This is a genomic window from Streptomyces chiangmaiensis, assembly GCF_036281785.1.
In the GTDB taxonomy this organism is placed as follows: domain Bacteria; phylum Actinomycetota; class Actinomycetes; order Streptomycetales; family Streptomycetaceae; genus Streptomyces; species Streptomyces chiangmaiensis.
Genome location: NZ_JAYWVC010000036.1, coordinates 1 through 51,273 on the forward strand (window position 1 = coordinate 1; position 51,273 = coordinate 51,273).

At 69.4% G+C, this 51,273-nt stretch carries 52 protein-coding genes, 2 pseudogenes and 1 riboswitch; of the genes and pseudogenes, 26 read left to right on the top strand and 28 right to left on the bottom strand.

The genetic code is table 11. From position 1 onward, the window contains the following. Nucleotides 1-93 precede the first annotated feature (93 nt). From VXC91_RS14025 to VXC91_RS14040, 4 genes are all read right to left on the bottom strand, one after another. Nucleotides 94-750, bottom strand: coding sequence for a hypothetical protein (locus tag VXC91_RS14025; protein ID WP_329507496.1), 657 nt, complete (start codon nt 748-750; stop codon nt 94-96). Between the two features lie 128 nt (nt 751-878). Continuing rightward, nucleotides 879-1,301, bottom strand: coding sequence for an arsenate reductase ArsC (locus VXC91_RS14030; RefSeq protein WP_329507497.1), 423 nt, complete (start codon nt 1,299-1,301; stop codon nt 879-881). Nucleotides 1,302-1,328: 27 nt separating this feature from the next. Then, nucleotides 1,329-2,072 (bottom strand): aquaporin, encoded by a 744-nt coding sequence (locus tag VXC91_RS14035; RefSeq protein WP_329507498.1) that lies wholly within the window; start codon nt 2,070-2,072, stop codon nt 1,329-1,331. Beyond that, nucleotides 2,069-2,449: an ArsR/SmtB family transcription factor gene (locus tag VXC91_RS14040; protein ID WP_329507499.1), complete on the bottom strand. Its 381-nt coding sequence runs from the start codon at nt 2,447-2,449 to the stop codon at nt 2,069-2,071. The genes VXC91_RS14035 and VXC91_RS14040 overlap by 4 nt, the downstream gene beginning before the upstream one ends. 79 nt (nt 2,450-2,528) lie before the next feature. Between VXC91_RS14040 and VXC91_RS14045 the strand changes: the two genes are divergently transcribed. Beyond that, complete coding sequence (locus VXC91_RS14045) at nt 2,529-3,002, top strand: ArsI/CadI family heavy metal resistance metalloenzyme (protein WP_329507500.1); 474 nt, start codon at nt 2,529-2,531, stop codon at nt 3,000-3,002. A gap of 195 nt (nt 3,003-3,197) precedes the next feature. Here VXC91_RS14045 and VXC91_RS14050 read toward each other — a convergent pair whose 3' ends face one another. Next, nucleotides 3,198-3,410 carry a hypothetical protein gene (locus VXC91_RS14050; protein ID WP_329507501.1) on the bottom strand — a complete coding sequence of 71 codons (213 nt, stop codon included), beginning with the start codon at nt 3,408-3,410 and terminating at the stop codon, nt 3,198-3,200. 229 nt (nt 3,411-3,639) lie between these two features. Continuing rightward, nucleotides 3,640-4,455, bottom strand: coding sequence for a 2-oxoglutarate and iron-dependent oxygenase domain-containing protein (locus tag VXC91_RS14055; RefSeq protein WP_329507502.1), 816 nt, complete (start codon nt 4,453-4,455; stop codon nt 3,640-3,642). Nucleotides 4,456-5,000: 545 nt separating this feature from the next. Next, nucleotides 5,001-5,148, bottom strand: a riboswitch (M-box (ykoK) riboswitch). 226 nt (nt 5,149-5,374) lie between these two features. Between VXC91_RS14055 and VXC91_RS14060 the strand changes: the two genes are divergently transcribed. Then, entirely contained in the window at nt 5,375-5,542 is a 168-nt protein-coding gene (locus VXC91_RS14060) for a hypothetical protein (RefSeq protein WP_329507503.1), read from the top strand. A gap of 368 nt (nt 5,543-5,910) precedes the next feature. On the opposite strand, the gene VXC91_RS14065 is transcribed toward VXC91_RS14060, so the two are convergent. Both VXC91_RS14065 and VXC91_RS14070 read right to left on the bottom strand, forming a co-directional pair. Further along, the gene (locus VXC91_RS14065; RefSeq protein ID WP_329507504.1) at nt 5,911-8,862 is read right to left on the bottom strand and encodes a CHAT domain-containing protein; all 2,952 of its coding nucleotides are present in this window, start codon (nt 8,860-8,862) and stop codon (nt 5,911-5,913) included. Then, nucleotides 8,852-9,343 (bottom strand): hypothetical protein, encoded by a 492-nt coding sequence (locus tag VXC91_RS14070; RefSeq protein ID WP_329507505.1) that lies wholly within the window; start codon nt 9,341-9,343, stop codon nt 8,852-8,854. Before VXC91_RS14070 ends, VXC91_RS14065 begins: the two co-directional genes overlap by 11 nt. A gap of 388 nt (nt 9,344-9,731) precedes the next feature. Here VXC91_RS14070 and VXC91_RS14075 point away from each other — a divergent pair, with 388 nt between their 5' ends. The 8 genes from VXC91_RS14075 (at nt 9,732) to VXC91_RS14110 (ending at nt 19,902) form a co-directional block, all read left to right on the top strand. Continuing rightward, the gene (locus VXC91_RS14075; RefSeq protein ID WP_329507506.1) at nt 9,732-9,872 is read left to right on the top strand and encodes a hypothetical protein; all 141 of its coding nucleotides are present in this window, start codon (nt 9,732-9,734) and stop codon (nt 9,870-9,872) included. A 281-nt stretch (nt 9,873-10,153) separates the two neighbouring features. Then, nucleotides 10,154-10,627 (top strand): MEKHLA domain-containing protein, encoded by a 474-nt coding sequence (locus VXC91_RS14080; RefSeq protein ID WP_329507507.1) that lies wholly within the window; start codon nt 10,154-10,156, stop codon nt 10,625-10,627. Nucleotides 10,628-10,930: 303 nt separating this feature from the next. After that, a complete protein-coding gene (locus VXC91_RS14085; protein WP_329507508.1) occupies nt 10,931-11,608 on the top strand; it encodes an NAD(P)-dependent oxidoreductase in 678 nt (225 codons plus the stop codon). Nucleotides 11,609-11,717: 109 nt separating this feature from the next. Continuing rightward, entirely contained in the window at nt 11,718-12,575 is an 858-nt protein-coding gene (locus tag VXC91_RS14090; protein ID WP_329507548.1) for an AAA family ATPase, read from the top strand. Beyond that, nucleotides 12,572-13,945 (top strand): vWA domain-containing protein, encoded by a 1,374-nt coding sequence (locus VXC91_RS14095; protein WP_329507509.1) that lies wholly within the window; start codon nt 12,572-12,574, stop codon nt 13,943-13,945. The genes VXC91_RS14090 and VXC91_RS14095 overlap by 4 nt, the downstream gene beginning before the upstream one ends. Before the next feature lie 85 nt (nt 13,946-14,030). Continuing rightward, entirely contained in the window at nt 14,031-14,804 is a 774-nt protein-coding gene (locus VXC91_RS14100; protein WP_329507510.1) for a hypothetical protein, read from the top strand. 154 nt (nt 14,805-14,958) lie between these two features. After that, nucleotides 14,959-18,672 (top strand): S8 family peptidase, encoded by a 3,714-nt coding sequence (locus tag VXC91_RS14105; protein ID WP_329507511.1) that lies wholly within the window; start codon nt 14,959-14,961, stop codon nt 18,670-18,672. Nucleotides 18,673-18,768: 96 nt separating this feature from the next. Then, nucleotides 18,769-19,902 (top strand): dihydrolipoyl dehydrogenase family protein, encoded by a 1,134-nt coding sequence (locus VXC91_RS14110; RefSeq protein ID WP_329507512.1) that lies wholly within the window; start codon nt 18,769-18,771, stop codon nt 19,900-19,902. A gap of 85 nt (nt 19,903-19,987) precedes the next feature. On the opposite strand, the gene VXC91_RS14115 is transcribed toward VXC91_RS14110, so the two are convergent. Together VXC91_RS14115 and VXC91_RS14120 are read right to left on the bottom strand one after the other, a co-directional pair. Next, entirely contained in the window at nt 19,988-22,183 is a 2,196-nt protein-coding gene (locus VXC91_RS14115; RefSeq protein ID WP_329507513.1) for an alpha-galactosidase, read from the bottom strand. A gap of 59 nt (nt 22,184-22,242) precedes the next feature. After that, nucleotides 22,243-22,773, bottom strand: a complete 531-nt coding sequence (locus tag VXC91_RS14120) for an alpha-amylase family protein (RefSeq protein WP_329507514.1) — start codon at nt 22,771-22,773, stop codon at nt 22,243-22,245. 365 nt (nt 22,774-23,138) lie between these two features. On the opposite strand from VXC91_RS14120, the gene VXC91_RS14125 reads away from it, so the two are divergent. Then, nucleotides 23,139-24,293: an ROK family transcriptional regulator gene (locus VXC91_RS14125; RefSeq protein WP_329507515.1), complete on the top strand. Its 1,155-nt coding sequence runs from the start codon at nt 23,139-23,141 to the stop codon at nt 24,291-24,293. 360 nt (nt 24,294-24,653) lie between these two features. Here VXC91_RS14125 and VXC91_RS14130 read toward each other — a convergent pair whose 3' ends face one another. Then, on the bottom strand, nt 24,654-24,941 hold the full coding sequence (locus VXC91_RS14130) for a hypothetical protein (RefSeq protein WP_329507516.1): 288 nt from the start codon (nt 24,939-24,941) through the stop codon (nt 24,654-24,656). Nucleotides 24,942-25,831: 890 nt separating this feature from the next. Between VXC91_RS14130 and VXC91_RS14135 the strand changes: the two are divergent. Beyond that, nucleotides 25,832-26,194, top strand: a pseudogene (locus VXC91_RS14135) (winged helix-turn-helix domain-containing protein); the annotation flags it as partial. A 120-nt stretch (nt 26,195-26,314) separates the two neighbouring features. Here the strand turns inward: VXC91_RS14135 and VXC91_RS14140 are convergent. Continuing rightward, the gene (locus VXC91_RS14140; protein WP_329507517.1) at nt 26,315-26,812 is read right to left on the bottom strand and encodes a PaaI family thioesterase; all 498 of its coding nucleotides are present in this window, start codon (nt 26,810-26,812) and stop codon (nt 26,315-26,317) included. An 89-nt stretch (nt 26,813-26,901) separates the two neighbouring features. On the opposite strand from VXC91_RS14140, the gene VXC91_RS14145 reads away from it, so the two are divergent. Both VXC91_RS14145 and VXC91_RS14150 read left to right on the top strand, forming a co-directional pair. Then, entirely contained in the window at nt 26,902-27,372 is a 471-nt protein-coding gene (locus VXC91_RS14145; protein WP_329507518.1) for a winged helix-turn-helix transcriptional regulator, read from the top strand. A gap of 167 nt (nt 27,373-27,539) precedes the next feature. Continuing rightward, on the top strand, nt 27,540-28,583 hold the full coding sequence (locus VXC91_RS14150) for a PP2C family protein-serine/threonine phosphatase (RefSeq protein ID WP_329507519.1): 1,044 nt from the start codon (nt 27,540-27,542) through the stop codon (nt 28,581-28,583). A gap of 202 nt (nt 28,584-28,785) precedes the next feature. Here the strand turns inward: VXC91_RS14150 and VXC91_RS14155 are convergent, their stop codons facing one another. Both VXC91_RS14155 and VXC91_RS14160 read right to left on the bottom strand, forming a co-directional pair. Then, on the bottom strand, nt 28,786-29,502 hold the full coding sequence (locus VXC91_RS14155; protein WP_329507520.1) for a lipocalin-like domain-containing protein: 717 nt from the start codon (nt 29,500-29,502) through the stop codon (nt 28,786-28,788). Further along, nucleotides 29,499-29,867, bottom strand: coding sequence for a cysteine hydrolase (locus tag VXC91_RS14160; protein WP_329507521.1), 369 nt, complete (start codon nt 29,865-29,867; stop codon nt 29,499-29,501). The genes VXC91_RS14155 and VXC91_RS14160 overlap by 4 nt, the downstream gene beginning before the upstream one ends. Before the next feature lie 166 nt (nt 29,868-30,033). Here VXC91_RS14160 and VXC91_RS14165 point away from each other — a divergent pair, with 166 nt between their 5' ends. The 3 genes from VXC91_RS14165 (at nt 30,034) to VXC91_RS14175 (ending at nt 31,466) form a co-directional block, all read left to right on the top strand. Continuing rightward, nucleotides 30,034-30,435, top strand: coding sequence for a TetR/AcrR family transcriptional regulator (locus VXC91_RS14165; protein WP_329507522.1), 402 nt, complete (start codon nt 30,034-30,036; stop codon nt 30,433-30,435). Nucleotides 30,436-30,476: 41 nt separating this feature from the next. Then, nucleotides 30,477-30,614: a hypothetical protein gene (locus VXC91_RS14170; RefSeq protein ID WP_329507523.1), complete on the top strand. Its 138-nt coding sequence runs from the start codon at nt 30,477-30,479 to the stop codon at nt 30,612-30,614. A gap of 144 nt (nt 30,615-30,758) precedes the next feature. Further along, nucleotides 30,759-31,466, top strand: coding sequence for a TetR/AcrR family transcriptional regulator (locus tag VXC91_RS14175; RefSeq protein ID WP_329507524.1), 708 nt, complete (start codon nt 30,759-30,761; stop codon nt 31,464-31,466). Between the two features lie 977 nt (nt 31,467-32,443). On the opposite strand, the gene VXC91_RS14180 is transcribed toward VXC91_RS14175, so the two are convergent. Together VXC91_RS14180 and VXC91_RS14185 are read right to left on the bottom strand one after the other, a co-directional pair. Continuing rightward, nucleotides 32,444-32,848: an SsgA family sporulation/cell division regulator gene (locus tag VXC91_RS14180; protein WP_329507525.1), complete on the bottom strand. Its 405-nt coding sequence runs from the start codon at nt 32,846-32,848 to the stop codon at nt 32,444-32,446. Between the two features lie 289 nt (nt 32,849-33,137). After that, nucleotides 33,138-33,413, bottom strand: a complete 276-nt coding sequence (locus VXC91_RS14185; protein ID WP_329507526.1) for a hypothetical protein — start codon at nt 33,411-33,413, stop codon at nt 33,138-33,140. Between the two features lie 413 nt (nt 33,414-33,826). Here VXC91_RS14185 and VXC91_RS14190 point away from each other — a divergent pair, with 413 nt between their 5' ends. Then, nucleotides 33,827-34,000 carry a hypothetical protein gene (locus VXC91_RS14190; RefSeq protein WP_329507527.1) on the top strand — a complete coding sequence of 58 codons (174 nt, stop codon included), beginning with the start codon at nt 33,827-33,829 and terminating at the stop codon, nt 33,998-34,000. A gap of 49 nt (nt 34,001-34,049) precedes the next feature. Here the strand turns inward: VXC91_RS14190 and VXC91_RS14195 are convergent, their stop codons facing one another. Together VXC91_RS14195 and VXC91_RS14200 are read right to left on the bottom strand one after the other, a co-directional pair. Beyond that, nucleotides 34,050-35,060, bottom strand: coding sequence for a GlxA family transcriptional regulator (locus VXC91_RS14195; protein WP_329507528.1), 1,011 nt, complete (start codon nt 35,058-35,060; stop codon nt 34,050-34,052). Next, entirely contained in the window at nt 35,048-35,695 is a 648-nt protein-coding gene (locus VXC91_RS14200) for an HD domain-containing protein (RefSeq protein WP_329507530.1), read from the bottom strand. Before VXC91_RS14200 ends, VXC91_RS14195 begins: the two co-directional genes overlap by 13 nt. A 500-nt stretch (nt 35,696-36,195) precedes the next feature. Between VXC91_RS14200 and VXC91_RS14205 the strand changes: the two genes are divergently transcribed. After that, nucleotides 36,196-37,059: a PP2C family protein-serine/threonine phosphatase gene (locus tag VXC91_RS14205; RefSeq protein WP_329507531.1), complete on the top strand. Its 864-nt coding sequence runs from the start codon at nt 36,196-36,198 to the stop codon at nt 37,057-37,059. Here the strand turns inward: VXC91_RS14205 and VXC91_RS14210 are convergent. Next, entirely contained in the window at nt 36,963-37,643 is a 681-nt protein-coding gene (locus VXC91_RS14210; RefSeq protein WP_329507532.1) for a TetR/AcrR family transcriptional regulator, read from the bottom strand. The genes VXC91_RS14205 and VXC91_RS14210 overlap by 97 nt on opposite strands. A 215-nt stretch (nt 37,644-37,858) precedes the next feature. Between VXC91_RS14210 and VXC91_RS14215 the strand changes: the two genes are divergently transcribed. The 5 genes and pseudogenes from VXC91_RS14215 to VXC91_RS14235 all read left to right on the top strand — a co-directional run. Continuing rightward, nucleotides 37,859-38,272: an SRPBCC family protein gene (locus VXC91_RS14215; RefSeq protein WP_329507533.1), complete on the top strand. Its 414-nt coding sequence runs from the start codon at nt 37,859-37,861 to the stop codon at nt 38,270-38,272. 537 nt (nt 38,273-38,809) lie between these two features. Further along, a complete protein-coding gene (locus tag VXC91_RS14220) occupies nt 38,810-38,995 on the top strand; it encodes a hypothetical protein (RefSeq protein ID WP_329507534.1) in 186 nt (61 codons plus the stop codon). Between the two features lie 283 nt (nt 38,996-39,278). Beyond that, nucleotides 39,279-40,127, top strand: coding sequence for a hypothetical protein (locus VXC91_RS14225; RefSeq protein WP_329507535.1), 849 nt, complete (start codon nt 39,279-39,281; stop codon nt 40,125-40,127). A gap of 144 nt (nt 40,128-40,271) precedes the next feature. Next, complete coding sequence (locus VXC91_RS14230; protein WP_329507536.1) at nt 40,272-41,003, top strand: class F sortase; 732 nt, start codon at nt 40,272-40,274, stop codon at nt 41,001-41,003. Nucleotides 41,004-41,292: 289 nt separating this feature from the next. Continuing rightward, nucleotides 41,293-41,709: pseudogene (locus tag VXC91_RS14235) on the top strand (MFS transporter); the annotation flags it as partial. Here the strand turns inward: VXC91_RS14235 and VXC91_RS14240 are convergent. The 3 genes from VXC91_RS14240 to VXC91_RS14250 form a co-directional block, all read right to left on the bottom strand. Beyond that, nucleotides 41,696-41,935: a hypothetical protein gene (locus VXC91_RS14240; RefSeq protein ID WP_329507537.1), complete on the bottom strand. Its 240-nt coding sequence runs from the start codon at nt 41,933-41,935 to the stop codon at nt 41,696-41,698. The pseudogene VXC91_RS14235 and the gene VXC91_RS14240 overlap by 14 nt on opposite strands. 164 nt (nt 41,936-42,099) lie before the next feature. Continuing rightward, the gene (locus VXC91_RS14245; RefSeq protein WP_329507538.1) at nt 42,100-43,005 is read right to left on the bottom strand and encodes a DMT family transporter; all 906 of its coding nucleotides are present in this window, start codon (nt 43,003-43,005) and stop codon (nt 42,100-42,102) included. Nucleotides 43,006-43,465: 460 nt separating this feature from the next. Beyond that, entirely contained in the window at nt 43,466-45,376 is a 1,911-nt protein-coding gene (locus VXC91_RS14250) for a glycoside hydrolase family 5 protein (RefSeq protein WP_329507539.1), read from the bottom strand. 545 nt (nt 45,377-45,921) lie between these two features. On the opposite strand from VXC91_RS14250, the gene VXC91_RS14255 reads away from it, so the two are divergent. Further along, a complete protein-coding gene (locus VXC91_RS14255) occupies nt 45,922-46,143 on the top strand; it encodes a hypothetical protein (protein WP_329507540.1) in 222 nt (73 codons plus the stop codon). Further along, nucleotides 46,140-46,691 carry a hypothetical protein gene (locus tag VXC91_RS14260; RefSeq protein WP_329507541.1) on the top strand — a complete coding sequence of 184 codons (552 nt, stop codon included), beginning with the start codon at nt 46,140-46,142 and terminating at the stop codon, nt 46,689-46,691. Before VXC91_RS14255 ends, VXC91_RS14260 begins: the two co-directional genes overlap by 4 nt. A gap of 100 nt (nt 46,692-46,791) precedes the next feature. On the opposite strand, the gene VXC91_RS14265 is transcribed toward VXC91_RS14260, so the two are convergent. The 6 genes from VXC91_RS14265 to VXC91_RS14290 form a co-directional block, all read right to left on the bottom strand. Next, nucleotides 46,792-47,034 (bottom strand): hypothetical protein, encoded by a 243-nt coding sequence (locus VXC91_RS14265; RefSeq protein WP_329507542.1) that lies wholly within the window; start codon nt 47,032-47,034, stop codon nt 46,792-46,794. Nucleotides 47,035-47,239: 205 nt separating this feature from the next. After that, nucleotides 47,240-47,851, bottom strand: coding sequence for an NAD(P)H:quinone oxidoreductase (gene wrbA / locus VXC91_RS14270; RefSeq protein WP_329507543.1), 612 nt, complete (start codon nt 47,849-47,851; stop codon nt 47,240-47,242). Between the two features lie 182 nt (nt 47,852-48,033). Beyond that, complete coding sequence (locus VXC91_RS14275) at nt 48,034-48,336, bottom strand: muconolactone Delta-isomerase family protein (RefSeq protein WP_329507544.1); 303 nt, start codon at nt 48,334-48,336, stop codon at nt 48,034-48,036. An 85-nt stretch (nt 48,337-48,421) separates the two neighbouring features. Next, the gene (locus VXC91_RS14280; RefSeq protein WP_329507545.1) at nt 48,422-48,874 is read right to left on the bottom strand and encodes a flavodoxin family protein; all 453 of its coding nucleotides are present in this window, start codon (nt 48,872-48,874) and stop codon (nt 48,422-48,424) included. Between the two features lie 203 nt (nt 48,875-49,077). Then, nucleotides 49,078-50,577, bottom strand: coding sequence for a dihydrolipoyl dehydrogenase family protein (locus VXC91_RS14285; protein ID WP_329507546.1), 1,500 nt, complete (start codon nt 50,575-50,577; stop codon nt 49,078-49,080). A 250-nt stretch (nt 50,578-50,827) separates the two neighbouring features. After that, on the bottom strand, nt 50,828-51,273 hold a 446-nt coding region (locus VXC91_RS14290), incomplete at its 5' end, for an NAD(P)H-dependent oxidoreductase (RefSeq protein ID WP_329507547.1).

The window sequence follows — 51,273 nt, forward strand, 5'->3', positions numbered from 1 at the left end:
TGGACATACGCAGCAACTCCATCCACGTACAACACCAGGGATTATTAATGAAGTTGGTGAGCCTGCCCCGTGAAAAGTGACGGCCTCCAGGACCTATGCCCGGGGCGTGCCGTCCCACCGCCATGTGGTCAGACGAGGGCGGTCGGGCAGTTCGGCGCGTCCGGTGGCCCACAGCAGGGTCGGCCAGGGATCCGTGGCCGACGGTGCGTCCGGAAACAGCCGGCCGAGCACCCGCGAGCACAGATCGGCAGGCGGGCTCCATACGAGCCCGAGCCCTTGCGCCAGGTCGTGCGTGTGCACCAGGGTCTCCACGATTCCCATCGCCGAGAAGCCCTCGGGGTCCGAGATGCCGAAGGCGTGATGAGCGCGGGTCTGCGGAGGCGTTGTGCGCACCATGGCGACGAGCAGCGCGCCGCTCGCTTCCAGGACCTGCAAGAGGCCGGCGGGTCCCGCCTCCCGGTTCGCGTGAATGGCGTTCGCCGGGCCGCCGGGCCGTCGGCTCTCCCACACGAAGGGCACCTCGCCGTCCAAAGGCGGGACTCTGGGGCCCAGTTGTGCAGCGTAGGCGAACAGGTCGTCGCTGAGGTGCTCGACGGTTTCCCAGCAGTCCCACTCCAGCGAACCGGCCTTGCCTTCCCACGCGGCGGGGGGCGCCTTGCGAAGAAGTGCCACGGCGAGCTGCACGGCAAGGTCGAGATCGTCCGCGGTGACGGGGGGCTGGGAGGGGCCGATATCGGCTGATCCGGACATGGCAGGACCGTACCGCCACTGGAAGGAGTCACGCGCCCCCTTTTGTCACTGTCCCGGCAAACCGACGAAGGTTCGTGGTCATAGCGCCGGCGGTGCTGTGACCACGGTGCCCACTCCGCCCGCCCCGGTCACTCTTGGCTCAGGGGCGCGATCTCCTCGAGCAGGCCTCGGATGCGCTTCTCGATCTCGCCGCGGATGGGACGGACGGCCTCGACGCCCTGCCCGGCCGGGTCGGGGAGGCCCCAGTCGAGGTAGCGCTTGCCGGGGAAGACGGGGCAGGTGTCGCCGCAGCCCATCGTGATGACCACGTCGGACGCCTGGACGGCCTCGACGGTGAGCACCTTCGGCACCTCGGCGGAGATGTCGATGCCCGCCTCCGACATCGCTTCGACGACGGCCGGGTTGACGGTGTCGGCAGGTGCCGACCCGGCGGAGCGGACCTGTACGCGGCCACCGGCGAGATGGGTGAGGAACGCGGCGGCCATCTGGGAACGCCCGGCGTTGTGGACGCAGACGAACAGCACGGACGGGCGCTCGGCGGGAGAGGTCATGGCGGGTGTCTTTCTGAGCGAGACAGGTCAGGGGAGGGTGGGGGCGGCGAGTTCGGGTTCGCCCTGAAGCGGGACGGTGTCGGTCGGCGCGGGTGCCGGGCGTCCGAACACCGCACTCACCAGGCCCAGCCCCAGCGCGGCGCCGAGCAACTGGGCCGCGATGAACGGGCCGAGCGAACCGGGGGCGATGCCGGCAAAGGTGTCCGTGAACGCGCGGCCGATGGTGACCGCCGGGTTTGCGAACGAGGTGGAGGACGTGAACCAGTAGGCCGCCCCGATGTAGGACGCCACGGCCACGGGTCCGAAGTGAGCGCGGCCGGTGCGGGCCAGTCCGAAGATCAGCAGGATGAGTCCGGCGGTCGCGACCACCTCACCCAGCCACAGGTGAGGGGTGGAACGGTCGTGAGCGGACCACTGCACGAACGACTTGCCGAACATGGCATCGGCCAGGACGGCACCAGCGACGGCTCCCGCGATCTGGGCCGGGAGGTAGGCGGCGATGTCCCGTGCGGTCAGCCCGTCGTTGCTGCGACGGCCGGTGAACCAAGCCGCGAGCGTGACGACGGGGTTGAAGTGCGCGCCGGAGACCGGCCCCAGCAGCGCGATCAGCACGCCCAGGCCGAAGACCGTGGCCAGTGAGTTGGCCAGTAGTTGCACGCCCACGTCCCGGGTCAGCTCAGTGGCCTGGATTCCGGAGCCGACAACCACCGCGACCAGGGCCGCCGTCCCCACCGCTTCGGCGAGGGCCCGGCGCGCCAGCGGGGCGCTCACGCAGTCGCCTCGGCCGTCTGCGACGTCGTCAGGAACGCAGCGAGCCGGTCGAGGGTGGCGGGCAGCGCCCAGTAGTAGACCCACGTGCCCCGGCGCTCGCAGTCGATCAGACTGGCCTGCCGCAGCAGCTTGAGGTGATGCGAGATCGTCGGCTGGGACAGATCGAAAGCCGGGGTCAGGTCACAGACACACACCTCACCACCCGCCCGCGAAGCGATCATCGACAGCAGGCGCAGCCGTACCGGGTCTCCCAGTGCCTTGAACAGCCTCGCCAGCTCCGCGGCCTGATCCTCCTCCAGGGGCGCGAACGCCAGCCCCGGACAGCACGCACCGGTCTCATCGCTCTGCCCGATCACGACGAGCTCTTGCTTCGACATGCATCTATGTTGACATCCTTCGATCCAAGGCGCAACCTTGTATCGACAGACATCAATGCAAGCCGATGGGAGCCCTGCCATGGCCCGTGCTCAGCTCGCCCTGCGTGTCAGCGACCTCGAAGCGTCGATCACCTTCTACTCGAAGCTCTTCGGCACCGAACCGGCCAAGCGGCGCGCGGGCTACGCCAACTTCGCCATCGCCGAGCCCCCGCTCAAGCTCGTTCTCATCGAAGGAGAGCCCGGCCAGGAGACCCGCCTCGACCACCTCGGCGTCGAAGTCGAGTCCACCGGCCAGGTCAACGCGGCCACCAGCCGTCTCAAGGACGCCGGCCTCGCCACCTTCGGGGAGAACGACACCTCCTGCTGCTACGCCCTCCAGGACAAGGTGTGGGTCCACGGCCCCGGCCAGGAGCCCTGGGAGGTCTACGTCGTCAAGGCCGACGCCGACACCCTCGGCAAGAGCACCCACCCCGACGCCACCGGCGACGCCTGCTGCACCGGCCAGGCCTCCGAGGAGGCTCCGGCGGCAGCAGGATGCGTCTGCGGCCGCTGAACCGGACGGCGGTCAAGTAGCGCCCCACCCACCCGGCCGGCCCTGAAGCGCGCACTGCAGTCGTGCGCCCGAACCGATGTCAGCCCCGGTCAGACGGTCTCTCCTGGCCGTTCAGCGGCCATACTTCATGGCCGTTCGCCGCGAGGTCCAGCGACTGGTCGGCCGGGAGGTCCATTTGCGTCCAAGAGGGTGGGCTCAGTGTTCCCACTCGTCCGGTCCGCCGCCCCTCCACTCGATCAGGTCGCATGTCCTGACCGACCACTCGTCCCGGTCCACGATCCCCTGGTTCTGCAAGAAGAACGCCAGCTCCTGCTGCGAATATGCGGTCCCCAGGATCTCCCCGTCCACCCGCACTCGCCGGCCACCCGTCTCCAAGGGCGGGTACACGATCACACGACGCTCTGCCACACACCCAGCCTCGCGCGCGGGACCGATTCGCGCACGCGGGCGACGACCCGGCGCTCCCCGGCGCGGTCGACGGGCGCCGCACGCGTCGTCGCGGACGGGCACACGTGCCAGAAGAAGGGCACCTTCGGGTGGCGCCTCGGACCAAAGGAGCTGAGGAACCGGAGCGACCTGGACCGGCTGCCCACCGACCCGGCGAAGCTGGTCACCCCGATGAACAGCTCCAAGGGGGTCAGAGGGCCGGGACGTCCGGGAGTCCGAACATCGAGGGGTTGCTGCGGATCTTCTCGCGCAGGTCAATCGGTGTCGTGTCCGGCTCGGTGGCCCAGGCGTAGATCGGCTCGGCGAGCTCCGGGTTGACGAAGTACATCAGCGCGGTGCGGTTGGTCAGGTGCAGGTTGCGCACCTGGTGGTAGAGCGCCGGGATCCGGCCGCCGGTCAGGTCGGCGAAGACCGAGCCCGGCATCAGGAGCACCTCGTCGGTCTCGGTGTGCATCGGGCAGGCCTCGCCATTCAGCCACAGTTCCAAGCCGGGTGCGGTGGTGTGTATCACAGTGACCAGGTGGCCGTCCTCGTGCTTGTCCTGCAGCAGGTCGCGGTCGGAGTCCGCCACCGCGTAGTTGTTGAACTGCAGGTAGGAGGCCGCCTCGAACGGCGGCGCCTTGTGACCGCCGAGCTGTGCGGCGACCTCGCCGACGGTGTCCGCGACGATGGCGGACAGGCACGCGCGCCAGGCCAGCAGTGCCTTGGTCAACCCCGCTATCTCGGCCGAGTTCGGGATCAGGTCGAGCCGGTCGTGCCAGAGGGTGAAGCAGTCGTTGAGGTCCGGGCGCTCCGCGCTGACCGAGAACTCGCGGCCCATCGGGCGGTAGCCGAAGTTGAAGTCCGCGGCGGCATAGCGCTCCTTCTCTCCGACCGGTCGGCCGAAGAACTGCCGGCTCTCGCCGAGTACTCGGTGCAACAGGCGTTCTCCGCCGTCGCGGAGGGTGATCCGGGCGTAGCCGTCGCGCAGCAGATCGTTGGCAGCTTGCGTGGCAGTGGTGAGCATGGTGCTTCTCTTCTGTATCTGGGTGCCTGAGCGGGCATCGGGGAATCGACGGAACGTCACTGGGGCAGCCACCGGCCGGCCGAGGCCTGCGGATCGCGACAAGCCCGTGCCGTCACGGCGGCGAGTCGGCGAGCGCTCGCACGGCGGGCCATGGCGACGGAGGCACCCGCAACGCCTACGGCGCCTCGGACAGGGGTGAGGGCACGCCCGGAGCAGTGACATCCCGTGACGGCAGGGAGACGACACAGGCGAAGGCACGCGGACGGGCCGGCCAGGCTCGTTGAGTCGCCGCTCGCAGGAAAAGCTCCGAACGGAACCCAACTGAGCTCTGCCACAGAGAAGTTGGACTTACGGCACCGCTACGGACTCAGGTACGGGAGACAGCCTGAGCGAGAGCGGGTCGGATACTCGGACTACTGCCGGGACTCATCCCGACTGCCTCCTCTCGTCACCGCGCACCTCGGTGCGCTCGTCCTCGCGGACGACGGCATCGCCGCCCGCCCCAGGGCAGCACGGAGTCCGTCCCGGACCACGGCCGCACTTGGCCGACACCCTCCACGTAGGAGTTTCAGCACTGCGGGGCGTATCCCCACCCGTCCTGGGCGGGACGCCACACCTGAACCTGGGCGTCTCTCGACGTCGTCGGGTCAGTGGCTTGTAGCCGCGCAGACGCCTCACCGAAAGAGGTGTCGCGCCGAGCAGTATGGCGCAGGCTCGAAGCGCCCTGTCAACTACGGCATCTACTGTGCACCGGTGGCACCCCACGGCCAGTGGCCTGCGTGTATGGGTGTCGTCAAAGACAAGCGGAATTCCATCAATCTCGTGTCAACGCCGGCGGGAGCAGCGGATGCTGGGCTGTACTCGAATGGTGCGGGGACGGCTTCCCCCGCCCAGTGCCCAGGAGAGGAAGCGATCGGCGATGACAGCATCAGAGTTCACCACGGTCACACGTCAGGGCGAGGACGCGCCCCACGCTCCCGAGACGGAAAGCGGCGAGCGCCGCTCCCGCGACTCGGAGTCCGGCACCGAGGAGCACAACCGCTTGGCGGCTGTGCACTGCCACGTCGCCATGGACTATCCCGAGTAGCCCTCGGGACCGCAGAGCCCAGAGATCGTGTGCCGCTCGAAAAGTGGCTCCCCCTGTCGCTTCCGTGAGTCGTTGAGCAGGGGCGATGCACGCAACACGCCGTATCACAGGTACGGTTCCGCTTGCGAAAGAACGAAACGGAAGAACCTGGATACGGCGTGCGATCCTCAAGGACATGGACTCGGCTGCTCGGTGTCGAAAAGATCGTGATCGAGGGGGTGGAGGTCGAGGAGGCCAAGGACGGTAGCGATCCGTTGCCCTACAACCTCAGACCCACGGATCCGACAGGAGGGCCGTTTTCGCCCGGCTGAAGCCGGGGATACCCACGCAAGATCAAGGATGGATGTCGGGTGGTCGAGCCCGGCGTTTCACCGGCCGACGTGGATGTAGGGCGCCCACAAAGACGGCCTGTCAGGGCAGGTTGCACGCAGGGATCGCACCGCCCTGTCCAGTGCCCGCGCCGGGACGGTACCCACGTCGGCAAGGAGTTCGGCGTAGAAGCGGGCCGCGACCTGGGGAGCTGCTCGGTCGGCGATGGGCCAGAGCGTGGCGACGACGTGAGGGTAACCGGCGAGCAGGAAACGGCTGGCCAGATGCAGTCCCTCATCGGGATTCACCAGGGTGTGACGCCCTGTCTCGCAGGCCGAGAGGAATGCGAGCGTGGCCCCCGGAACGGCGGCGACATCCGCCATGGTCAGTGTTCCGTCGTGGAGGCGCAGACCACCCGCGTCGGACGACTGGGGAAGGTAGTCTCCGTGGCAGGCGAAGTGGACACAGGAATGGTGCGTCAGCCGGCCGGTGACGCGCTGCCGGGTGGCGGCAGGTCCCATGAGCAGGGCACAGCCCGGGAACTGCGCCATCAACTGCGACGCCTCATGACCGGCCATGGGGAGATCGCCATATCCCGGGGTTCTCGGAAGAGCCACCACCAGAAGGTCCTCGTCGGTGATTCCCTTCCACCGGGGCATTCCGCGCAGGGCGCGCAGACTTGGCGTGTACGAGGAGATGCAGTGGTCCGCGACCCCGGGTCCGTCCGGCCGGCGCCCGGCTGCGTGCAGCGGGAGGAAGGAGAGAAGTCCGGTTGGGCACCACCACAGTCTCGGCAGGGTGTCCGCGGACTTCTCCGTCGTGGAGGTGAAGCCCACCGCCTCGAGGACGGGTTCGGTGATCGTCTCCCATATCCATGCGAGTTCCAGGCCGAGTTGTCGCTCGGCCTGGCGTCGTTCCGCCGCGGATGAGGACTGGGCGGCCTCCTGGGACTCGAACAGATTGGAGGAGTGCCGACGGAACGAGTCCATCGTCAGATCGGTGAGCGGCACATGCCGAAGGTGATCGGTGGTCACGATCAGTGCATCCGAGCGGTGGATGCTGTGGATGAGTATGACGACGGGGTCTTTCGGTGCCTGTGCCATCAGGTCCGCGGCCGTCTGCGAGGCGAGAAAGCCCTCGAATCCCGGAACTCTGCGGATCTGCGCGATCGTACGGTCCCATGTGGCGTTGAGGACGCTGCGGGATTCGGCATCGGTGGCGGTCTCCAGCTGCCCGCTCAGCGTCGAGAGGTCGTCCGCGAGCTCAGGTGCCTTTGTGTACAGATCGTCGGCGCCGTTGCGCAGTACGGTGGTCTCGGCGAACAGGACGCCCCTGCCGTTCTCCACGTGCTGAAGTGCCATGTGGGGTGACCCGGCCGCGATGGCGCAGGAGGCGGCGATCGACACCATCGGACTGAGCTCGCCGAGAAGTCGTCCGGGCTTCTCCGTGTACGGTCGGCGCCGGCCCGCGAGGCGGGGCAGCAGTCCGATGGCGGTCTCCAACGCGGACGCCGCAGCCGCCCAGTCGCCCAGGACGGCCAGGTTGCGGCCGGCATACCAGGCACTGGTCACCTGTGTGCGGAGGTCTGTCGCCGGGTCGCTCGCCGCGGCCTGGAACGCGGCCACCGCCGCACGCAGGTCCGCCTCGTCCCTGGCGTCGTCGGCGGCGTCCGCGTAGCGGTTGTTGAGCATGGCCCCCAGGTCGAAGTGGCCTGAGGACGTCGCTCGCACCGCGTGGCGTGCGACGTCGATGGCCTCGTCCAGGGCTCCTGGAGCTTTCCCGGACCGGTGTTTGGCCTCCAGTGCACGGTAGAACGCTCGGTAGGAATCGAGCGGAACGCGGTCCGACGGCGGCACGGAGGCCACCGCATCCCGGGCCAGCGCGATCGCCTGGTCGAGGTCGTTTCCCGGTCGGCCGCGCAGGTGACGCCGCCTCAGCAGATGGCTGACGATCGCGCTGATGTCTGCCCGGGGCAGGCCTTTCAGAGGCAGCCGTCGGAGGGTGCTCAGGCCCAGGTCGACCGCGTCGTCGAGTTCGGCGTCGGGAACCGCGTCATCGCTCTTGGCCACCGTGCTCAGAACGTTGTACACGGTGCCGGCGTAGGCCGGGTCTTCGGGCGGCATGCGATCCAGCACGCTGCGGTTGAGCTCGAGCGCGTGTCCGAGACAGCCGGGATCGGAGGTCTCTTCGTACAGCAAGGCGAACAGGTTGCCCAGATCGCACGCGGCGTCCTGGCTGTCCGGATGGTCCGGGGAGAGCGACGCGAGCAGCCTTCTGCCCAGGTCGATGCCCTCGACCAGCAGCCCGGCATCCGATCTGATGCCTCGCTGGTACGCGATGCCCAGGGTTTCCATGATCTGGATGATCGTGTCGCTGCTCATCGTCGTGCCCCGCCGAGCGTGGTCCATGGCGCGGCGCACCAGACGGACCACCTCGTCGGCCAGACCGGTGAGGGGCACCGCCGGGTACAGACGGATCAGTGCGTGGCCCAAGCCGGCGAGTAACGGCCCTTCCAGCTCCGCACTGCGCGAGATCGACAGACCGAGTTGGAGGATGACCGCTGCCGATAGTCCGGCTCCGTTGTCCTCCCTGGAGGTCTGTCGCACCAGATCCCCCGCATCGGTGATCCACCGCTCCCATCGCGGCGTGCGCAGGTCGGGAGGCGGCGGGAAGAGCGAGCGGACAGCAGGCGGCGCTGCCTCGATGTCCGTCTCGTATGCGGCCATGAGCATGGCACGGCCCAATGCCTGATCACGCCCCCATCGGTCCCATCCGTACGCCTCGATCGGGTTCTGCGTCCGGCACAGGAGCAGCGCACCGACCACGAAGAGAGCGGAAGCGTGGTCCCGGGTGGTCCCCTCCGCGCCCAGACCCTGCTGAACCGCCTGAACGAGCAGATCGTCGATGCAGTGTTCGGCTTGCGCGCCGAAGAGCAACTCGGGGTCGCCGCCGGTGAACTCCACGGTATGCATGCGGTTCAGCAGTGAGGTCCGCAGATCGTCAGGGCGCATGCGGCGGCTCAGCTCGCTCGTAGCGGTGCCAGGTCATATCGGTTTCATCCCATCGGTGAATGTAAGCGCGGAGATCTTCGGGAGGGATGGCGACGAGTTGGCGCACCGCGTTCGTGGGCAGAGGATCGGGTGCGATCAATGTGGCTCCGCTCTGCTCGTCCACGATCGCCACCTGCCGCGGCTGTTGCGGCTCCTCTCGCGTAAAGATCCTGCTGAGCCGCGCATATGCGTCTTCTGCCGACTTGCTGACGATGACCTGCAGGAAGGGCAGGAAAACGGTGGCCGCCGCGGCTCCGAACACGGCCGACACGACACTCGAGTCCCTGTGCGACGACTCGTCCTCGACTGCGAGCGACTGCTCCAAGAGCGCTGTCACTCGTCCGGCGACATCCCCAAGCTCCGACTGGAGGGAGCCGATGGCATCGTGGCGGCCGTCGAGTCTGGCGGCGCTCCAGCCGTCGTCCGCCGGTGCATAGCTCACCAGGACGTCGTATTCGTTCCCGGGGAACAGCGGAGGGTCGCGCCGCACCCACAACCAGCCGGCCACACCGGGGTCATCGTCTCCCGAGTTCGGCACCACAGTCCTGGTGACGACCACTCCGCAGTCCCGGAGAATGCGGGTGAGCCGATCCAACTGCTCGGTCGCTCGGCTGCCGCCCGGCTGCGAGGCTGTCACGCTGTCCGACAATGCTCCTCCGCGAGCTGATCCTTGGCTCCATCGGCATCATCGCGCAACGTCTGATCGAGAGGCAACAACTGGGGCTGCGGGCACCGCCGATCACGATGTCACCGGCCGATCGCCGCGGACCGATCTCCAGACCTGGACCACGTCGAGGAGCCGCAGATCGACGTGTACGGCATGCCCGGCAATGACGACCTCGGTCAAGCTGCGCCAGAGCCGACTCTTCCACCAGGACCTGCTGTACTCAGGCACGATCAAGATCAGGCTCTCCGACAGGCCGACGAGCCGGGGCGTCGACGCCGCCCCGCCCGCCATGGCCCGGAACTGAGGATTCGGGGTGCGGCCCTTCCCACGAGGGGTCCCACCCCCGGCTTCAGCTGCTGGTCGCCGTCGTGCCCGCCGGCTGCGCGGGGCGGACGGGCTTCGAGACGCCCCCGGTCAGAGACACTTCGTGGACCGTACGGCCTTCGGATGCAGTGCCTCTCGGCGGCCCGCCGAAAACGGTCACCCTGCCCGGAGGCGCGCTCCTTCGCACGTGCATCATGTCTGTCGACTTGTTCGATTTCCCGGTTCACGGGCGCGGGCAGACCGGCCGCGCATGGAGGCACGATGCACCACGCTCATCTGCCGCAGGGGGCGGGCCCCGCCTTCGCCCAACTCCTGCTGTCCAGCTACGAGCGGCAGACGGGCCGACCGTTGTGTCCGACATCCTGGTCCTCGGACGGCGAGGCGGCCGAGTGGCTGTACTGGCAGGCGCCGTTCGGGTTGCTCGCCCATGACACGGCCGACGATCCGGTGTTCGTCTACGCCAATCGCACCGCGCAGAATCGCTTCGACTACACCTGGCAGGAGTTCACGGTGCTGCCCTCGCGTCTGTCCGCGGCACCCGATGCCCAGGCCGGACGCAACTCGTTCATCGCGTCGGTGGCGGACAACGGCTACGCCTCGGGGTATCGAGGGCTACGGCGAGCGAGGACAGGCCGACGCTTCTGGATCGAAGACGTCACCATGTGGAACGTGACGGACGCCGGTGGCGTCCACCACGGTCAGGCCGCCGTCTTCCACTCCTCGACGGACGCATGAAGCTCCCGTCCGATACCCCCACGGCCGTCCGGCCGCCGCATGGCGGCGCCCGCGTTGCGCGAACGGCGTGCCGGGCGGCACTGCGGACCGCGCGGTGCACGATGTCCGCCCGGGTCACTGAGGGCCTGCGAAGAGTGCACGGCAGCTGACGAACCGTGAGATGTGGGTCACATTCCCTGACGGGATTGTCACACTCCTCCGCCGCCGCTGCTCCCAGGAGGCAGACACGGCAGGAGGCGCCCACGACCGGTCGCCGCACCTGTGCCCTCCGACGCAGACCGAGGCGAAAGAAGGCACCGACCGATGCAGCTCACGATCTTCGCAGCGAGCGGTGGCATAGGCCGCCACCTGCTCGAACAGGCCGAGGCCGCGGGCCACGACGTGACCGCAGTCGTACGCGATCCCCAGAGACTGACCGACCGGGCAGGACGGTTCCGCGTGGTCACGGCCGACCTGGCCGCGCCGGATGCGGACCTGCTCGCATCCGCCGTCGGCGGCAGGGACGCCGTTCTCTCCGGACTCGGACCACGGCACCCGAAGTCCGACGCCGGGATCACCTCGCGCGGGACGAAGGCCATCGTGGCGGCGATGCAGGCGACCGGAGTGAGGCGCCTTGTGGTGGTCAGCGCCGCACCCGTCGGCACGGTGCCCTCACCCGGCCGGCCGCACCCCCCGAAACACGATCCGGGCGACGGGTTCTTCATGTGCCACCTGGGCAGACGATTGGCCCGCGCCATGTTCCGCGCGCACTATGCCGACCTCGCACTGATGGAGGACATTCTTCCCCGCAGCGACCTGGACTGGACCGTCTCACGCCCGCCGCGGCTGACCGACAAGCCGCTCAGCGGCGTCTACCGGACGGCGTTCGGGCGCAACCTTCGCGGGGGCACGCTGGTCTCGCGCGCCGACGTCGCACACCACATGTTGCGGGTCATCGATCGACCGGAAGCTGTCAGGCAGACCATCGGCATCGCCGACTGACACATCCATCCGGTGTCGACGTGGGCTCCGTCACACGTGACAGGATGGGTGAGCAAGCGCTTGGATAGTGGGCGACAGAGTCCGCCGCGATGACCGGGAGGCCACGTTGTTGTTCACATCCGTCGATGACGTCTCCGCGCGCCTCGCCGAGACCGGGTATCTCGCGTCGCCCGCGGTCGCCACGACGGTCTTCCTCGCCGATCGGCTGGGCAAGCCGCTGCTGGTGGAGGGCCCGGCCGGGGTCGGCAAGACGGAGCTCGCCAAGGCGGTGGCCGAGGTCGCCGGCGCGCGACTGGTCCGGCTGCAGTGTTACGAAGGCGTCGATGAATCACGTGCGCTGTACGAGTGGAACCACGCCAAGCAGCTGCTGCGGATCAGCGCGGGCCGTGACGAGACGTGGGACGAGACGCGCACGGACATCTTCAGCGAGGAATTCCTGCTGGCGCGTCCGTTGCTGACCGCCATCCGAGGCGGGGACCCGAAGGTGCTGCTGATCGACGAGACCGACAAGGCCGACGTCGAGGTGGAGGGTCTGCTGCTCGAAGTGCTGAGCGACTTCCAGATCACCGTCCCCGAGCTGGGCACAATCACCGCGACCACCCGTCCCTTCGTGGTCCTCACGTCGAACGCGAGCCGGGAACTGTCGGAGGCATTGCGCCGTCGCTGCCTCTTCCTCCACATCGGCTTTCCCGACGAGGAGTTGGAACGGCGCATCGTCCGGCTGAAGGTGCCGGGACTCGACGGGGCGTTGACGAAGTCCGTGGTGCGTGTGGTGGGGGCGCTGCGCGCGATGGATCTGCGGAAGGTCCCGTCGGTCGCCGAGACCATCGACTGGGCGCGCACCCTGCTGGCGCTCGGGGCGGACACGCTCGACGAGACCGTCGTACGTGACAGCCTCGGCGTGCTTCTCAAGCACCAGGACGACGTCCTCAAGGCGGCGGCCAAACTCGATCTGGGAGCCGTGTGAACTCCCCGGCGACGCAGACGGGGATCGCGGAGCGGCTGACGGGTCTCGTCGGCGCGCTCCGCTCACACGGCGTACGGATCGGCACCGGCGAGACCGTGGATGCCGCGCAGGCGCTGGAGGCACTCGGCCTTGCCGACCGGGAGCGGCTGCGCGAAGGCTTGGCCGCCTCGCTGCTGCACGGCGAGGACGAGCGGCGGGTGTTCGATCCGGTCTTCGAGGTGTACTTTCCGCGTCGTGTCGGGGCGCCGGAGTCGCAGCAGGACGCGGACCGGGACGCGCTGCGGGACCGGCTCGCAGCCGCGCTCGCCGCCAACGACGAGGCGATGACTGCGCAGTTGGCCGTCGAGGCGGTGAACGGGTTCGGGGGATACGGCTCCTCGCCGGAGTCGGACGGCTGGTCGTCCTACCAGACGCTGGACCGGCTGCGCCCGCAGACGCTGCTGGCACGCGTCCGGGACACCATCAGGGCGCAGGCCACCACGGGTGCGGGGTTCACCGACCGGCTGCTGGAGGACGAGATCCGCAGGCGTATCGAGGTCTTCCGTAGGCAGGTCGCGATCGAGGCACGGCGCCGGGTGGCCGAGCGACATGGCAGGGACGAGCTCGCCCGGCGTGCGGTCTCCCCCACCCCCGACCGGGTCGACTTCCTGCTCGCCGGACGAGCTCAACTCACCGAGTTGCGCAGGGCGGTGCAGCCGCTGGCGCGCAAGCTGGCCACCCGGCTCGCAGCCCGCCGCCGTCGTGCCGCGCGTGGCACCATCGACCTGCGGCGGACCCTGCGCGGATCACTGTCGACGGGCGGGGTGCCGATGCAGCCCGTGCTGCGTCGCCGCCGCCCCGTCCGGCCCGAACTGGTGCTGCTGTGCGATGTGTCGGGTTCGGTGTCGGGATTCTCCGACTTCACGATGCTGTTGGTGCAGGCGCTGCACGACCAGTTCAGCAAGGTGCGGGTGTTCGCCTTCGTCAACCGCATCGACGAGGTGACCGGGTTCCTGGTGCACGGCGCGGCCGATCCCGAAGGGCTGGCCGCCCGCATCCGGTCGGAGGCGACGGTGACGGGCTGGCACGACAGCAGTGACTACGGGGCCGCATTCGGCGAGTTCGCCGAGCGGTATCCCGACGCCGTGGGTTCCCGCACGACGGTGTTCGTCCTCGGCGACGCGCGTACGAACATGAGTGACCCGAACCTGGCGGCCGTACGCCGGCTCTCCGAACGGGCCCGCCGCGTCTACTGGTTGAACCCCGAGCCGCGCACCCAGTGGGGCACAGGCGACTCCGCTGCGCCTGATTACGCCGGGCTTTTGGAGATGTACGAGTGCCGTAACGTCGGGCAGCTCAGCGCACTGATCGGCCGCCTGCTGCCGGTCTGAGCACGCTCACCACCGTGCCGACAGGGGCCCTGCACAACCGTCCGGGGACGTCTCGAGTCATGTCTTCCTGGGGGGAGGTGGTGGTATGGCCGGTGCCGCTGCGTGGATGGTCCGGCACGCGATGGCCGCTTGGGCGGTGTCGGGGCTGTTGCTCCTTGTCGGTGGTGTCGTCGTGGTGGCGCTGCCGTATCACCACAGCCTTTCGACGGCACGGGCCTACCGAACGACGCCCGAGGCGGTCGTGGTCTCCGCGGTGGTCACGGACCTGAGGAACATTTCTAACGGCAAGGGCTGCGAATACCGGGTGGAGGTCCGGGGCACGGCGACGGTGTCCGGCAGGATCGAACTCGACGACTCAGACCCCGTACTGTCACAGCTCAGCAGGGGCGACCGGGTCGGGATCGAGCTCTGGCACGGCCGCCGGACCGGCATCACCTTCGACGGGCAGGTCCAGGAGACCGTCACGGCGCCGACCCTTGAACCGGGCCTGTGGCTGGCCGGTGGTCTGGTTCTGCTGCACGGCGGCGTGCTCGCCTTCCACACCGCCGTCCGGCTGCGTCGCCGGACACATGAGTCGTCCCGGTTCTGGCCGGGCCCCGAAGGAGGCCTCACGCCGACCGGCAAGGTGATCGCCGGATCCGCAGCGGCCGCGTGCATCGCCGGCGTCGCCGCGTCCCACGACCTACACGGCCATATGGCTCACGCTCGGCCTGATCACCCTCGCCGTGTGGAGGGCGGCGCACCTGGTTCGCGACCGGGGATGGTTCCGGGCATGCAGGCCGGCCGCGTATGGCCACCGGCGACAGAGGGGGATACGAGCGGCGCAGGCAGGGACGCGTGGACGCGAAGTATGCCCTGATCGGGCCCGGTTGGGGAACGGCAGCTCGCGTGGTCCGGCGGTTGGCGCATCTGGACAATGACCAGACGTGCCACTCCCGCACCATTGCCCACGGCTCGAGGCGAACTCATCCTGAGGTGATTTTCCGATCTTCGCATCCCTTGAGGAGTTCTCCTTGCCTATCGTTCCCAGACTCCGACCAGGGCCGCTGGCACTCGCCGTAGTAGCCGTCCTGGCGACGGGGGGCATGCCGGCCGGCACCGCGGTACCCGGGGACACCGCCCGTTCGGTAGCGGCCGTCGACGCGGTTCACCCGTCACCAGGCCCCGGTGGCACACACAGCGTCACCCTGATCACCGGTGACAAGGTCACGATCGGCACGGCGGCCGACGGCAGCGTCGTCCGGTCCTTCGAAGGCCCGGACGGCACCACGACCGGTTTCCACCGCGCGGTCATCGACGGCTCGACGTACGTCTACCCCGACAAGGTCCTGCCGTACGTGGGCGCCGGGAAGCTGGACAAGCAGCTCTTCAACGTGACCCGGCTGATTGCCGACGGCTACGACGACGCACACAGCTCCCGGCTGCCGCTGATCGTGAGCTACACCGACGCGGCCGCCAGGTCGCGCACGCAGCCGAAGCCGGCCGGCTCGACCGTCGTCCGCCGCCTGGACAGCATCCAGGGCGCGGCCCTCGCGCAGAACCGCAAGCAGGCACGGGAGTTCTGGGCCGCGCTGACCGGAGGTTTCGGCGCGGCGGCCCGGTCCGCGAAGCCGGCCTTTGCAGGCGGCGTCGCCAAGGTCTGGCTCGACGGCAAGGTGAAGGCCGACCTGGCCGACTCCACCGCCCAGATCGGCGCACAACAGGTCTGGGCGGAGGGGAACACGGGTCAGGGTGTGAAGGTCGCGGTGCTCGACACCGGCGCGGACACCGAACACCCGGACCTGGCCGGGCAGCTGGACAGCAGTGCCAGCTTCGTCCCCGGCGAGGACGACATCGCCGACTACCACGGGCACGGCACCCACGTCGCCTCGACCATCGCCGGCACGGGCACCGCCTCCGACGGCAAGGAGCGAGGCGTCGCCTACGGCGCCCGGCTGGCCGTCGGCAAGGTGCTCAACTCCGACGGCAGCGGCCAGGAGTCCTGGATCATCGCGGGCATGGAGTGGGCCGCCCGGGACCAGCACGCCAGGATCATCAGCATGAGCCTGGGCGGCGGCGGTGACCACACCGACCCGATGAGCCAGGCGGTCGACGACCTCAGTCGCGACACGGGCGCGTTGTTCGTCGTGGCGGCGGGCAACGGCGGCCCGCACTCCATCAGCAGCCCCGGTGCCGCGGACGCCGCGCTGACCGTGGGCGCCGTCGACTCCGCCGACCAGCTCGCCGACTTCTCCAGCCAGGGCCCGCGTGACGGCGACGCCGGGCTGAAGCCGGAGATCACAGCGCCCGGCGTCGACATCCTCGCGGCGCGCTCGCACTACCGGCGAGGCTCCGGTTACTACACCACGATGAGCGGCACCTCGATGGCCACGCCGCACGTCGCCGGCGCCGCCGCGCTGCTTGCCTCCGAGCACCCCGACTGGACGGGCGCTCAGCTCAAGGAGGCACTGGTCAGCAGTGCCAAGGCGACCCCGTCGTACACCCCCTACCAGGCGGGCGCCGGCCGGCTCGACGCGTCGGCTGCGGTGCACACCACGGTCTTCGCGACCACCACCGCCTACTCCGGCTTCCACACCTGGCCCCCGAAGCCCGGGGAGACCGACGTCCAGAAGGTGACGTACACCAACGTCGGGGACGCCGCGGTCGGTCTCGACCTGGCGATCAACGGTACTGTCCCGGCAGGGTTGTTCAGTCTTTCCGAGGACCACGTCACAGTCCCCGCGCATGGCAGCGCCACGGTCACGCTGACCGCGGCTCTGGACAAGGTGGCGGGCGACCAGTCGGTCAGCGCCATGATCACCGGTACGGACGGCACAGGAGCGGTCCGGGCCCGGACGCTGATCGGCGCCGCACGGGAAGGCCAGCGCCAGAACCTGACCGTCGTCGCGAAGGACCGGTCGGGCAAGCCGCTGTCGGGCAGGGTCCTCCTGATCGCCGAGCACCTCTTCACGGTGATGAACCTCGACGAGTCCGGCACCGGCACGCTGCGGCTGCCCGTCGGCAGCTACAGCGGATGGCTCACGGCCGACGTACAGGGGGCCAACGGGCCCCACTCTCGGGGCATGGCGCTGCTCCCCTTCAACGACGTGCAGCTGGACCAGGACCGCACCGTCACCCTGGACGGCCGGAAGACCCGTCAGATCCTGGCGCGGGTACCGAAGCAGACCACCGCAGTCGCACCGCGTCTGGACGTCCACCGGTCGTTCACCGACAGCCTCTTCGAGTCCTCCGAGCTGCCCGGCCCGTCCTACGACAGCATCTGGGCGCTTCCTACCGGAAAGAAGGTCACCACCGGCGAGTTCGAGTTCGGTGCCCGCTTCCGCCTGGAGCAGCCGGCGCTGACCATGGGCACATCGTCGCAGACCTATGCCGACCCGCTGGTCAAACGTGCGGCCAAGCCGCTGCCGGCGGGCACCCGGACGCTCACGGCCGTCTACGCCGGTGACGGCACGGCCGAGGAGATTGCGCGGCAGAATGTGCGCGGCAAGGCCGTGGTGGTCCGCAGCGGCGGCACGGCCGCGATCAAGGCGCAGGCGGAGGCCGCCGCGACAGCGGGCGCGCAGGTGCTCGTGGTCGTCAACGACGGCATCGGCCGACTGCAGCCCTGGGACGAGTCTCCCTGGAGCCCGGAGAGCCCGGCCCCGGTGACGGTGGCGACCCTCAACGCCGACCAGGGCGCCGACCTGATCGGCGCGCTCCAGCAGGGAACGGTCAAGCTGAAGGTCACCTCGCACCCCACCACCGACTACCTCTACGACGTGGTGCACCACTGGTCCGGCGCCGTCCCGGCGGATCCGACCTGGCGCGAGGAGTCCAAGGACCTGGGCCAGGTGGACGTCTCCTTCCGCAACTACCGGCAGGGCAAGGCGATGGAGTTCCGCCCCGACGTCTGGCGAGGCTGGGCCGTCGGCAACCAGCTCACCACACCCGCCCAGGGCGATCGGACCGACTGGGTCACCTCCGGCACCACCTGGCTGGACGACGCCTTCATTCAGGGCGAGACCGGACAGCACGCGATCGACGTCCTGAGCTATCCGGCTCAGCGGACCGCCAAGGTCAGCTGGTTCGGCCCGATCCAGCGGCCCCGCATGGGCCCGCTCGGCTACCAGCCGGTGCGTTACCTCGACGCGATGTACATCACCGCGCCCGGCTGGGGTGACTCCGGCGCCGGTCACGTGGGCGAAGCCCATGGCAACTTCGACGTCAAGGACTGGATGTCGCTCTACCAGGGCGACCAGCAGCTCGACTGGGGCAACGCCGAGTGGCTGCAGGTCCCCGGGCTCGGTGCGGAGCGCCTGCCCTACCGGCTGGTGGTCGACAACGACCGGGCCGCCTGGGCCAACCCGTATTCGACCCACACGCTGACCGAGTGGAACTTCACCTCCGCGGTCACGGGCAGCGAGTCGGCCGTACCTCTGCCGCTGATCCAGCTCGACTACGGGGTGGACACCGACAAGACCGGCCGGGCCGATCGGGACGCCCGGCTCACGGTGACCGCCTCCCACATGCCCGGCACGACGGCCAACGTCGGAAAGCCCACGCTCGAGGTCTCGTACGACGACGGGGCGACCTGGCAGCGGGCCGAGCTGAGCAGCCAGGGTGACGGATGGCAGACGGCTCTGCGCGCGCCGCAGTCCGCCGGCTTCGTCAGCCTCCGGGTCACGGCCCGGGACAGTGCCGACAACAGCGTCTCGCAGACGATCACTCGGGCCTTCGGCCTGCACTGACGTCACCTGACGTGCACACCCGCCGGGCGGGGCCGCTAATCGCGGCCCCGCCCGGTGGCATGTGGACTCCGCGTCGATTGCCTCGGGCAACCGGCCTTGTGCCGGAGCAGGCTCGACTCCGTCTCGGTCGACCTCGTACGCGGCCACGGCCGCCTGGAGGGCCCCCGCAAGGTCAGCGTGCAGACCCCCGAGGGCGACACCGTCCGCCTCACGGCACGGCATGCGGTGGCCGTCACCACCGGCAGCCGCGCGGCTCTGCCCAGCGTTCCCGGCCTGGACACCGTACGTCCCTGGACCAGCCGCGAAGCCACCAGCGCCGACAAGGTGCCTGGACGTCTGGCCGTAGTCGGCGGTGGTGTCGTGGCGGTCGAGATGGCCACCGCCTGGCAGGCACTCGGATCCCAGGTGACGTTGCTGGTGCGCGAGGACGGCCTGCTCGAACGGATGGAGCCCTTCGCCGGCGAACTGGTCACCGAGGGACTGCGCGACGCGGGCGTCGACGTCCGCTTCGCCACCTCCGTGGCGTCGTTGGCGCGCGAGGACGGCGAGGTGCGCATCAGCCTCACCGACGGCTCACGACTGGCCGCGGACGAGATCCTGTTCGCCACGGGCCGCGCACCGGCAACCCGGGACCTGGGCCTGGAGAGCATCGGCCTCACCCCGGGCGACTGGCTGAAGGTGGACGACACCTTCCGCGTGACCGACGTCGCCGACGGCTGGCTCTACGCCGTCGGCGACGTCAACCACGGCGCCTTGCTGACCCACCAGGGCAAGTACCAGGCCCGCATCGCCGGCGCCGTCATCGGCGCCCGCGCCGAGGGCGAAGCGGTCGACGACACCGAGTGGGGCGCACACATCGCAACCGCCGACAAGGCCGCCGTACCCCAAGTCGTCTTCACCCACCCCGAAGTCGCCTCCGTCGGCCTGACCAGCCACGAGGCCGAAGCGAGCGGACACCACATCAAGGTCGTCGACTACGACCTCGCCCGCGTCGCAGGCGCCCACCAGTACGCCGACGGCTACCGCGGCCGGGCCCGCATGCTCGTCGACCTCGACCGCAACACCGTGGCCGGCGTCACCTTCGCGGGACCCGGAGTGGCGGAACTCCTGCACTCGGCCACCATCGCCATCGCGGGCGAAGTGCCCATCGACCGGCTCTGGCACGCCGTCCCCGCCTTCCCCACCATCAGCGAGATCTGGCTGAGACTGCTGGAGACCCACCGCGGTTAGGGAAGCAACCGAGCGGTGACCGGGCGCACCCGCCGCACAGGTCCAGCCCCGGTCACCGCACTCGGCTCACTCCGCCCCGTGGGCGTCAGGCGCCGGCCGCCTCCTCGGTCCGGCGCACCTCCAGCAGCAGCGCCTGGTCGGGATTGAGGTTCGGCATGGGAACTCCGGTGACCGCAAGGACGGCCCCCGGCAGTGTCAGCCAGCCGTCCAGCGCCAGGGTCAGCCAGGCCGGGCCGGCCGTCTGGTGGAGGGACGGCAGGCCCAGTTCGGTGCGGGCCCGGACCTGGTAGGTCGCCTCGGAAGCGAGACCGGGCAGGGGCACCCGTCCGTACTGGCCTTCGGGTGAGGTGGCCACCCGTGCCCAGCAGTAGAGGGCGGCCGTCTGGTCCTGCGACACGACCCCGTGCAGCAGTGTCGCATCGTCGCCGAGGTCGGCGCGGACCGTGCGGCCGCTGTGCAGCAGGGGGCGCAGTTCGCGGTAGAGAGCGGTCCAGGCGGTGAGCCGGGCAAGCTCCTCGGGGGTGCAGCGGGTGATGTCCTGCTCGATGCCGGCGTGCCCGAACAGGGCCGTGATCAACCGAAAGGTGTCGGAAGTGACCCGGGCGGTGGTGTGGCTGGTGCCGGAGCCGACGTGGGCGCCGACCAGCTCGGGCGGCAGCAGCTGCGCGGTCCACCGCTGGATGGTCTGGCGCTCAACCGGGTCGATGCAGTCCGAGGCCCACACCCGGTCGGTCCGGGCCAGGATGCCCAGGTCGACGCGGCCGCCGCCGCTGGCGCAGCTCTCGATCTCCAGCCCCGGGTGGCGCTCCTTCAGAGCATCGATGAGCCGGTACAGCGCGAGCACCTGGGCGTGCGCGACCGGGCGGTCCCCGGGACCGTGGACGGCCTCGTGCAGTTCCCGGTTGTGGTCCCACTTCAGATAGCCGATGCCGTACTTGTCCACCAGTGCGTCCAGCGCGTCCAGCAGGTAGTCCCACACCTGGGGGTTGGCCAGGTCCAGGACGTACTGGTGACGGGAGGACGGGCCGACACCGCGGGCCGGGCCGAGCACCCAGTCGGGGTGTTCCCGGGCCAGGTCGGAGTCGAGATTGACCATTTCGGGCTCGACCCACAGACCGAACTCCATGCCGAGCGAACGCACATGGTCCACCAGCGGCGTGAGTCCTTCGGGCCACACGACCGGGTCGACCGTCCAGTCCCCCAGACCGGCGTTGTCCGAGCGGCGTCCGCGGAACCAGCCGTCGTCCAGGACGAAGCGCTCGACACCGACCTCGGCGGCCTTGTCGGCCAGTCGCAGCAGCCGGTCCAGGTCATGGTCGAAGTACACCGCCTCCCAGCTGTTGAGGATCACCGGGCGGGGGCTGCGCGGGTGGGTGGGCCGGTGGCGCAGCAGGGTGTGGAACCGGTCGGCGAGTCCGTCGAGCCCCTGGTCGGACCAGGCGAAGTGACACACCGGCGTGCTGTAAGACTCCCCGGGGGCGAGGCGGATCTCCCCCGGCCGGAGCAGCTCTCCGCCGCCGAGCACCGCGGCGTGGGCGCCGGCGCCCTCCGGGAGTTGCTCGACCAGGTACTGCTGGTCGCCGCTCCAGGCGATGTGCACGCCCCACACCTCGCCCGCTCCGAACCCGAACCCGGGCGCACCCACCGTCACCAAGTACGGCGAGTCCAGTCCGGGTTTGCCCCGCCGCACCTGCCTCGCGTAGGTGCCGAAGGCCAGCGGGCGGCGCTGGGGGGAGCGCTCCCGGCTCCATTTGCCGGTGAAGTCGAGGACCTCCCGGGCCCTGCGGGGCAGCGGCAGCAGGGTGGTGACCTGCGCCAGGTCGTACGGCGTCGGGTCGGCGTCCTCGTGCCGGGTGATCCGGCTCTCCACCGCCAGCACTCCGGAGGGCTCCAGCCGGTAGGTGACGGTGACGTCCAGCCCGGCCGTGGGCTCGGTGAGCCGGAGGGACAGTTCTCCGCCCTCGGCCTGCGGCTGGTACGAGGTTCCGGCCAGGCTCAGCCGCGGCGCGGTGGACGTACCGGCCAGGTGGCCCTGATGGGCGGGTGTGCCGGACCAGCCGTCCGCCTCGGTGGGCCAGACGGTGAATCGGCGAGGAATGTCGATGGAGTTGTTCAGCACGGCGGGTTCATCGGTCAGGGCGAGCGCCGCCAAGGCGGTGTCCGGCAGGTCGCCCAGGTCGGCCCCCCAGTGCAGGACTCTGGGCACCGGCTCGGCGAGCTCCACGACGAGTGAGGTGCCGGCCGCGCGCAGGGCGAGGATCCGCGCGGTGGTGTCAGGCATGCAGAGTCCTTTCCATTCCTTTGTGTCCGGCGTTCGGAACGCCGGTTGCTGTCGGTTGTTCAGCTCTTCGCGAGCAGCGTCCTGCTCTTGTTATTCCAGCAGGTCGCCATCGCTGACGGCGTCGGTGGACCCGCAGCGATGCGACCGTTGTGCTGGTTCGGGTCGGGTGGGTGATCAGAGGGTGGTCCGGTCCACGTCGGACACGTAGTCCCGCCCGCGGTCGGGCGGGCGTAGTCGTCCGACACGTTCTTGCCGTTGTCGACGTTCCAGCCGGCGTCCACGTGCACGTAGTTGTAGCCGTGGGACTTCGGCTTCGAGGCCAGGACGTCGGCCTGCTGCAGAACATGGGACTCGGTGAGCCAGTTCTCCCCGCCGCAGCCGGGGAAGTTGGTGGACTCAAGACTCCACGTACTGAAACCCATGTACGGCGTGGCGGCCACGATGGGTGCGGCAGCGCCCGCCGGGGTGCCGGCACCGGAGGCGCCCACGGGGGCAGCGACCCGCGCGGCGGCAGGCACGGCGAGGGCCACCGCGGGTGCGGTGACACAGGTGAGAGTTCTGAGACGTGCGGGTCGAACTGGACGAGCCATGGATGCACTCCATCTCGGGGCGACTGCAAGCGGCCTTCCGCGTGAAGGAATCGAGCAGAATCGAGGCTGGTGAGCCCGTGGGCAGCGGTTGTCCCGGAACAACATCCACAGGAGACGACGGGCATGCGTGGCCACGCTCCTCCCCGGGGCGGATCCGCCATGTCCGCCCTGATGAGGAGTGCGGCGAATGTAGGCATGCTTTCCTTCCAACGTCAACATAATCGGAGTCGGGAGGGATGTGGCATCTCACGCTGCCGTTTCTGCATGTATTGGGCGAATAGCCATCCTTCTCCCACTTCAGGGAGATACAAATGGGGGAGAAAGCGCCGTTGCCTTAATTTCCAACGGAAATGTAAAGTCGCTCCATGAGCCTCACCGGCCAGCCCCCCGCCGCCGTCCTGGTCTTCCAGACCCTGCTCCAGCACGGCCCGCTCAGCCGTGCCGAGATCGGACGGCGCACCGGGCTGTCCCCGGGTGCCGTCACCAAGTCGGCCACTCCCCTGATCGCCGACGGCTGGATCACCGAGGTGGGCCGGCCCACCGCGGAGCGGGCCAACGGCCGTCCGGCGACGTTGGTCGCGGTGCGGGCGGCACGCGCCCGGTTCGTGGGGGTCAAGATCACCGGGGACGAACTCATCGGCGTGCTGGCCGATCTGACCGCCCGTCCGCTGGCCTCCCGGCGGGCCGCGCTCGATTCACGGGACGTGGGCACGGTGGTGCTGGCGATCGCCCGGCTCGTGCAGCAACTGAGGGACACGGCGGACGTCGGGGAGGCCGACGCGATCCACGGCCTGGGTGTCACCATCTCGGGCGATGTCGACGGGCAGACCGGGCACGTGCAGTACTCGCCCTTCCTCAACTGGCGCCGGGTGCCGCTTGCCCAGCTCGTCGAGTCGGCCACGGCGATTCCCACGGTCATCGAGAACGACGTACGGGCCCTGACGGTGGCCGAGCAGTGGTTCGGCGCGGGCGCGGGCCTGTCCTCCTTCGCACTCGTCACCGTGGGAGCCGGCATCGGTGCCGGACTGTCGGTCGGCGGCCGGGTGATTTCCGGGGCGCACGGGGTGGCGGGCGAAGTGGGCCACCTCCCCGTCGGCGGCACCGAGCGCACCTGCACCTGCGGCAACACCGGCTGCGTCGAGGCGGTCGCCTCCACTCACGCGATCACCGAACAGGCCCGGCAGGCAACCGGCGACGCCGAACTGACCATGGAGGAAGCGGTACGGCTCGCACACGCCGGCGACCCGGCCGTGCGGGGGGTCTTCACCCACGCCGGACATACCCTGGGCCTGGCCCTGGCCTCTGTGGCCAACCTCATCGGCCCGGAACGGATCATCATCTCCGGCGAGGGCGTGGCCTCCTACGACCTGTTCGCCGATCAGATCCGGCAGACCTTCGCCGATCACGCGTTCGGCGCCGCCGCGGACTGCGATCTCGTGGTCCGGTCACTGCCGTTCGAGGAGTGGGCGCGAGGCGGAGCCGCGGTGGCGGCCCAGCGCGTGTTCGCTCCCGCCAAATAGGCCCCCGTTCGGCCCCGCCGCGCAGGCTCTTGCGGATTCATCCGCGCACCGCAGTGCTTCGGCCTGCTGAAGCGAGTCGGCGGACAGGGCATGCCGCGCACGGCGGTCGTGCACGCGATCCTGTCGTTCCGGTGGACTCCGGGCGCACAGCATGCGGCCGGGGCCCGTCAGCGGGCCCCGGCCGACAAGCCGGGCGATCGCACCGTCAACCGGTCGAAACACCGTCGCATCGTGGATGGACACCTGAAGCTGTGGCGCGGCGTCGCCACCCGCTACGGCAACGCCGCCACCAGCCACCTGGACGGCCACCACATCGCAGGGGTGTCGCTCCGGTCGGGACGGTCATCCGGACGAATCCGCCTAGCGGCGACCGGAGAAGTGGTGGTGCCGGTCGCCGTGCCAGCGGTGCCAGCCGTGGTGCCGGCCCCGGTTGCCGAAGCGACCGTGGTCACGGTGGTGGTCGCCGTACCGGCCACGGCCACGGTCCCGGTCGCCGCCCCGGTCGTGGTGGCTCTGAGAGTAGCTTCTCCCGTTGTCGCGGCCGTGGTCGCCTCCGTCGGCCAGAGCCGGCATGGCGGCCGCCGCGACGAGGGCGCCCGACGCCACGAAGGTGGCGATCAGGCGGACCGTAGTACGAGAAACAGACATGACGCTGTCCCCTCACGTTCATGCACACCAGCCCTGGTCAGGGCCGGCGTGCCATCCGATTCCCCGGCTCGGTGCCGAGGTCCGCCACTGTGGCCCGTCTCGGCGGCGCTAGATCAACAAAAAGATTCGCGTTACAAAACATCGATATATCCGTAACGCTCCCTTGTATCGGGCATCGATTCGCGCGGAGCTCGTGCCATGGATCCGCCCCTGCTCCGAACTGCGCTCCGATCAGCAGAAAAACGAGCGCGGCACACGACACGCCTCACGGGGCCGCCGCTCCGCCTCCCTCGACCGGAGCAGCAGCTTTCGTAACGATGGCGGGGCCACCGTTCGAGCGACCCGCCGCGCCCGCCCGGCACGACCCTCCGTAGCCCCCCTCCTGGCGCTCCAGGTGTCGCGTACATGCTCCCCGCAGCCCTGCAGCCGGACGACCGCCCACCACCGTCACGTACCTGCTGCTCAGGCGCGCCGGAGCGGCGGCTGATGTGGCGCCATGTCCGACACCCGTGCGCCCGCGCCCCGTCGTCGAACGTGACCTCGGCCTACTGGAGCGCCTCTACGAGGACCCTTCGGAAGCCGGGAAAGCGAGCACCGAGATCGCCCACATCGGAGCAACGGGCGCTGGAGTCGGCCGGATTCGCTCGTGCGGGCGTGCTGCGCGGTGCTGCTTCCGCACCGGTTCCCGGCGCGACGTGGTCATGTACTTCGTGCTGCGCGACGAGGTCGCTCTCAAGGAGCGACACCGGCGATCTCGCCGTCGTCGTCCGACCAGGCGAGCACGGCAGCGGCGAGCGGGCCGGCAATGGACAGGTCGCGGCCTCCAGGTCGGCCCGGGGCGCATGGGCCCTGTTCCCGAGAGCTTCAACCCCGCTGTCCTCGATATCCGGATGGCCCGTATCCGCACCGTGCTACGGCGCAGCGCGCGACAGGACGCGGAGCACTACGTGGTAGGCGCAGCCGGGATCACCGTCGACCCGGTGCGGCGCGAGGTGCTGTGCGACGGCGAACCTTTCAGGTGCACGCCGGGCGAGTTCGCGATCCTCCTGGCCGTGATCTCCGAACCGGGGCGCGTGTTCTCGCGGCACCAGTTGCTGCAGTGCACCCGGGACGTCGACCGGGAGTCCACGGAGCGGGCGGTCGACGTGCACATCATGAACCTGCGCAAAAAGATCGAGGTCGACCCTCGCCGGCCTGTACGTCGGCTCACCGTCTCCGGCGTCGGCTACAAGGTGAGCGGGGGCCGCAGGTGACGGCGGACGGCATCGTCGAGGCCGATCGGGCCGAGACATCGCGCAGCCGACGGACGGGGGCAGCGGCCTCGGCCCGTCCATCGGCTGTCAGCTCGTCGCCGCGGACCGCCCGGACAGCCCCTACTGGGCGGCGGGAACGGGGAACAGCATGCAGCTGCTGGTGGCGTGGGCGAGCAGGCGGTCGTCGGAGTCGAACAGTTCCGCCTGGGCCAGGGCAGTGCGCCGGCCCTGGTTGAGGACGCTGCCGACGGCGCGCACCTTGCCCGTGTCGACGGTGATCGGACGCAGGAATTTCAGGTTCAGGTCGAGCGAGGTGTAGCCCATGCCTGCCGGGAGGACGGACTGCACGGCACAGCCGGCGGCGGAGTCGAGCAGGGTGGCGTAGACGCCGCCGTGGACGCTGCCGATGGGGTTGTAGTGCTCCTCCCCCGGTTCCAGGGCGAAGACGGCACTGCCGAACTCGACCTGCTCCAGGGTGAAGCCGAGGGTCGCGGCGATGGGAGGGCCGGGCAGGCGTCCACTGAGCACGCTCCGGAGGAAGTCGAGACCGCTCTGCTGCCCCACGGCGTCTGCGGAGACCCTCGGGTCCTGCCACTCGAACGTGCGCGACCTGCTCATGTACGTCCCCTCATCAGCTGCCTTTCAAGTTCGAAGCTAGCCATGCACACACCTGGATGTCAATGTCGTAGCCAGCCTACGATGGCTCCATGACCTGGCTTGAGACCAGCACCGAGAACTGCACGGTGCAGCGCACTCTCGACCTGATCGGCGAGAAGTGGTCGCTGCTGGTGCTGCGCGACGCCATGAACGGCGTGCACCGCTTCGAGGACTTCCGCCGGCACGTGGGCCTCTCCGAGGCAGTGCTTGCCGACCGGCTGCGCAAGCTGGTTGCCGCCGGAATCCTGGAGACCGTCCCCTATCGCGAGCCGGGCCACCGCACGCGCCACGAGTACCGGCTCACCCGCAAGGGCTGGGACCTGTGGCCCGTCATGATCGCGCTCAAGCAGTGGGGCGACCACTACACAGCGGACCCGGAGGGGCCACCCCTGGAGGTCCGGCACCGTGACTGCGGTGAACCACTGGAAGCCGTCATCGTCTGCAGGGGCGATCACGACGGGCCTCTCACCCCCTGGCAGGCCTACACCCGGCCGGGCGCCTCGGCACATTCCGCCACCTGACCGATCGGGGGTTGCCGCTTTCGCCACGGCGGCGCCTGACCGCACCTGGCACGGCCACTCAGCGCCCGATACGTCCCGATAAGGTGCTCTTTGTGATCAGGACAGGAAGGCTCCGACGTCGTCGCCCTCCGCGCGCGAGGCAGCGGGTATCCGCGCTGCTGTCTCCGGTGATCGTCACCCTCCTCATCGCGAGCCTTGCGTTCTCCACGCCGAGGGAGATCGCCTTCAGCCGTCTGTTGCCGGCGGCGCCCGCCCTCGCCGCCTCGGTGTGGTCCGTGTTGGGGACGGTTCTTCTCGGGGTCTTCTGTCTGATGCTCATGATCGGACTCAGCTTCCTCTACTCCGATCTCGGAACGCCGTACACGGGCGCTGCGATCGTCGCCGTCACCTTGGCGGCCGCCTATGCGAGCCATCTGCGGCTCCAGAGGGAGGAGACACTCATTCAGGTCCGGCTCGTCGCCGACGCGGCCCAGCAGGTCCTCCTGCGCCCCCTCCCGCGACGCATCCGGGACGTCGCGATCGAGTCGCTCTATCTGGCGGCCCAGGAGCAGGCCCGGATCGGAGGCGACTTCTACGAGGCGGCCGAGACGCCCTACGGGGTCCGGTTGCTCATCGGTGATGTACGCGGCAAGGGACTGTCCGCGGTGGGGGCCGCCTCGGCGCTGATCAACTGCTTCAGGGAGAACGCCTACGACCAGCCCGATCTCCGGGGCATCATCCACCGCCTCGAGACGAGCATCGCCCGCCACACTGCCGCGTTCCCCACCCAGAACCTGCCGGAGCACTTCGCCACCGCGCTCGTCGCCGAGATCCCCTACGGCAGCGGGTTCGTCAGAATCCTGAACTGCGGGCATCCCCCACCGCTGCTCGTGCACCACGAGGAGATCCACATCGCCGAGCCGACCGGCGTGTCGCCACCCCTCAACCTGGCGCCGCTTCTCGGAGACCGCTACTACGTCGACACCATCGCCTTCACCCCGGGCGATCAATTGCTGCTGTACACCGACGGCGTGACGGAGGCTCGGAACCGCGACGGAGAGTTCTTCCCACTGCCGGACTGGCTGCGACAGCACAGTCGAATGCCGCCCCGCGAGCTGCTGGACCGGCTTCACCGGGACCTGCTCGACTACAGCGGCGGAAGGCTCGATGACGACATCGCGGCCCTCGCCCTGCGGTGCCTGCACACCCAGGCGCAGGAGCGTCCCACGTAGGTGGCCCCCTGCGTGCGCCTCATGTGGGCGCTCGGAGCACGAACGCGGCACCGGCAACCAGCCCTGCGAAGGCGAACCGCTTGCCGGAGCCGCCCCGCCATCCCACCGGAGACATCGCGCCGGTGCAGGCTCACGCGACTCGAACGCCGGCCGACGGTTGCCGGTTCGCCCGCACTTCGGACCCCTAGGCTCGGGTCGACGTTCAGTCCGGTTTGCGCCACGTCAGTTCCGCCGTGCGGTCCGCGCCCCACATGTGGACGGGGGCTACCAGGCCGAGCTTCAGCAGTGCGTCGTCGAAGGTCACCCTCCGCACCTGGGGACGCCCGACCCAGTCGGGGAAGAGGCTGGTCGTGACGTGGTGCCTGACAGTGGTCGGGTCCACGACTTCGAACGGGCCGCCATAGGCGATATAGGTCACCGCCGCCCGGGCCAAGGCCTCCGGCGGAGTGTCCTCGAGACGTTCGGATCCCGTGGCCGGACGATCTCTGCGGCTCAGCTGGGCGGACATGTAGCCCTCGGCGGTGTAGACGATCAGCCCGTGGGGTGTGGGGCCCAGCGGGTGGATGACTCGCCCGTCCGTGCCGGTCGCGGTGTACGACACGAGTGTCCATGCACCGAGCAGCCGTTCGCGCACCGCCTCGGCGGCTGCGCGTTCACTGCCCGCATCCGTTCGGTAGGAGGTTGTCATGAGGGTGTTCCCTTCTTCCGTGTGTTCGCAGATCCGGCTCTTCCAAGGTGTCGCTGCCGGGGGTGCGGCGCCCTCGTCGGCGAGACGGACGGCTCGGTCGACCTCGGCTCGACCGCCGAAGGCGAACTCGGGCTCGATCAGCTCTCCGGTGGCGGGGTTGAGCGCCATCATGGTCCCCGCCGAGGCGGGCAGGGTGGCAGCGCCTATGAGGAGTTCTCCGGTCAGAGTCATGCCGTGCCACCCTCGAGGGCGGCAACGACTTCTGCCGTGGTGAGGATGGCGTGGGCGAACGTGGGCCCGTTCAACTCGTGCGCGGCGTGCATCATCTCGGGGCGGAAGGCGGCCGTGGCGTCGCGGACCAACGTCACGTGGTAGCCCAGCTCCATGGCGAAGCGGCCCGTGGACTCGATGCAGGTGTTGGCGAGCAGGCCGACGACCACCACGTAGGTGATGCCGTGCTGCTTGAGCTCGAAGTCCAGGTCGGTGTCGGCGAACCCGCTCTGCCCCCAGTGCTCCTGGGCCACGACGTCACCCGGCCGCGGCTGGAAGTCGCTCTGGAACTCCCCGCCCCAGGTCAGGTCGTAGGTCTCGGACATGGTTTCTCCTCAGGTCCGGATGATGTGCGACATCCACAGAAAAGGATTACTCCCAACATCCAGCAAGTCAAATATCCGCAGTTCAAAAGCAATCTTCAGCCCATGTGTATGATGGACATCATCTATTTGCTCGGCGCCTGCGCCGTTTCTCGAGGGGAGGCCCGGCATGGGGCAATCACAGGCGGAGAAGGCGGCGTCGCGTGAACGGGTGCTGCGTATAGCGGCTCGCAAGGTGCGCGCGGAGGGCGTCACCCGCCCGGGCATCGCGGACCTCATGAAGGAAGCGGGACTGACCCATGGCGGCTTCTACAAGCACTTCGCCTCACGCGAGGACCTGATCACCCAGGCTGCGAGCCTGGCCCTGACCGAGGGCTCGGCGAAGATGGAGCGGGCCGCGCGGAAGAACGAGCAGGAGCCACGGACCGGCCTCATCGACGCCTACGTGGGTCAGCAGCACCGCAACTGGCCGGCCACGGGATGCGCCCTGGTCGTGCCGCCGCCGGCCGCAGCGAACAGCACTTCAAAGCGGCCTACGAAAAGCAGGTCCGCACCTACCTGGACCTGCTAGCCGGACTCGACAAGGAGTCCGAGGAGTCCCGTGCCGAGGCGATGCTCACCCTCAGCGCGCTGGTCGGTGCGGTACTCATGTCGCGGACCGTGGCAGACCCCGGCCTCTCCGACGAACTGCTCACCGACGTCGCCGACCAACTCGAGCGACGCGGGCCGCGGGCGTCCGCTCCCGCCTGAGGCACGGCCCGATGAGGCCGGCTCCAAGGAGGGCCGCACGCACAGGACATGACCGGTGACACTGCTTACGGCGCGATACGGAGCGCAGTGTCTGCAAGGTCACACCACACTATTCCGAGGGGCCCCTCATGTTACGCTGGGGGCATGAGCCAGCGAACTGTCCTGTCCGCGTCCCAGGCGTCGGCCAAGCCACTGCGCCGCGACGCGCAGCGCAACCGGGACGCGATCGTGGCCGCGGCCCGCAAGGCCTTCCCCGAACAGGGCCTGGGCGCCTCCCTGGAGGGTGTCGCCCGCGAGGCCGGCGTCGCGATCGGAACCCTATACCGGCACTTCCCCAGGCGTCTCGACCTGATCGAAGAGCTCTTCACTGCGAAGTTCACGGATCTGGTCGCCGCGGCCGAAGAGGCCGTAGCCATGGACGACGCCTGGCGGGGGTTCTGCCACTACCTGGAGAAGCTCTGCGAACTGCAGGCCTGTGACCGAGCCTTCAACGACCTGGTCTCGGCCCGGCTTCCCATCCACGCGATCAGCCGGAACATGGACGAGCGCGCAAGGGAACTGGGTGCTCAGATCGTCCGCAAGGCCCAGGAGCAGGGTGTGCTCCGCGACGACGTCACCTCGGAAGACCTCGCCTTCGTGATCTGGTCCCAGGCGGGGATCATCCGGGCCACCCGTACCGTGGCACCCACCGCCTGGCGCCGCCACATGCACCTGATGCTCGACGCCTTTCGCGCCGACTGTGCCCACGCACAACTACCTGAACCCCCGCTGACCCCCCGGCAGGTCGAGCAGACGCTGACCACGGTCGAGTGCCCCGAAGAAGAATGCGGCGAGTGCTGCGAGGAGACATGACCGCCACGGCGGATTCGGTCTCCAAGCGGATAGTAGGACTGCGTTAGGTCTGTCTTGATTTTGGTGCCTTGTGAGTCCCGCTGGGCCGGGGGCTGACGGCAGGTGGTGCAGATGCCGGTCCAGGCGTCAACTGCGGCCGAACACGGTTCACTTCATGTGCGTCCACACAGTTGACGTGCTTCTGAACAGACCCGTCAGGAAGACGTGACGGAGTCCTGGCAGGCCCTTGCCGACAAATGATCAGCCCGGTCGTGGTGGGTGGCGCGGCAATCGTCTTGCGGCAGCCGTACGGTCCGGCGATCCTGAACCGATGCCAGGGCAGCACAAGGGGAAACGGCAGCGGCACGACATGAGGCGGCGGGCCGTCGCTCGCTGCGCGGCCGACCGCGGGTCACTGGGAAGCAGTCAGGTCTGGGCCTTGAAGTGACCCCTGGCGTCTTTCCTGCGGAGCTGCACGGCGTGGAGAACAGAACACTGACCGCGGAAAGACCGTACGTCGCTACGTCGAGCCACGGAACCAGCCTCTCCGAGGCGCTTCCACCACCTGACGCTGAACGCTCGTCTCGAGGCGTGGGCGGACTTCGTCGAGGATGTCGAAGAAGGCGACACCGTGTGGGCTTGGGAGTTCCACAGCGACGTGGCCGATCGAGACTGGCTCCATGATGTTCGGCCGATCGTGATTGACCGGGTTCATCGGATTCACCGGCCCGAGTCCGATGCTCTCGACGGGCGGTTCCGAGCAACTACCGCGCCGATGAAGCCACTCGGCATGCGCCGGAGCGCCAGGGCCACACGGGAGAGGTGATGGCGGTTTCGCCACCCGCGGCGAGTGACAGAAGATCCAGCAGCTCCACTGCCTCCGACGTGGTCGCCGCCGCCGACGTACATCGGCTGATTCTGCCCACAGAACGGGCCCGGTGCCTGCGTCGGTCGCCGGACCCTCACGCCCAAGGGGCGCCATCATCCAGGGGAGGCCTTCAGCTTCCCGCCAGCAACTGCGCCAGCTCGCCGTCCAGGTCGACCCGGCTCGACTCCGCCCCCATCGGCACCAGAGACATCGTCTCACGCAGGAAGGATTCCACACCCTCTGCCGGGAGTTCGAGCAGAGCGGATCCGCGCGGCGAGCGAAGAGCAATGTAGAGCGTATCGCGTCCCGAGCCGCCGGCCGGCCACATCCGCACGTCTCCCTGCCCGGTGTGCTCACTCAGCGCCTGAGCCAACATCTCACGGCTGAAGAACCACTCGACCCTGCCGCTCCGGTCCACGGGGTAGAAGGCGGCACGCACGGCATAGGGATCATCCGCCTTATACCAAAGCCCTGCAAACATCGCCACCGACATGTCGTCTGACACGACGAACCGCACAGGCAGCTCGTGCGCCACGGTTCTGACCGATCTCACTGTTTCTCACTCCCAAACGCCCGCCGGCCCGGCACTCCGATCGCTCCCGCACTCTTCTTGGCAGGGCGGCACCACAGCGCGCCCAGAAGCATCGGAAGGTGAAGGCAGCACACACGGCTTCCGCGTGTACCCCGTTCGGCCGGGAAGCGAACTCATCGGCCTGGGCCAGGCCCCTGCCCGGCGGCGAGCGGCCTCGCGACGAGGCGAGGGCGCGACCCTCGGGCCATGTCCCTGCGACTCGTCAGCCGGACGGCAATGGTCTGCGGCCGCATCACAGATTGAACAGGGCCAGCTGGTCGAGGTACCAGCGTTCGGCACTGACGTAGTGCGAGGACGCGGTCTGGACCCCTCCGTGCTCCAGGTGGCTCCAGTCCGCGTGGAGGCCGTCACGTCCATGGCCGGCGTCGACGGCGGCGATCGAGGACTGGGCGTGCTCCACGGGTCCCGCAGTCGCCGCTGACGCCGAGCCGCCGGCGCCGAGAAGGGCTCCGCCCGCCATTGCGGCGGAAGCGAGAGCGATCGATGCGCGCTTGATCATCTTGTTCATGGTCTTTTCCTTGTCATTACCGGGGTTCCGCCGGCCGGGTGGCCGCCGTGATGCCCTGATCCGAGTTCTTCGGGTGCCGAGTTACGGTCCCCATCCGGAGGACCCCCTCACGTTCACCTCTGCCAGAGTACTCGAGGGGTGCCTCATGTTTGCGGTGAGGCTCATCACAGCACGTCGGAGGGGTTCGGCCGACACGAGCAGCGCGGCAGCAACAGAAGCAGCGTGAGTCCCACTCGGGCCCCGCTGACGGTCGTAGTCGCCCGGATGCCGTCGGTCACCTTCCATGGATGGCAAGGCCGCGCGGGCGGCAGCGGCGGTCGGCGGGCACAAGGGGCACGCGGCGGGCGCGTTCCCACCGCCCGGATCGACAGTGCCGGGGGAAGCGTCTCGGCGGCTCACTGACCGTCCGTGCGATGAACTCGCTCTACCAGGACGGGGATTACGTCTCGGCCGAGGGAGCGATGGTCGGCCTCCGCGTCCGCGACGAGGCTTGCGCCAGGGCATTGGTGCAGAGGACCGACTACGACATGCAGACCGACGGTCCGTACCCGGAGACCGGGTGCTTCGAGCCGCCCCACGGCCGATGAGCATGCGAACGCGATAACGACGTTCTTCCGTCGTCATCGGCCCGGCGCATCAGGGACTCAGCTGGAAGCGGCCCTGTGTGGCGGTGGTGCGGAAGCGGGAGCGGTAGGTGGTCGGGGCGACGCCGAGGGTGAGCTGGAACACCCGGCGCATGGTCTCCGCCGAGCCGAATCCCGCCTGCTCCGCGACGAGGTCGACCGAGTCGTTGCCCGCCTCGAGCAGCGCCTGGGCAGCCTCCAGGCGAACCGACTCGAGGTAATGGCCCGGCGTCAGGCCGACCTCACTGCGGAAGAGCCGGGTGAGATGCCGACTGCTCAGCCCGACCTGGCGGGCGAGGGCGTCCAGAGTGCACGCCGATCGGGGGTCGGCGGCCATCACGTTCATGGCCTGCCGCACCGCGGGATGCTGGGCCTCCCGCGGTGCCATCCGGACACTGAACTGTGACTGGCCTCCCGGGCGGGCCATGAAGACGACCAGGTGGCGGGCCACGCTGCGGGCGAGGTCGGATCCGTGGTCCTCCTCGACGAGCGCAAGTGACAGGTCGATACCTGCGGTGACGCCTGCCGAGGTGGCGATGTCGCCGTCCCGGACGAAGACCGGATCGTCCTGAACCTCCACCTTCGGGTAGGCGGTGGCCAGTTCGTGCGTGAGTTCCCAGTGCGTTGCCGCGCGGCGTCCGTCCAGCACCCCGGTCTCGGCGAGAACGAAGGCGCCGGCACAGACGGACGCAACGCGCCGGGACCTTCCGATCAGGGCGGTGGTGAGACCGACCAAGTCCCGGTCGCGGACAGCCCGTTGCCATGGCACGCAGCCGGGTACCACCAGAGTGCCGACGCGCTCCGGCAGGCTTTCGGCACCGCCGTCCACGCCGAGGCGCACTCCTGAGGAGGTGCGCACGTCCGCCCCTGTGGTGGACAGGATGCGCACGTCGTAGTGGGCGCCGTAGGCGTTGGCGGTGGTGAACACCTCAGCGGGACCCGTCACATCAAGCAACTGCACCTGGTCGAAGGCCATCACGGCAACCACGTGGGGCGCGGAGGCGCTCCGGTCTACTCCGGCCATGGGGAGTCCAGGATGGTGCGCACGAAGTCGCCACGTTGGAATCCGGGCACGTAGTGGGCGAGCACATCCGCCTTGACGTTGCCGAACGTGGTTTGAGGCTTGTTACGGATCCCGTCGGTGAAAGCCTGCAGGATGCGCGTCTTGAAGTCCGGGCGCGGGTGCAGGGCGACGATGGCGTCACGGTCAGCGTCCACGACGTCCCCATAGCCGATGCCGAGCACGTCGTACTCGACGCCCGCGGTCACCAGCGCGACCTCGGGCTCCATGAATTCCGGGATGCCGGGCGTCGTGTGCAGGGCGATGGCCGTCCACACACGTCGGACGCTGTCCTCCGACACACCGTGCGCCACGAGGAAGCGCCGCGCCTCGTCCGCGCTGTCGACCTCGAACCGGCGCCCGCTGCCGTGGAAGCGTTCGGACAGCCCGAGGTCGTGGAACATCGCACCGATGTAGAGCAGTTCCGGGTCGAAGCTCAGGTCGCGGTTGCGGCCCTGCAGGCATCCCCAGAAGTACACACGTCGCGAGTGGTGGTAGATGAGTTCACTGGTCGTATCGCGCACCAGTTCTGTCGCCTCGCGCGCGAGCTTCGTGTCCGGCAGGTTCACCCCGGCAACGGCGGTCAGGGGGTCGGTCATGGTCGTCACCTGGCCTTTCGCATCTTTGGTGGAGTCCGACGGGTCGCGCGTCGTCCGCTGATCCGTCGTGCTTCCAGCCTCCCGCCTCCTCGAATCCTCCGCCATGGCCGGACGGACGCGCTCCCCACAGATACGGACATCCACGTCGGAATGCGGCCCGGAACCGAGGTTGCATTCGATGTCATGCGCTATGGCGCGGCCACGGCCGCTTCGGTCGTATTGGTCCTGGGCATCATTGTGATCGCTCTTGTGGTGCCCGCCAGCATTCATCTGGCGTCCCTGCTCATCGCAGCGCCCCTCCTGACGGCGGCACTCTCGACGGCGTGGTGGACCCGCTGCGTGGCCGCCCTCTCCCTCGTGGCCGCGATGATCTGCGCCATCCACAACGGCCTCCTCGGCTCGGCCATCATGCCGATCCACGGAGCCGCCCCGCTGGCCGTCTCCGTGTTCCCGTCGTCTTCTGCCGGGCCCGAGAGCGCGCCCGGCGGGAGGCGAGTCAATTGCGGGCGATCTCCGAGGCGACACAGCATGTCGTCCTTCGGCCACTCCCCCACCGCATCGCACATCTGCGGATGGCCTCGGCGTACCGAGCCGCCGAGAACCTGGCCCGAGTCGGTGGTGACCTCTACGCCGTGGCGCGGACACCGTACGGCACTCGGCTCATCATCGGGGACGTCAGGGGCAAGGGCCTGCGGGCTCTCGACGATGCAGCGGCGCTGCTGGGGGCCTTCCGGGAGTCGGCACATCTGCACCCCGCACTTCCGGACCTGGCCGCGGCACTCGAGCGCAGTGTGCGCCGGCATGTGGCAGAGGCGAACGACACCGACGCCGATGCCGCGGAGCGCTTCGTCACCGCGCTGCTCGTGGAGTTCCCCGCGGAGGAGTGCGTCATGAGGACCGTCAGCTGCGGACACCCCCTGCCGCTTCTGCTGCGCGACGACCGGATCATCGCCCTGACCGGCCGCACTCCCGCGCCGACCCTCGGCCTGGCGAGCCTCGGCCCCACCGCCTACCGGCAGGACACCGTCGTGTGCGCCCCGCACGACGTCTTCCTGCTCTACACCGACGGTCTCGCCGAAGCCAGGGACGCTGCCGGCGCCTTCTACCCGCTCACGGACCGCGGCGTCCCCTGGCGCACGGCCCAAGGCGACCCGGAGGCGCTCCTCCAGCAGGTCCTCGACGACCTGATCCGCCACACGAGCGGCCGGCTCGACGACGATGTGGCGCTGGTGGCCGTCCAGTGTGCCCCGCCGCCTGAAGGCCCTGGTCAGGCAGTGGGAGCAGAAGGGGTCGCGATGGCGGGCCAGAGAGTGTCGACGACCCGGTCGGGCAGTTCGGCGCCGGCCTCACCGGTGCGCAGATAGTCCGCGAAGTAGCTTCCGAAGCACAGGGAGACGACGGTGTCCAGGTCGACGTCGTTCCGGATCTCGCCACGCTCCTGGAGTCGCCGCAGGACGTCCATGAGCTCCTCACATCGAGGCCGTACCGCATGCTCACGCAGCTGTTCGAGCAAGCCGGGAACGCGTTCGGACTCCGCCATGAAGTTGCCGGTCAGCGCCATCGCGGCCTTGTTGTGACAGCGCGGATCGAGGCGGCGCACGGCCTCACGGAACGCCTCGAGCGGCGGCAGCTCATCGAAGTCGACGACGGGATACGCCTCGCGCTGGGCGCGGAATCCATAAGCGAGAGCGTCGATGACCAAGTCGTACTTGTTGGCCCACCGGCGGTAGAGAGTAGGCCGGGTGACACCGGCGTCGGCGACGATGTCACCGATGGTCATCTGAGAGTAGCCATCGGCGGCCAAGCGCTTGCGCGTCGCCTGGATGAGCGCCTCCTCGATCGCCGGATCGCGCGGCCGACCGCCGGCTCGCGAAGGAGCCCCGCCACTCCCGCCCGGGCGGGAAGCCCCGTCGCCCTCGGCGTCGACGGCGCGGTCGTCCCTGCTCATCCGCCGGCCTCCCGAAGCTCGCATTCGCGTCGATTCATTACAGCTTCTCAGCGTAATGCAATGGCACGGATGCACAGGGCCGGGTCACGAAGCGAATTGACGATGGGTACGAGCGGACCCTCACTGAACTCCCTTGGCACACACCGTGACGGCTTCGACTATGACAAAAGGGGTACTCGTTGGTCTGTACGAACCCGAGGCGAGGAGCGGTACCGATGGCCGAGTACGAACGTTCACGCACCATGCCTGCGCTGCCCGAGCAGGTCTTCGACCAGGCCGCCGACATCGACCAGTTGGACAGCTGGCTGCCGAACGCCCTGCATGTGCACGTAGAGGAGCCGCCCGCCGTCACCGTGCACGACGATCACGGCGAGCAGGACACATCCGCGCTGCTCCGCGCCCGCCGGGACCAGATGCGGCTCGAGTGGGGCACCCGCGAAGAGAGCTACTACGCAGGGTGGCTCCAGGTGGCCGGCATCGGCAGCGGGGCCAGCGAAGTGACCGTCCACCTGTCGTTCTACGACGAACGCCACGATCCGGGCGAGCGGTCCGCACACGAGGCCCTCGACGCCAGCCTCCGCGATCTGCAGGAACGGGTGCGGCAACGGGTCGAGAACGCCGCCGGCTGACGGGCGGAACTCCGCGTGTCGCCGCCGGCCTCTCCACGTGCCCGTGGCGGCAAGTCGCGCCCCCGTGGCGTCGGGCCGGCACACGACGACCGGTCGGCCGAATTGACATGCCCCGAACGCAGGTTGGGTCGCGACGCCCTCAGGTGCCTGCTCATGACGCCTCCCTCGGATGACGTGCCCCTGTGGCGCGGAGGCCAGTTCGCGCTGCTCGTCAGCGCACGCGCCGTTTCCGTGTTGGGCAATGGCTTTGCACGAGTGGCACCGGCGTTCGCGGTGTTGTCTCTCCCAGGAGCGAACGCCGGCAGGTTGTCCTGGTACGGGGCCTGGCACTGTCCGGAGTGACCGTGGCCGCGATCGGCGCCGGCCGGGCTCTGGCGTTCGACGCCGCATCCTTCGTCGTGAGCGTGGCACTGACAACCCGGCTGCGCCTGGCCACGATTCGGCGCAGACACGTGTCGGGCTGGGCCGACCTGCGCAAGGGCCGACGAGAGTTTACCTCCCGACAGGGGCCTGCTTGCGGGGCCCGTCGCCGCCGCCGTGGGCACCAGTCGGGCACTGGCCGGCTGCGCGGCCTTGGTCGCCCTCGCCACCATGGCGGCCTTGCTCTCACCTCGGGTCCGCACGCTGGACGCCGGCGCCGAACCGGCGTCCGGCACGGCGGACGAAGCGGCGCCCGTACCGACGGTCACGGGTCATCAGGCCCACGAGGAGGCGCTCGACTGAAGACCTGACTCCGCCCCGCCTGCCTCATCAGGCCGTCGCACCCTCGGGCCGGGCACACCGTCGCGGCGCCGCCGGAAGTCGCACTCGATGTCCTCGCAGTTGTTCGCACAGATATCTGATGCGGCGTCATCGATCATATGGATGAGGCACATCGCCGTTGGTACACGCGTTCGCGCCGCAGGCATTCATGATGATGTTGGTACTGATGGGGGTGCTGCCGACCGGGTTACTTTTCGGTCTGGAGCCACTCGGAGGGAGTACGGGCTGGCTCACTTTCCGTGTCATGCAGTGGTCGGAGGTGGTCTTCGGGTTGAGGGTGAGCACGTTGCTGCTGCGATTCCGCTGTGCCGGCGTGGTGTCGGCCTTCGTGGTGGCGGCGAAAGGACTACCTCTGATGCGAGTGACCCGGACCATGTTCGCCTCCGCTGCAGTCGCCGCGGCCGTCGCGCTCTCCGCTCCCGCCGCGCATGCCGTGTCGCTGGCCAGCGGCGTGAAGGCCAGTGGCGACGCCCTGGCCATGGCCCAGACCCAGGACGGTGGCAGAGCGGACCACGGCGGCCGGTCGCACGGCCGACCCCACCACGAGAGCGGCGAGGAGGGCGGCGGCGGCGCGCCGGAGAACGCAACCGGCGGGGCCGAGGAAGAGGGCGGCCCCTCCGCCACGGCCGAGGGCGAAGACCAGGGCACCGAGGGCTGGCCGGGCGCCGCGGGTGGCGCTGCGCAGGCCCCGACCGGCGGTGTGAAGGCCGGTGGCGGCGCCCTGGCGATGGCCCAGACCCAGGACGGTGGCAGGGCGGACGACGACGGCGGCCGGTCGCACGGCCGACCCCACCGCGAGGGCGGCGAGGAGGGCGGCGCCGCGCAGTGGGGCGGCGGCGCGCAGGAGGACGCAACCGGCGGGTCAGCGGAAGAGGGCGACGCCTCCGCCACGGCCGAGGGCGGGGAAGAGGGCAGGCCGGGCGCCGGGCGTGGCGCTGCGCAGGCCCCGAGCGGTGCCGTAAAAGCCGGTGGCGGCGGGCTGGCGCAGTCCGGCAACGGTCTGGCCGCGGGTTCGGTGCTGTTGCTCGGCGGTCTCGGCGCGGGTGCGTACATGCTGCGGCGCCGTGGCGCGGCGGGCGCAGCGAGGGCCTGATCGGCGCTCGTCGGCTGACTGTGCGGTCTCGGGCGCCGTCACTCGCGAAGAGTGACGGCGCCCGCGACTGCGGCGTTGGGGCCGGCTACTGCCCGGCCTGCTGATGTCCTACCGCCGCCCCCGTTCATGAACAGGCCTTCACTGATGACCCTCTCCCAACCAGCCCCGCCGGATCAGCCGCGAAACAGGCCCGCGTCCCGTACTTTCAGCCGTGCCCTGTTGTTGTTGCCGGCGGCGGCTGTGGGGCTGGGCACCGTACTCATCCACCACTCGCTGGCGAGCCCGGCCGACCCCAAGCCGCCGACCCCGCCCGCGGCCTTCGCCCCGCCCGTGGTCGTGACCCCGCCGGCGCTCCCCGCCCCGTCAGGACCGGGGCCCCGTACGACGGCCGGCCCTGCGGCACAGCAGCTGCCGCGGTCGGCACCGAAGCGGATCGTGATTGCGCAGATCGGCGTCAACGCGCCGTTCTCGGAGATCTCCCTGGACGCCTCGGGACATCTGGTTCCGCCACCTGTGACCAACAAGAACCTGGTGGGCTGGTACAAGGGCGGAGTCTCCCCGGGCGAGCGGGGAACGTCGGTCGTGGTGGGTCACGTCGACACCAAGACGGGACCGGCGGTATTCGTGCTGCTGCGCACCCTGAAGCCGGGCAGCAGGCTGGACATCACCCGCGCGGACGGCGTCGTCACCACTTTCAAGGTCGACTCCGTCGAGACCTTCACCAAGGCGAAGTTCCCCGACAAGCGGGTCTACGCAGGCGCCACGACCCCTCAGCTGCGGTTGATCACCTGCGGTGGCACCTACAACCACAGCGCCCACGAATACGAATCCAACGTGGTGGTGTTCGCCCACCTCGCCTCGGTCAAGCACTCCTGAGCCATCGCCGTAGCTGAGCCGTTCACGCTCCCGCGTCGCTCACCAGCACCCTCTCCATCCGGCACTCCCCCTGCAACGGGAGCACTCACGTCACCAGGATTCGGGGTGGTCCCCGCCGTGATCATCATCTGGCTGCGCCGCCGGGTGTCCGAGAGTCCCCGATGGCTCGCCCAGAACAGGCGCGAAGACGAGGCACGCGAAGGCGGCCGGGCGCTGGTCGGCACTCCCGTCCTGGTGACCGCCGCGGACAAGGAGCGGCACGAGCCACCGGCGGAGGGCCGTCGGATTCGCGGTCATGACCATCGCCCTCGGCGTGCTGGCGACGGGCAGCCGGTTGCCCGGTGGAGCAGACGCCCATCTGCCCATGGTGCTGGTCGGGTTCGGGCTCTTCAACCTGTTCATGAACCTCGGTCCGAACGCCACGACGTTCGCTCTGCCCGCCGAGGTGTTCCCGTCGGAGATGCGTGCGGCCGGACACGGATTCGCCGCCGGGTGCGGCAAGCTGGGTGCGGCCCTGGGGACGTTCCTCTTCCCGGTGCTGATGGAAGGCATCGGTCAGGCCGCACTGCTCTATGCGGTGGCCGCGGCCTGCGCGTGCGGTTTCCTCATCACCCTCGCCTTCCGTGTCGAGCCACGTGGGTGCTCCCTCGATGGGCTGTCCGGCGTCCAGGCCACCAGGCTCGCACCCCTCGTCACTCCCCCGTGAACCGTCGGCTCACATCGTTCACGGGCGGCTCCGACCAGCGATCACCCGCGTCCACGGGCACCCCGCCGGGAGAGGAGTTCTCAGGGTGGGCGGTCTGCGCGGCGTCATCCAGGGGGCTGACATCGTCCGTGGGTCTCGGCCGCATGAAGAGAAGTTCTTCGAACGCGGCCATACCGAAGAGGAAGGCCATCATCAGTGCGGGCGCCAGAAGGGCAAACAGGATCACAGGACCTCCCCGTGGGTGGTCGGCCTGTGGGGCCTGGTGCAGTGGACCGGACTTCAGGATGCGGCCGAATGGCCTAATGCGCATGTCGAGCAGAGCCCCATGGGCTCTGGTCGATCGTGTTCAACATCGCCCCGGCCGGAGTGCTGCTCCGCCGTGCGGTCCTGCTACATGGCTGCCGTGGCGGGCTGCTCTTCCTGCCGCGATTCCTCGTCGTCCCGGTTGACGCACTGCGCCAGGCACCGGGTACGGGACAGGGCGAACACGCCGTAGGTGAGCAGGAGGAGGCCGAGGAACGCCGGAAGCAGCCACAGCCCTCGGCGCGGCGACTCCGCGAAGAGCGTGACACCCAGAATGAAACTGACGGAGGCGTCACCGAGCGTGAGGGCCGGCTGCGATGCGATCAGCGGGCCTCCCTGCATGGCGTATCCCAGCAGGAAGATGGAGAGCGATCCGGCGACCGCAAAGCCATAGGTCTGCCAGGCGAGAAGGAATCCCGTCGCCCCTTCTTCGGAGAGGATGGCCATGGCGGACTTGACCAGCGCCGCGGTGAGCGCGTTGCCGATCGCGGCCGCGGCTGCAAGGCAGGCCGCGCGCGCCAGACCCCGTGGGTGCCGTACTCCGACCAGGACGAGTGCGACACCGGCCCCGGCGATGGCCGCGAGCGTCGGTACCCACCAGACCCCCGGAATCTGAGAGCGCCCTCCGGAAGGGGATGCGGAGAACAGCCCGACGGCCAGCCCCACGAAAATGCACACCACGCAGAACCATGCCTTGCCCGACACCCGCACACGGAAGACCAGGCTGCCGGCCAGGAGGGCCAGCGGGAGCTCGAGGATGAAGACCGGCTGGACCACGGCCAGCCTGCCCACGTTCAGGGCCAGAGCCTGAAACAGCGCAGCGAAGACGACCCCGAGGATGCCGCCGAACCAGATGGGACTGTGCAGCAGGTGCCGGACGAGAGCGAGTCGCGCCGAGGAGTCGGGCACCTCCACCGCCGCACGCCGTTGCAGCACGGTTCCCACCGCGTTGCTGCCAGCAGCCAGGACGGCGAATACGACTGCCAGAATCATCCCGCACGCACCACTTCCACGTCCTGCGCTGCCCGCGCGGGTACAGCGTTACCGTTCTCGTTGCTGCTCATGTCGGGTATGCCTGGGCCTGTTCCACGATGACACCTCGCGGCGGTGGTTTCCAGCCCTGGCCTCTCCCCCTGCCTCAGCCGGCGGGGCGGCTGCCGCCGCGGGCAACCCTGAGGCTCTGGCGCCGCGAGGCGGGCGTGGGCGCGGCTTCGGCCGTCGAGGCCGGCGGCAGGAAGGCGCCCCTTGCAGCCGGAGCAGGCGCTCGTGGCTCTGATCGTCGCTGGTTCCGTCGCAGGTCAGGCTGTCGCCCGCGAGAGGCCGGCCCCGGCGGCGGTGCCTCCCGCAGGGACAGTGCCGCTCGACGAACGTGGAGCGCGGCAGGTCGGCCGGCGTGGCCGTGACTTGGCACTGGGCGGTGTCCGACCCGCGCCGGCCCCTGACCTCGTCTCCCTCAGGACGGCTTGCGGCACAGCAGGGCTGCGGGGCCCGTCGTGCTGCCCAGACGTGTGGTGAAGGCGATCCCAGCGGCGTACTCGTCGTCGGCACACTGACCCTTGAAGTCGCCGTAGGCGTAGTCGCCGCCGTCGGCGTCGGCCGGGCGATTGTCGGAGCGGTCGAACCAGACCGTCCGTCCCGTACCGCCCAGCGCGGTACGGGCGGGGACGCACAGGGCCGCCGACACCCGGCCACCGCGGCGGCTGTAGCCGATGAGGAACTGGCCGGAGGGGCACTGGAGCTTGGTGTAACCGGAGGCCCAGTCGCCGCCTTGAGGTACATGGCGTTCGTCGGTGACCACCGTCTGCTGGTTGCCTGCGGAACCCAGATCGCCGGCGGTGATGTCGGTACACAGGCCGCGTCCGGCGCTGTGGCTGAGGCCGATCAGCCGCAGACCGTCGGGGCAGGCGGCCTTGGCAGCGCCCGGGTCCCAGTCGCCGTCGGCGCGCACCCGAAGCGACTGGACCTGGTCGCCGTGGTCGGTGGCGAGCATGCGCCATGTGGGAACCGGGGCGACGGGCCCGGTGCGGGTCGGCGCGGTCCTGAGATGGTTCCAGGCGGCGCTGCGCCAGTCGGCCGGATCGAGGATGCCGTACCTGTGACCCTCGGTGTCGTAGCGCAGCAGGGACCAGTCGTCGTGGCCTTCCCAGCCGACCAGTGGCCAGTAGGCGAAGTCGGCGTCGTGATCGGCGAAGTAGTCGGTGATGTTGCCGAACCACGTGCGGGCGGCGGCCCCCGTCTCACCGGCTCCGATGCCGAACTCGCTGATCCACAACGGAGCGGTGAAGTGCCGGCCCTCCTCGGAAACGAAGAAGGCTTCGTCGGTGAGTGCTTGGAACAACTGCTCGCGGGACAGGTCCTGGTAGCGGGGATCGTGGGTTTCGCCGATGCCGGTGGCGCCGCTGTGGTGGGGGCCGGTGTACCCGTAGAAGTGAGCGGAGTAGACCAGTTTGTGGTTGGCCACGAGTGTGTGGGAGAGCGTGCGTGCGGGGGTGAGGGTGGGGCGGCCATGCGGTAGCCCGTCGACGGGCAGACCGGTCCAGTTGATCCCCTCGATGACGATGAGGAGATCGGGGTTCGCTTCGGTGAGGATACGGTCCGCGGCGAGTTGGGCGGCGGCGTACCAGTCGTGGTCTTCGCCCAGCCCCCAGTTGGGATCGTCCAGGACGTCGCGGCGAACTTCGTTGTAGAGGTCGGCGCCCACCACGCGGGGGTCCGCGGCATAGCGGCGCGCCATGAAAACCCAGTCGTCCGCCCATTGCCGGGTGGACTGACTGCTGTTCCATCGCTCGTTGCCGTCGATGCCGCAGCACCAGCGGGAGGTGTTGGTGTGGTTGTTGAGGATGACCGCGAAGTTTTCCTGGGTGAGGGCGGCCACGACGGCGTCGTAGATCTGCAGCGGGGTCTTGCCGCGCAACTGCGGGTTGGCGGTGACGGCGGCGTCGGGCACGGCGGCGGTTGTGTGGATCATCTCGTTGGAGAATGGCAACCGGATGCTGTTGATGCCGAGTTCACGGAAGTCGGCGAGGAGCTTGGGCAGGGGGACCCGGTCCAGGCCGAGGGGTATGCCGTAGGAATTCTGTCCGGCGTGGTGGTTGGCGGGGTCGGTGGTGCTTCCGCTACCCGTCCACGATCCCTGGGCGCCGTCCCAGTTGGCCGACCTCAGCCGGAAGCGATTGCCCGCGCCGTCGACGACGTAGCGGCCGCGGGTGGACAGCGGCGGTTGCCAGACGTCGGCCGCCGGAGCGGTGGAGCGCGCCGTCCGGGTCGCCGGCTCGGGGGCGACGGCGAACGCTCCCGGTGCCGTGGTCAGCAGGAGCAGGACCGCGGCGGATCCTGTCAGGTACTGGACAACTCTGGTCTGCATTCGGCCCTCGATGAACGAACGGTGGTGCGCGGACAGGACGGACGACTGGCCCGGACGGCAGAAGAGGCGGTTCGCGGGGCGTGCCCGCGCTTCCCGGCGGACGGTGGCCGTCAGTCTACGAAAGAACGGCCACCCTGTCGGCGACAGTGAGCCCGATGCCGCCCTATGGCCGAAAGGGGTGCCGGTAGGCGCGCCGGCCCGATGGTTTCTGCATGGCGACATCTCGCCGCGCCATCCCTCTCACATGGTTTCTGCATGGCGACATCTCGCCGCGCCATCGCTCTCACACTGCCCCGGGACCCCGAGGACGAAGCGGATAACCAGGGCACACGCGACATCACCTACGTCTATGTGCCTCACATCACGCCGGAATGTCACCCCTTGGGTCTCCTCCTCGGAAATATCAGGAGGCCCCCCTCAGGTTGGTGGTTGCATCGGCTGGGCTCATTGGAGGCAGATATGGACAACGGCCACATGGGGATGGCGAGGGGGCCGCGATGAGTCACCTGTCTCCTGAATTCCTCCGCAGCAGGCCCGATCGCCCCGTGGCCGCCACCGCGCCGCGCGAACCCTGGCGCCGTGCCGCATTCGTTCTCCTCGCGGTGGGCCTGGACCTGGCAGCCGCAGTGATGCTGTTGAGCCGGCACCTTCCGAACGCTCTGGCGGGAGTGCTTCTGGCCGGACTCGGCTGGTTCACCATCGGGCGCATCGCATCCTGGTACCCCGCGTCCACGCGCAACACCATCGAAGAATCGACACGCCGATGAGCCATGCAACCGACGGCAGCATGGCCACCGATTCCTTCATGAATTCCCGGAGGCCGGCTGCCGGCGCATCCCTGGGTCGCCCGTGGCGTGACGATCCACAAGAGCGGCGCAGGCGGCACACGGTCGAGTTGCTCGCGGTGTGCGCCCTGGCCCTGGTCCCCTGGACGGTCGTCCTTGGGATGACGCTGCCGTCCGACTACCAGGTCCACGCGTGGCGCACGACGTGGGTCGGCTTCGACATCCTGCTGCTCACAGCCTTGGGAGCCACAGCCGTCCTCGGCAAGCGCCGCCACCGGGCCGTGGTGATTCCCGCGCTCTCGAGCGCCGTCCTGCTGGTGTGCGACGCATGGTTCGATGTCTCGCTCGCCTTGGGCACACCGGCCGTCTGGGCCTCCGCCGCGCTCGCCGTCTTCGTCGAACTGCCCATGGCGGCCTTCCTGTTCCACCGCATGTACGGGCTGCTCGGCCGGCAGTGGACATCACAGCCGACCGGGGACACCGCGGGCGGCGAGGGGACGGACCTCATCGAGCGCGGTGAGCGCCCCTAGGGGGTGGCCGTCCGTCAGCTGTGCAGGGCGCAGCGGGGCGTGGGATCGGGCACCTCGAACGGCGCCAGGGTTCCGCCCGCCGCCGGAACCAGCACGAGCGTCAGCGCCCCCTTCCCCCACTCCGGCCGTACGTGGTCACGGGCGTGCACCGGTGCGGCCGGATCGTGCTCTGCCCGCCGGACGGCGTGCCGAGCACGGTCACCCGGTCGCCCGGGGTGAGAGTGAGGACATCGGCCACGGCGACCGTGCCGGTGAGGCGGTGCACGCCGGGGTGGACCACGGCCCTCCCGCCCCGCCGGGCCACGTGTTCGGCTGCGGCCAGGGCCGCCGCGCGGGAGGCCACGGCAGGACCGTACGCACGCTCTCCCGGTGCAGCGCAAGGCGCGTGAGGGCGCCCACTCGACCACGTCCCGCGCCGGCGCTTCCCGGCAGCCTCCATGGACGAGGCGCGGACGGGTCGGCCGCCGTGCGGGACACGCGGTGAACGGCGCTCGTCGGCGTCGCCCTCGGCGGCGACGCCGACGTACTCGCCGACCCGGCAGGTTCCATTAGGCGGTCTTGAGCTGGGCGGCGACCTTCACCACGCGCTCCGCCTGATGGCGGGCGGCGGTGCGAGTGGTGTCGTCGACCGGGTTCGTCCCCTGCCCGTCCACGTGCGAAGTGCCGTACGGATTGCCGTCCGTGAACTTGACCAGGTGCGTGAAGCCGGGGGCGACGACGATGCCGCCGAAGTGGTGAACGCTGGTGTAGAGCGCCTGCAGCGTCGTCTCCTGACCGGCGTGCGGCGTGGCGGAGGAGGTGAAGCCGCTGTAGACCTTGTCGGCCAACTTGCCCTGCGCCCACAGTCCGCCGAGGGTGTCGATGAACTGCTTGAGCTGGGACGAGAGGTTGCCGAAGCGGGTCGCGGAGCCGAACAGCACGGCGTCGGCCCACTCGATGTCCTCGGGGGCTGCCTCGGGGATGTCCGCGGTGGCGGCGTGGTTGGCCGCCCAGGCCGGGTTGGAGTCGATGGCTGCCTGTGGGGCCAGTTCGGCGGCCTTCAGGAGGCGGACCTCGGCGCCGGCCTTGACACCGGCGTCGCGCAACTCCTTGGCGATCTCGGTGATGGTGCCGGTGGAGGAGTAGTAGTAGACGATTGCAAGCTTGACGGGGGTGGCCACGGCGGCGATCTCCGTTTTCGTTCGTGAGGGGTGATGGGGGGTCCGTGTTGGCCATCCAGAGATAACCAACCGGTCGACCAGCTAGACGACCGGTCGAGTATTCGTCAAAGGCCGGGGCAGTGACCTGTCACACGGACGCGGGGCACGCATCACCGTGAACGACACCCGGAAGCCCGACGCAATCAAGCGGTGGCGCCGGACCGACCCGGATCGTTGGGGTGCGACTCCAGCGCCGTGACCGACGCAGTCATCCAGGGCCAGAGCGGCAGGGTGCCGAGGACCTTTTCGTAAAGCTCACCCTCGTCGGCGGCGCGCCACAGGCCGATGCTGCGCAGTTCCCCGACCGGGCGCCACAGCCGCACAAGGTGTCCGGCTGCGGCGAGCTCCCCGGCCCGTACCGCTTCCGCGGCGCGACGGCGATCGACTTCGGCCGGGCCGGTGCCCTCGGGGACCGTGGTGACGAGTGCGACCAGGAACTCCTTCATAACTCTTCTCCTATTCTATAGCCGACCGGTCGACTAAAGTAGGCGACCGGTCGCGTACGCGCAACGCGGATCAAGCCGGGCGAGGTCAGCCCATCAGTCCGGCGGCAACCGTCGCTCCCAGCTCCCAGCACGCCTCGATGTCGGACTTGCCCGGCTCACCCGTCACAGTCACCGCCTCGGCCACGCGCCGCCAGCCGAGCCCCGTGGTGATGGACTCGATCCCCCGTACCGCCCCGGTCACATCACTGCCGCCATGCACCCAGAAGCCGAATGGCCAGCCGCGCGTCTCGTCCAGGCACGGGTAGTAGATCTGGTCGAAGAAATGCTTGAGGGCTCCGGACATGTAGCCGAGATTCGCCGGAGTGCCCAGCAGACAGCCGTCGGCCGCCAGTACGTCCGACGCCGTCGCCGACAACGCCGCCCGCCGCACCACCCGCACACCCTCGATCTCCGGTGCCGTCGCACCGGAGAGCACGGCTTCGAACAACGCCTGGCAATTCGGCGAGGGGGTGTGATGCACGATCAGCAAGGTGGCCATACGGTGGAACCCTGCCGTGACGCTCCGTCTGTCGCAAGGCGGGAGCAAGCCCGCCCGGACCAGCCTCCGCTCGACCAGGGTCGTGCGCGCGGTTGCCCCTGCCGCCCGGTTCCGAGACGCGCACGGTCAGTCGGTACGGCGCTTCTGACGGAGCTTCGTCTCTCGGTGCGCGACGCACTCGTCGTGTCGGGCTCCCTTGCCCCTCACGTGCGCTCCGCCGGGGTGTCTCCCCCCGCACGTGCCGCATGGCGCTGCGCGCGCAGCGTCTCCAGGAGCCGGAGCCAGATCTCGCTCGCCGTGGGATAGCTGGGTACTACGTGCCACAGGGTGGACACAGGGATTCGGCCGACGATGGCCGTGGTCGCCGAGTGCACCAGTTCGGCGATGCCCGCGCCGACGAACGTCGCCCCGATCACGACGTCGTCGGCACGGTCGACGACGAGTTTGGCCCGGCCGCGGTAGTCCGGGCGCATGACCCAGGTTCCCGCGAGCGCACCGAGGTCGTATTCGACGACCTCGACGTCGGTGCCCGCCTCCCGTGCCTGCCGTTCGGTGACGCCCGCGCAGCCGACCTCCGGGGTGGTGAAGACGACTTGGGGCAGTCCGCTGTGTCCGGCCGCGGACGACGGCAGGTCCGAGGAGCCGCCGGCGCGTGCCGCGATCACCTCTCCGGCTATACGGGCTTGGTACTTGCCCATGTGGGTCAGCAGGGCGCGACCGCAGACGTCGCCGATGGCGTAGAGCCAGTCGCCGGACACCCCCCGCACAGCCTGGTGGTCGTCGACATCGAGGTAGCCGCCGGGAGACAGTCCGACGGTTTCCAGGCCGATGTCGACGGTGTTCGGGGTGCGACCGGCGGCCACCACGATCTCGTCCGCCTCCAGGATCGTGCCGTCGTCGAGGGTCACCCTCACCTCACCGCCGTGAATGCACCCCTGGCCGGTGTCCCGGGCATCGGAGCGCTGCACTTGGGAGATGGTGCGTCCCAGGTACAGCCGCACGCCACAGTCCTGCAGTTCCTCACCGACGAGAGCGCCCGCGAACGGTTCGGCGCGGGCTAGCAGGCGCGGCCCACGCTGGACGACGGACACCTCGGCGGCTCCCAGTCCGTGCAGCCAGGTGGCCGCCTCGCAGGCGACCACGCCGCCGCCGAGGATGACCACCCGGCGCGGCACTTCCTTCATGGTGGTGACATCGCGGGAGTTCCACGGCAGCGCGGCGCGCAGTCCGGGAACATCGGGTACGGCCGGGCAGGAACCGGTGTCGATGACCACGGCGTGTCGGGCCGTCAGCTCCCGGACCGGGCCGTCGCCCCGGCTGACGGCGATCCTCCGTTCACCGGTCAGCCGGCCGTATCCCCGCACCACGTCGATGCCGGCGCCCAGGGCCCATTTCACCTGGGAGGTGTCGTCCAGTCTGTTGATCACGACGTCGCGGCGGGCGAGCGCGTCGGGAGGCTCGAGCTGGGCCGTGACGCCGGGCAGGTGAGCGGCGGCGTCGACCACCTCGACGGGCCGGAGGAGAGCCTTGCTGGGCATGCATGCCCAGTAGGAGCATTCGCCGCCGACCAGAACGTTCTCCACGAGTACGGACGACAGGCCCGAGAACTGGCTCGCGTACAGGGCGGCGTTCTCGCCTGCGGCTGCCGCGCCGAGGACGATGACGTCCCATTCAGAGCGATCCGGGTCCACCGTCGCAGTCATGAAAACCTCCGCGATCGTCCTTCCGCCGGAATGGCGGTGCATGGAGTGCGGTGAGAGAGGATGCCGTGGCGTGGGCGACATGTGATCGTCCGAGCGCGGACAGTCGGCGCCAGTCGCTGTGGCCTTCCGTCAGGCTACGGTCTTCGGAGCTTTCTCGCCTGCTTCCCGGGGCATACGGGGCAGGCGCGAGGGAACGCCGCCCGGCGCCCCGATGACGCGGGCGGCGGACGGCGTTCCGCGCCTGGCCTGCTTATGCGGCAAGGCGCTCGGCGAGCTGCTTGGCCCTGGAGGCCGCCTCACCGAAGGCACGCTCACGGGAGGCCTCGTAGAGCGGGATCAGCTCGGCCATGGCGGGGTTGTGCGGGGCCATCGTGAGCTCCGGGACGATGAAGTGCAGGTCCAGCCCGAGAGTGTCGGCCAGGACGGCCTGCAGGTAGTTCTGCACGTACTCGAAGCCCTCCCTCGGCGTGCCCGGCGCATAGGAGCCGCCGCGGCTGGCGACGACCGTGACCGGGGTGCCCTTGGCGGAGACGGTCTCGCCTGCGGTGCGACCGACCAGGATCACGTTGTCCAGCCAGGCCTTGAGGGTCGAGGGGATCGCGAAGTTGTACATCGGGGCGCCGATCAGCACCGCGTCCGCCCGCTCCAGTTCCTCGATCAGCGCGATGCGCTCCGCGAAGGCGGCGGCCTGCTCCG

Coding starts and splice junctions, on each gene's coding strand:
- VXC91_RS14170 (WP_329507523.1), top strand. CDS start 30,477: ATGCTCACCCTCAGCGCGCTGGTCGGTGCGGTACTCATGTCGCGGACC.
- VXC91_RS14055 (WP_329507502.1), bottom strand. CDS start 4,455: ATGCTCACCACTGCCACGCAAGCTGCCAACGATCTGCTGCGCGACGGC.
- VXC91_RS14100 (WP_329507510.1), top strand. CDS start 14,031: ATGGCCGGTGCCGCTGCGTGGATGGTCCGGCACGCGATGGCCGCTTGG.
- VXC91_RS14065 (WP_329507504.1), bottom strand. CDS start 8,862: ATGCGCCCTGACGATCTGCGGACCTCACTGCTGAACCGCATGCATACC.
- VXC91_RS14190 (WP_329507527.1), top strand. CDS start 33,827: ATGAACTCGCTCTACCAGGACGGGGATTACGTCTCGGCCGAGGGAGCG.
- VXC91_RS14195 (WP_329507528.1), bottom strand. CDS start 35,060: ATGGCCGGAGTAGACCGGAGCGCCTCCGCGCCCCACGTGGTTGCCGTG.
- VXC91_RS14215 (WP_329507533.1), top strand. CDS start 37,859: ATGGCCGAGTACGAACGTTCACGCACCATGCCTGCGCTGCCCGAGCAG.
- VXC91_RS14130 (WP_329507516.1), bottom strand. CDS start 24,941: ATGTCTGTTTCTCGTACTACGGTCCGCCTGATCGCCACCTTCGTGGCG.
- VXC91_RS14140 (WP_329507517.1), bottom strand. CDS start 26,812: ATGAGCAGGTCGCGCACGTTCGAGTGGCAGGACCCGAGGGTCTCCGCA.
- VXC91_RS14030 (WP_329507497.1), bottom strand. CDS start 1,301: ATGACCTCTCCCGCCGAGCGCCCGTCCGTGCTGTTCGTCTGCGTCCAC.
- VXC91_RS14250 (WP_329507539.1), bottom strand. CDS start 45,376: ATGCAGACCAGAGTTGTCCAGTACCTGACAGGATCCGCCGCGGTCCTG.
- VXC91_RS14165 (WP_329507522.1), top strand. CDS start 30,034: ATGGGGCAATCACAGGCGGAGAAGGCGGCGTCGCGTGAACGGGTGCTG.
- VXC91_RS14210 (WP_329507532.1), bottom strand. CDS start 37,643: ATGAGCAGGGACGACCGCGCCGTCGACGCCGAGGGCGACGGGGCTTCC.
- VXC91_RS14120 (WP_329507514.1), bottom strand. CDS start 22,773: ATGGCTCGTCCAGTTCGACCCGCACGTCTCAGAACTCTCACCTGTGTC.
- VXC91_RS14200 (WP_329507530.1), bottom strand. CDS start 35,695: ATGACCGACCCCCTGACCGCCGTTGCCGGGGTGAACCTGCCGGACACG.
- VXC91_RS14040 (WP_329507499.1), bottom strand. CDS start 2,449: ATGTCGAAGCAAGAGCTCGTCGTGATCGGGCAGAGCGATGAGACCGGT.
- VXC91_RS14115 (WP_329507513.1), bottom strand. CDS start 22,183: ATGCCTGACACCACCGCGCGGATCCTCGCCCTGCGCGCGGCCGGCACC.
- VXC91_RS14145 (WP_329507518.1), top strand. CDS start 26,902: ATGACCTGGCTTGAGACCAGCACCGAGAACTGCACGGTGCAGCGCACT.
- VXC91_RS14245 (WP_329507538.1), bottom strand. CDS start 43,005: ATGATTCTGGCAGTCGTATTCGCCGTCCTGGCTGCTGGCAGCAACGCG.
- VXC91_RS14155 (WP_329507520.1), bottom strand. CDS start 29,502: ATGACTCTGACCGGAGAACTCCTCATAGGCGCTGCCACCCTGCCCGCC.
- VXC91_RS14085 (WP_329507508.1), top strand. CDS start 10,931: ATGCAGCTCACGATCTTCGCAGCGAGCGGTGGCATAGGCCGCCACCTG.
- VXC91_RS14230 (WP_329507536.1), top strand. CDS start 40,272: ATGACCCTCTCCCAACCAGCCCCGCCGGATCAGCCGCGAAACAGGCCC.
- VXC91_RS14060 (WP_329507503.1), top strand. CDS start 5,375: ATGACAGCATCAGAGTTCACCACGGTCACACGTCAGGGCGAGGACGCG.
- VXC91_RS14185 (WP_329507526.1), bottom strand. CDS start 33,413: ATGAACAAGATGATCAAGCGCGCATCGATCGCTCTCGCTTCCGCCGCA.
- VXC91_RS14225 (WP_329507535.1), top strand. CDS start 39,279: ATGCAGTGGTCGGAGGTGGTCTTCGGGTTGAGGGTGAGCACGTTGCTG.
- VXC91_RS14125 (WP_329507515.1), top strand. CDS start 23,139: ATGAGCCTCACCGGCCAGCCCCCCGCCGCCGTCCTGGTCTTCCAGACC.
- VXC91_RS14260 (WP_329507541.1), top strand. CDS start 46,140: ATGAGCCATGCAACCGACGGCAGCATGGCCACCGATTCCTTCATGAAT.
- VXC91_RS14025 (WP_329507496.1), bottom strand. CDS start 750: ATGTCCGGATCAGCCGATATCGGCCCCTCCCAGCCCCCCGTCACCGCG.
- VXC91_RS14080 (WP_329507507.1), top strand. CDS start 10,154: ATGCACCACGCTCATCTGCCGCAGGGGGCGGGCCCCGCCTTCGCCCAA.
- VXC91_RS14175 (WP_329507524.1), top strand. CDS start 30,759: ATGAGCCAGCGAACTGTCCTGTCCGCGTCCCAGGCGTCGGCCAAGCCA.
- VXC91_RS14275 (WP_329507544.1), bottom strand. CDS start 48,336: ATGAAGGAGTTCCTGGTCGCACTCGTCACCACGGTCCCCGAGGGCACC.
- VXC91_RS14045 (WP_329507500.1), top strand. CDS start 2,529: ATGGCCCGTGCTCAGCTCGCCCTGCGTGTCAGCGACCTCGAAGCGTCG.
- VXC91_RS14160 (WP_329507521.1), bottom strand. CDS start 29,867: ATGTCCGAGACCTACGACCTGACCTGGGGCGGGGAGTTCCAGAGCGAC.
- VXC91_RS14075 (WP_329507506.1), top strand. CDS start 9,732: ATGACGACCTCGGTCAAGCTGCGCCAGAGCCGACTCTTCCACCAGGAC.
- VXC91_RS14285 (WP_329507546.1), bottom strand. CDS start 50,577: ATGACTGCGACGGTGGACCCGGATCGCTCTGAATGGGACGTCATCGTC.
- VXC91_RS14280 (WP_329507545.1), bottom strand. CDS start 48,874: ATGGCCACCTTGCTGATCGTGCATCACACCCCCTCGCCGAATTGCCAG.